This is a genomic window from Pseudomonas sp. RW10S2 (assembly GCF_014268985.1).
GTDB classification, from domain to species: domain Bacteria; phylum Pseudomonadota; class Gammaproteobacteria; order Pseudomonadales; family Pseudomonadaceae; genus Aquipseudomonas; species Aquipseudomonas wayambapalatensis.
Map to the genome: position 1 here is coordinate 1 of NZ_JABWRO010000020.1, position 55,075 is coordinate 55,075.

Sequence of the window (55,075 nt, forward strand, 5' to 3'; positions counted from 1 at the left end):
CGCGGTGCCGAGAGTTACCGCATAATCCTGCCCACCCCAATTTTCGAGGAGTTGCGGGGTCGGCCCGGAAAGCTCCGACGACCCTTGACGTTCAATGGCTTACATTCTCTACGGCATCAAGGCCTGCGACACGATGAAGAAAGCGCGTACCTGGCTCGAGGAAAAAGCCATCGGCTACGACTTCCACGACTACAAGACCCAGGGCATCGACCGTGACAGCCTGAACCGCTGGTGCGACGAACACGGTTGGGAAAAGATCCTCAACCGCGCCGGCACCACATTCCGCAAGCTCGACGACGCGCAAAAGGCCGGCCTTGACCAGGCCAAGGCCGTCGAGCTGATGCTCGCCCAGCCGTCGATGATCAAGCGCCCGGTCCTCGACCTCGGCGACAAGACCCTGGTGGGTTTCAAACCGGATCTGTACGCGGCCGCCCTGCAGTGAGCCGCCCGTTGTCAATCCATTTCAGTACGAGGTAACCGCATGTCCACCACTCTGTTCAGCCTGGCCTTCGGTGTCGGCACCCAGAACCGCCAGGGCACCTGGCTGGAAGTCTTCTACGCTCAGCCCCTGCTCAACCCGTCCAGCGAGCTGGTCGCGGCCATCACCCCGATCCTCGGCTACGAAGGCGGCAACCAGGCGATCGCCTTCAGCCCGGCCCAGGCCGCCCAGCTCGCCGACGCGGTCAAGGGCGTGGATGCCATCCAGCACGCACTGCTGACCCGCCTGGCCGAAAGCCACAAGCCACTGGTCGCCACCCTGCTCGCCGAAGACGGTGCGCTGACCTCCACCCCCGAGGCCTACCTCAAGCTGCACCTGCTGTCGCACCGCCTGGTCAAGCCGCACGGTGTTTCCCTGGCCGGCATCTTCCCACTGCTGCCGAACGTGGCCTGGACCAACCAGGGCGCCATCGACCTGGCCGAACTGGCCGAGCAGCAATTGGAAGCACGCCTGAAGGGCGAGCTGCTGGAAGTGTTCTCGGTGGACAAGTTCCCGAAGATGACCGACTACGTGGTCCCGAGCGGCGTGCGTATCGCCGACACCGCCCGTGTGCGCCTGGGCGCCTACATCGGCGAAGGCACCACCATCATGCACGAAGGCTTCGTCAACTTTAACGCTGGCACCGAAGGCCCGGGCATGATCGAAGGCCGCGTCTCGGCCGGCGTGTTCGTCGGCAAGGGCTCGGACCTGGGCGGCGGCTGCTCGACCATGGGCACCCTGTCCGGTGGCGGCAACATCGTCATCAAAGTTGGTGAAGGGTGCCTGATCGGCGCCAACGCCGGTATCGGTATCCCCCTGGGCGACCGCAACACCGTCGAAGCCGGCCTGTACATCACCGCTGGCACCAAGGTGAACCTGCTCGACGAGCACAATGAGCTGGTCAAGGTGGTCAAGGCCCGTGACCTGGCCGGCCAGACCGACCTGCTGTTCCGCCGCAACTCGCTCAACGGTGCGGTGGAGTGCAAGACCCACAAGTCGGCCATCGAGCTGAACGAGGCGCTGCACGCGCACAACTGAGGACTTTGCAGGCCGCTGCAAGAGCGGGCTTGCCCGCGATCAGCGGACGCTCGGTGCTTGAGATGTTAAGATCGGGTCTGGCACTACGCCAGACCCGATTTTCATTCCAGGCCCCGCGATCATGTTCCAGCCCTCCCCCTGGCGTGCCGACTTTCCCGCCATCACCGCCCTGCAACGGCAGCATCAGACCTACCTGGACAGCGCCGCCACAACGCAGAAACCCCAGGCCCTGCTTGACGCCCTGAGCCACTACTACAGCCATGGTGCAGCCAATGTGCACCGCGCCCAGCACCTGCCCGGTGCGCTGGCGACCCAGGCATTCGAGACCAGCCGCGACAAGGTTGCCACCTGGCTCAACGCCGTTGACTCCCGGCAGATCATCTTCACCCACGGCGCCACCTCGGCGCTCAACCTGCTGGCCTACGGTCTGGAGCATGGCTTCGAAGCCGGCGACGAAATCGCCGTCAGCGCACTGGAGCACCACGCCAACCTGCTGCCCTGGCAACAATTGGCGCAGCGCCGCAATCTGCGTCTGGTGGTGCTGCCGCTGGACGAGCATGGCCGGATCGACCTCGAGCACGCCTTGCAACTGATCGGGCCGCGCACACGCCTGGTCGCGCTGAGCCAGTTGTCCAACGTGCTCGGCACCTGGCAGCCATTGCCTGCGCTGCTTGCTCATGCCCGCGCCCAAGGCGCTTTGAGCGTGGTCGATGGCGCCCAGGGCGTGGTTCATGGCCGCCACGACGTGCAGCAGTTGGGCTGCGATTTCTACGTGTTTTCCAGCCACAAGTTGTATGGCCCGGACGGGGTTGGCGCGCTCTATGGCCGCACAGAGGCCTTGGCACGGCTGCGACACTGGCAGTTCGGCGGTGAGATGGTGCAACTGGCCGACTACCATGAGTCAAGCTTTCGTCCCGCGCCACTGGGCTTCGAGGCGGGTACGCCGCCGATCGCCAGCGTGATCGGCCTGGGCGCGACCCTCGACTACCTCGCCAGCCTCGATCCCGCGGCCGTGGCGGCCCACGAAACCAGCCTGCACCAGCACCTGGTGCGCGGCCTGGCCGACCGCGAAGGCGTGCGCATCCTCGGCACCCCACAGAGCGCACTGGCCAGCTTCGTCATCGACGGCGTGCACAACGCCGATATCGCCCACCTGCTGACCGAACAAGGGATCGCAGTGCGCGCCGGGCACCATTGCGCCATGCCATTGCTCAAGGGGCTTGGGCTGGAAGGCGCGATCCGCGTTTCGCTGGGGCTGTACAACGACAGCGACGACCTGCAGCGCTTCTTCGATGCGCTCGACCAGGGTCTGGAGCTGCTGCGGTGAGCCTGCCCGAAGCAGCCCAGCAGGCGCTGGACACCTTCACCCAGGCAAAAGGCTGGGAGCAGCGTGCGCGCCTGTTGATGCAGATGGGTGATCGCCTGGAGCCACTGGACGAGTCTGACAAGACCGACGCCAACCGCGTGCATGGCTGTGAAAGCCTGGTCTGGCTGGTGGCTGTGCAGGTCGACGGACAGTGGCGCTTCAAGGCAACCAGCGATGCCCGGCTGCTGCGCGGCCTGCTGGCGTTGCTGCTGGTGCGGGTGCAGGGGCTGGGCAGCGACGATCTGGCCGGGCTGGACCTGCGCGAGTGGTTTACGCAACTTGGACTGGAGCGACAGCTTTCGCCCTCACGCAGCAATGGGCTGCATGCGGTGTTGCTACAGATGGCGGAGTTGGTAACCAGCCCTTGAGTCGAAAGCGCCTGCTTGGCGCTTATTGCGCCTTGACCCGCTCCGACGGCCGCCGCGCGCCAGCCACCAGCTTCTCCACGGCCTTGCTCACGGCCACCATGCCGAAGGTCGCGGTCACCATCATCACCGCGCCGAAGCCCCCCGAACAATCCAGGCGCACGCCTTCCCCCACGAAGCTCTTCTGCAGGCACACACTGCCATCCCCCTTGGGGTAGCGCAGTTGTTCGCTGGAGAACACGCAAGGCACACCATAATTGCGGCTGACATTGCGCGAGAAGTTGTAGTCCCGGCGCAAGGTGGAACGTACCCGCGACGCCAGTGGGTCGTTGAAGGTCTTGTTGAGGTCGCCAATCTGGATCTGGGTCGGATCGATCTGTCCGCCCGCCCCCCCGGTGGTGACGATCGCAATCTTGCGCCGCCGGCACCAGGCGATCAGCGCGGCCTTGGCCTGCACGCTGTCGATGCAATCGATCACACAATCCAGCGACTCGGTGATGTATTCGAGCATGGTGTCACGGGTGACGAAGTCAGCCACCGCATGCACGGTGCAGGCCGGATTGATCGCGCGCAGGCGCTCGGCCATGACCTCGACCTTCGAGCGCCCCACCTGCCCCTCCAGCGCATGGGCCTGGCGATTGGTGTTGCTGACGCAGACATCGTCCAGATCGAACAGGCTGATTTCGCCCACGCCACTGCGCGCCAGGGCTTCTGCCGCCCAGGAACCCACACCGCCAATGCCGACGACCGCCACGTGGGCCTGACGCAGACGTTGCAGGCCGTCATCGCCGTACAGCCGGGCGACACCGGCAAAGCGTGGATCTTCTGTGCTCATGTTCATACCCCGAAAAAACCGGCGCGCATTATATGCCATGCGGACACGCCGGTGAGGGCTTGTCGACATGATGCTCCTCTTCGCGCAGCGCGCGTTCATTAGGAAACAGCCTACCAATCCTGCTTTAATGTCTTATCAAACAAGCAGATCTGGACGACAACAGAGCGGGATCCACGGCGCTCGCTTCCCGCTCCCTTCCTCGGAAACTGAATCACCTATGTCATCACGCAAATTCGGTCTCAACCTGGTGGTGGTGCTGGCCATTGCCGCGCTGTTCACCGGCTTCTGGGCGCTGATCAACCGCCCGGTATCGGCCCCAGCCTGGCCAGAGCAGATCTCCGGTTTCTCCTATTCGCCCTTCCGCCTCGGTGAAAGCCCGCAAAAAGGCCAGTACCCCAGCGAAGACGAGATGCGCCAGGACCTGGAGCAACTCAGCAAGCTCACCGACAACATCCGCATCTACACCGTTGAAGGCACCCAGGCGGAAATTCCGCACCTGGCCGAGGAGCTGGGCCTGCGCGTGACCCTGGGCATCTGGATCAGTACGGATCTGGAGCGCAACGAGCGCGAGATCGAAAAAGCCATCGGTTTGGCCAACAGCTCGCGCAGCGTGGTGCGTGTGGTGGTAGGCAACGAAGCCCTGTTCCGGGAAGAAATCACGCCAGAGGCACTGATCAAATACCTGGATCGGGTGCGGGCCGCAGTCAAAGTACCTGTGACCACCAGTGAGCAATGGCACATCTGGAAAGAGCACCCGGAACTCGCCAAGCACGTCGACCTGATCGCCGCGCACATCCTGCCTTACTGGGAGTTCGTGCCGGTGGGCGATTCGATCCAGTTCGTGCTCGACCGGGCCCGCGACCTCAAGCGCCAGTTCCCGCGCAAACCCTTGCTGCTGTCGGAAGTGGGCTGGCCGAGCAATGGCCGCATGCGCGGCGGCGCCGATGCGACCCAGGCCGACCAGGCGATCTACCTGCGCACCCTGGTCAACACCTTGAACCGCCGCGGCTTCAACTACTTCGTGATCGAAGCCTACGACCAGCCCTGGAAAGCCAGCGACGAAGGCTCAGTGGGCGCGTACTGGGGCGTGTTCAACGCCGAACGCCAGCAGAAATTCAACTTCGAAGGGCCAGTGGTGGCCATTCCACAATGGCGAGCCCTGGCCGTGGCTTCGGTGGTGCTGGCGATGATCGCACTGACCGTGCTGCTGATCGACGGCTCGGCGCTGCGCCAACGCGGACGCACCTTCCTGACCTTCATCACTTTCCTCTGCGGATCGGTGCTGGTGTGGATCGCCTACGACTACAGCCAGCAGTACAGCACCTGGTTCAGCCTGACCGTAGGCTTGCTTCTGGCCCTCGGCGCCATCGGTGTGTTCATCGTCTTGCTCACCGAGGCCCACGAGCTGGCCGAGGCTGTATGGATTCACAAGCGAAGACGCGAATTCCTCCCGGTGCAAGGCGACAGCGCCTACCGACCCAAGGTCTCGGTGCACGTGCCGTGCTACAACGAGCCACCGGAGATGGTGAAACAGACCCTCGATGCCCTCGCCGCCCTGGACTATCCCGACTACGAAGTGCTGGTGATCGACAACAACACCAAGGACCCGGCCGTGTGGGAGCCGCTCAAGGCCCACTGCGAGAAGCTCGGCGAGCGCTTCAGGTTCTTCCATGTGGCCCCGCTGGCTGGCTTCAAGGGGGGTGCACTGAACTACCTGATCCCGCACACCGCCAAGGATGCCGAAGTGATCGCGGTGATCGACTCGGACTACTGCGTCGACCCTAATTGGCTCAAGCACATGGTGCCGCACTTCGCCGATCCGAAGATCGCCGTGGTGCAGTCGCCGCAGGACTACCGCGACCAGCACGAGAGCGCCTTCAAGAAGCTGTGCTACAGCGAATACAAGGGCTTCTTCCACATTGGCATGGTCACCCGTAACGACCGTGACGCAATCATTCAGCACGGCACCATGACCATGACTCGACGCAGCGTGCTCGAAGAGCTGGGTTGGGCCGAATGGTGCATCTGCGAGGATGCCGAGCTGGGCCTGCGGGTATTCGAGAAGGGCCTGTCGGCCGCCTATGCCCACAACAGCTACGGCAAGGGCCTGATGCCAGACACCTTCATCGACTTCAAGAAACAGCGCTTCCGCTGGGCCTATGGTGCGATCCAGATCATCAAGCACCACGCCGGCGCCCTGCTGCGCGGCAAGAACAGCGAGCTGACTCGTGGCCAGCGCTACCACTTCCTGGCCGGCTGGCTGCCATGGATCGCCGATGGCATGAACATTTTCTTCACCGTCGGCGCACTGTTGTGGTCGGCGGCGATGATCATCGTGCCGCATCGCGTCGATCCACCGCTGATGATCTTTGCCATCCCGCCGCTGGCGCTGTTCTTCTTCAAGGTCGGCAAGATCGTGTTCCTCTATCGCCGTGCGGTGGGAGTCAACATGAAGGACGCCTTCGCCGCCGCCCTGGCGGGCCTGGCGTTGTCGCACACCATCGCCAAGGCGGTGCTGTACGGCTTTTTCACCAGCAGCATGCCGTTCTTCCGCACCCCGAAGAACGCCGACAGCCATGGCGTGCTGGTGGCGATCTCCGAGGCGCGCGAAGAGCTGTTCATCATGTTGCTGCTGTGGAGCGCGGCAGCCGGGATCTACCTGGTGCAGGGGCTGCCCAGCTCCGACATGCGCTTCTGGGTAGCGATGCTGCTGGTGCAGTCGCTGCCGTACCTGGCGGCGTTGGTGATGGCGTTGCTGTCGTCGCTGCCCAAGCCTGGAGAAAAGGCCGCCGAACCGCAGCAGGCCTGATGTAGCCGGGCTGCTTCGCAGCCCATTCGCCGCTGCGACTTGCCGGCGAATGGGCCGTGAAGCCTGAAATCATTTGATATAAGATAACGCCCCTCAGATTTCCCGCCTTGCCTTGCCCCGGAGTCCCCCATGACGGCCCCAGCCGAGCTCTCGCCTACCCTTCAACTGGCCTGCGACCTGATCCGTCGCCCCTCGGTGACGCCGGTCGATGCCGACTGCCAGACCCTGATGATGAACCGCCTGGGTGCCGTCGGCTTCCAGCTCGAGCCGATGCGCTTCGAGGACGTCGACAACTTCTGGGCCACCCATGGCAACCAGGACGGTCCGGTGCTGTGCTTCGCCGGTCACACCGACGTGGTGCCCACCGGCCCCGTGCAGCAATGGCAGCATGAGCCTTTCGACGCGCTGATCGACGCCGACGGCATGCTCTGCGGCCGCGGCGCTGCCGACATGAAGGGCAGCCTGGCCTCGATGGTCATCGCCAGCGAGCGCTTCGTGAACGATCACCCCGACCACCGCGGCAAGATTGCCTTCCTCATCACCAGCGACGAGGAAGGTCCGGCGCATCACGGCACCAAGGCCGTGGTGGAGTTGCTCAAGGCCCGCAACGAGCGCCTGGACTGGTGCATCGTCGGCGAGCCGTCGAGCACCACGCTGCTCGGGGACGTGGTCAAGAACGGCCGTCGCGGCTCGCTCGGCGCCAAGCTGACCGTGCGCGGCAAGCAGGGCCACGTGGCCTACCCGCACCTGGCCCGCAACCCGATCCACCTGGCCGCGCCGGCCCTGGCGGAACTGGCTGCCGAGCACTGGGACGAGGGCAATGCCTTCTTCCCGCCGACCAGCTTCCAGATCTCCAACCTCAACTCCGGCACCGGCGCCACCAACGTGGTCCCGGGCGACCTGGTCGCGCTGTTCAACTTCCGCTTCTCCACCGAGTCGACTGTCGAAGGCCTGCAACAGCGGGTGGCGGCAATCCTCGACAAGCACCAGCTGGACTGGTCGATCGACTGGGCGCTGTCCGGCCTGCCGTTCCTCACCGAACCGGGTGAACTGCTCGATGCGGTGTCATCGAGCATCAAGGCCGTCACCGGTCGCGACACCCAGCCGTCCACCAGCGGCGGCACTTCCGATGGCCGTTTCATTGCCACCCTGGGCACCCAGGTGGTCGAACTGGGCCCGGTCAACGCCACCATCCACCAGGTGGACGAGCGTATCCTGGCCAGCGACCTGGACCTGCTGACCGAAATCTATTACCAGACCCTGGTGCGGTTGCTCGCCTGATGCTTGCCTGCCCCCTCTGCCAGGCGCCCCTGACGCAGCTCGACAACGGTGTGGCCTGCCCTGCCGGCCACCGCTTCGACCGCGCCCGCCAGGGCTACCTGAACCTGCTGCCGGTGCAGCACAAGAACAGCCGCGACCCGGGCGACAACCAGGCCATGGTCGAGGCTCGTCGCGATTTCCTCGACGCCGGTCACTACGCCCCGGTGGCCGCGCGCCTGGCGCAACTGGCCGCAGCACGCCAGCCCAGCGCCTGGCTCGATATCGGCTGCGGCGAGGGTTACTACACCGCGCAGATCGCCCAGGCGCTGCCTACGGCAGACGGCTATGCCCTGGACATCTCCCGCGAGGCGGTCAAGCGGGCCTGCCGCCGCGCACCGCAGTTGACCTGGATGGTCGCCAGCATGGCTCGCGTGCCGATGGCGGACGCCAGCTGCAACTTCATCGCCAGTGTCTTCAGCCCGCTGGATTGGGCCGAAGCCAAGCGCCTGCTCGCCCCGGGTGGCGGCCTGATGCGGGTCGGACCGACCAGCGGCCACCTGATGGAGCTGCGCCAGATGCTCTACGATGAAGTGCGCCACTACGCCGACGACAAGCACCTGGCCTTGGTCCCGGACGGCATGCAGCACGCCCACGGCGAGGTGCTCGAGTTCACCCTGACACTGAGCGAGGCCAAAGCCCGCGCGGACCTGCTGGCCATGACCCCGCACGGCTGGCGCGCCAGCGCCGAGAAACGTGCCCGCGTGATCGAGCAGCCTGAGCCGTTCGACGTCACGGTTTCCATGCGTTATGACTATTTCGTGCGCCAAGACTGAGCACACCCGGAGCCCTGAAATGCGCCAACCCGATATCGAGATCTACCTCAAGGACGCCGACGTCGATCACAAGCAGATCGCCGACTGGCTGACCCAGGCCCTGGGCCCATGCAGCGAATGGAAACAGAAAGGCCAGACCTTCAAGTGCACAGCCGGTAACATTCCGGTCACTTGGTTACCCAAGGCTGTAGGGAAATGGAACAGCCTGTACCTGGAAAGCGATCAGACACCGTGGGCCGATGACGTTGCTTGCGCCCGTGCCGCCTTCGCTGCGCTCGAGGTCGAAGTGCGCTGCGCGCCGGGCAGTTGGGTCGAGGAAGATGGTGAAGAGGATGCCGATCGCTGGATCCGCATCAGCGCCGACGGTGAAGAGGAAATCACCTGGCGCACCAGCTGAAAAAGCTCGCATCAGGCTGCAAGTTCCACGGACAACCTGCAGCTTGAAGCGTGCCGACTACGTGTCAGAGACCGACCACGTCCTCTGCCTGCAGGCCTTTCTGGCCCTGCACCAGGGAGTACTCCACCTGCTGTCCCTCGACCAGGGTACGATGCCCCTCACCGCGGATCGCACGATAGTGGACGAACACATCCGCTCCCCCGTCGCGCTGAATGAAGCCAAAACCCTTGGCATCGTTGAACCACTTCACATTCCCAGTCTCACGAGACGACATCTGAAACACTCCGGATTTTTATTTTGAAGATCGCCTTGCAGGCACAGGGTCTCCTCCCTGTGCCGACACTGCTTGAGGAAATTTCCTGCAAGGTGCGGACCGAGTATATGACAGAGAACAAAAAAAATTGATGACGGGTCTGTGGATGGACGATTTTTGCTGAACTTATGCAGATACAGCAGCCTAACTTGCTGGTATATCACCTGATACATTTTCCAGGGCAAACACCCCATGACCCGTTCCCCCCTGCGCCGCCTGATCTTCGGCGCCCTGCGTCGCGTGCTCTACCTGTGGGTGCGCTCCGAAACCATCAACCAGTCCTCGCTGACGCTCAAGCTCGACCGCAGCCGCCCGGTGTTCTATGCCCTGCCCTCGCCGTCGCTCACTGATCTGGCGGTGGTCGACCGCGAGTGCACCAAGGCGGGGCTGCCACGCCCCATACTGCCCGTTGCCGTCGGACCGCTGCACGAACCTGCGGCGTTCTTCTACCTCACGCCAGACCCGGACTGGCTAGGCCGCCAGGACAAACGCGGCGCGCCCCCCACCCTGGAGCGCCTGATCGAGGCGATCGGCGAGCATGCCGAAGAGGATGCGCAGATCATTCCGGTCAGCGTGTTCTGGGGGCAGACCCCGGCCAGCGAATCCAGCCCGTGGAAACTGTTGTTCGCCGACAGCTGGGCGGTCACCGGTCGTCTGCGCCGCCTGCTCAGTGTCTTGATCCTTGGTCGCAAGACCCGCGTGCAGTTCTCCGCGCCGATCCACTTGCGTGAACTGGTGCAGCAAAACAAGGGCCAGGAACGCACCGTGCGCATGGCCCAACGCCTGCTTCGCGTGCATTTTCGCAACCTGAAGACCGCGGTGATCGGGCCGGACATCTCGCACCGGCGCAACCTGGTCAAAGGCCTGGTCCATGACCCGCTGGTGCGCCAGGCGATCAGCGATGAGGCCGAGCGCGAGAAGATCCCCTACGCCAAGGCCGAGGCCAAGGCGCTGCACTACGGCAACGAGATCGCCTCGGACTACACCTACACCGCGATCCGCTTCCTGGAAGTGGTGCTGAGTTGGTTCTGGAACAAGATCTACGACGGCATCAAGGTCAACCACATCGAGCAGGTGCAAGGCATCGCACCGGGCCACGAGGTGATCTACGTGCCGTGCCATCGCAGCCACATCGACTACTTGCTGCTGTCGTACCTGTTGTTCCGCAATGGCCTGACGCCGCCGCACATCGCTGCCGGCATCAACCTCAACATGCCGGTGATCGGCGGTCTGTTGCGCCGGGGCGGTGCGTTCTTCATGCGCCGCACGTTCAAGGGCAACCCGCTGTACACCGCGGTGTTCAATGAGTACCTGCACACCTTGTTCACCAAGGGTTTCCCGGTGGAATACTTCGTCGAGGGCGGACGCTCGCGCACCGGGCGCATGCTGCAGCCACGCCCGGGCATGCTGGCGATCACCCTGCGCAGCTTCCTGCGTTCCTCGCGCACGCCGATCGTCTTCGTGCCGGTCTACATCGGCTATGAACGCGTGCTCGAAGGCCGTACCTACCTGGGTGAGCTGCGCGGTGCGAGCAAGAAGAAAGAGTCGATCTTCGACATCTTCAAGGTCATCGGCGCCCTCAAGCAGCGCTTCGGCCAGGTCTACGTCAACTTCGGCGAACCGATCCGCCTGGGCGCGTTTTTGGACCAGCAGCAACCAGGCTGGCGCGAGCAAGACCTTGCCCCGCAGTTCCGCCCGGCCTGGCTCAACGACACCACCACCCGCCTGGGCCAGACGGTCGCCCAGCACCTGAACGGGGCGGCAGCCATCAACCCGGTCAACCTGGTGGCCCTGGCGCTGCTCTCGACCAGCCGCCTGGCCCTCGACGAACGCGCCCTGGTTCGCGTGCTCGACCTCTACCTGGCCCTGTTGCGCCAAGTGCCCTATTCGAGCCACGTGACCTTGCCCGAAGGTGACGGCAAGGCGCTGATCGAACATGTCAGGGGCATGGAGTTGCTGGCCGAACAGAAGGACGCCCTCGGGCGCATCCTCTATCTGGACGAAGCCAATGCGGTGCTGATGACCTATTACCGCAACAACGTCCTGCACATCTTCGCCCTGCCGGCGCTGCTGGCAAGTTTCTTCCTCAGCAGCTCGCGGATGAGTCGCGAACTGGTGGGGCAATATGTCCAGGCGCTGTACCCCTACCTGCAGGCCGAACTGTTCTTGCGCTGGACACCGGAGCAACTCGACGAGGCCATCGACCAATGGCTGGGCGCGCTGGTCGGGCAAGGCTTGCTGCGCTTCGAGAACGGCGTGTACCTGCGTCCGGCGCCGAGCTCGCGCCAGTTCGTGCTGCTCACTCTGCTGGCCCGCGCCATCACCCAGACGCTACAGCGTTTCTACATGGCCACCTCGCTGCTGCTCAACAGTGGCCAGCACAGCCTGAACGCCGAGGAACTGGAAGACCTGTGCGTGATGATGGCCCAGCGCCTGTCGATCCTGCATGGGCTCAATGCCCCGGAGTTCTTCGACAAGACCCTGTTCCGCCACTTCATCCAGACCCTGGTGCACGAAGGCGTGCTGCTGCCGGATGGCAATGGCAAGCTTGGCTACCACGACAAACTCGCCGAGCTGGCCGAAGGCGTCGCCAAGCGGGTGCTGTCGGCGGAGCTGCGCTTGTCGATCCGACAGGTGGCGCTGCATAGGGACGACACCGCAGAACAGGCTATCGTCTGATCCAGAGTTGGCCTTTTCGCAGGCAAGCCCCCCCCCCTGCAAAATTTTGTGGGAGCGGGCTTGCCCGCGAAAAGGCCGGCGCGGCAAATGTTCCGAGCAGCGTGCCGAGCACCGGACAGATTTCCTTCCCCACCCGCCATTGCGCTAAAGTCCCAGTGGTCGGCCACAAGCCCACGCCAAGGACTGCGGAGATTCCATGAAAAAACTTCTCACGCTGTGCTGCGCCACCCTGCTAACAGCCTGCTCCAGCCATACCACGCCGCACCAGGCCAGTCTGGAAGGCGAAGTCTTCTACCTGCAACGCATTGCCCTGCCCCCGGCCGCCACGCTCAGTGTGAGCCTGCAGGACGTCTCGCTGATGGACGCCCCGGCCGTCACCCTCGCTAGTCAGACCGGGCCGGTCAAGGGCAACGTGCCACTGCCGTTCCAGCTCAGCTACGATCCGGCCAAGGTCCAGCCGGGCCATCGCTACGCCGTCAGCGCCCGCATCGAACTCGATGGCAAGCTGCTGTTCATCAACACCGAACACCACGGCGTCCGACTCGACGGCAGCGACCCGCAACCTGTGCGGATCAAGGTCGATCAAGTACGTTGATCCCGCTTCATTTCTGCCCATAAGGAAGTCTTCATGATTCGCTCCTCCTTGCGCTTCACCACCCTGTGCGCCGGCCTGCTGCTGTCGGCCAGCGCCCTGGCCCTGTCGCTTGGCGACCTGTCCCAGAGCGACGCCTCCGCCGGCCTCAAGGACGCTCTGACTCAGGGCGCGCAGATCGCCGTCAAACAGCTGAGCACCCCCGGCGGCTTCAACAACAACCCGGACGTGCGCATCGAACTGCCCGGCAACCTGGGCAAGGCCGCCAAGGCGATGAAGATGTTTGGCAAGGGCGATCAGGTCGACGCCCTGGAAACCAGCATGAACAAGGCCGCCGAAGCTGCCGTGCCACAAGCCCAGGCGATTCTCGTGGATGCGGTGAAAAAGATGACCGTGACCGACGCCAAGGGCATCCTCAGCGGTGGCCAGGATTCGGCCACCCAGTACCTGAACAAGAGCAGCCGCGAGCAGATTCGCGCCAAGTTCCTGCCCATCGTCAAGCAGGCCACCGACAAGGTCGGCCTGGCCCAGCAGTACAACAGCTTCGCCGGCCAGGCCAAGGGGCTGGGCCTGATCAAGGATGACGCCAATATCGAGAACTACGTGACCGAAAAAGCCCTGGACGGGCTGTTCGAGATGATTGCCAAGCAAGAACAGAGTATCCGCCAGAACCCGGCACAGGCCGCGACGAGCCTGGCCAAGAAAGTGTTCGGCGCACTCTGATTCGCCCACCGCAACTGCCTGAAAGTGCATCGCGGGCAAACACCCGCGATGCAACCCCGGCCCAGGCCCATGGGCACCGCCAGAACGACCGCCCAGCGGTTTTGCGCAAAAGATCCCCCGAGCGGCACTTGCACGATCTGCACGCTGCTGCTTGAATCCAATTCGTCAGTCTTCATGTGACTCATCGGTCACTCATGGAGTCCAAGACGCCTTTTGCCGGCCACCCAAGGTCTCGATGCCCTGGGGCACGGCAGATCGCCCGCCAACAACAATACCCGTCGACCCGCGCAACCGGGATCGGCACTGGGCCCCCCGGTTTCACTTCAAGGCGAATGCCTACCTGTCATATAGGACGTGCACCCTAGGGTTCTGCGCAGCCATTTCGAGCGATCGATACGACTGGGCAGGCCACTAGATGACGCGAGTGCCCTTTTTGCGCCAGGAGTCGATGACATGAGGCCAGAAATCGCTGTACTTGATATCCAAGGTCAGTACCGGGTTTACACGGAGTTCTATCGCGCGGAAACGGCAGAGAAGACGATCGTCCTGATCAACGGCTCGCTGGCCACCACGGCGTCTTTTGCCCAGACGGTGCGCAATCTGTATCCGCAATTCAACGTGGTGCTCTACGACCAGCCCTATGCCGGCAAGTCCAAGCCACACAACCGCCAGGAACGTCTGCTGACGAAAGAGACCGAGGCGCATATTCTGCTGGAGCTGGTCGAGCACTTCCGTGCCGATCACGTGATGTCGTTCTCCTGGGGCGGCGCGTGCACGCTGCTGGCACTGGCGCACCAGCCACGCCTGGTGAAGAAGGCGATCGTCAGTTCGTTCTCGCCGGTCATCAACGATCCGATGCGCGACTACCTCGAGCGCGGCTGCCAGTACTTGTCCGCCTGCGACCGCTATCAGGTCGGCAACCTGGTCAACGACACCATTGGCAAGCACCTGCCGTCGCTGTTCAAGCGCTTCAACTACCGTCACGTGAGCAGCCTGGACAGCCACGAGTACGCACAGATGCACTTCCACATCAACCAGGTGCTGGATCATGATCTTGAGCGGGCATTGAAGGCAGCGCGCAATATCGACATCCCGGTGCTGTTCATCAACGGCGAGCGTGACGAGTACACCACCGTCGAGGATGCCCGGCAGTTCAGTCGCCATGTGGGCAAGAGCCAGTTCAGCGTGATTCGCGATGCCGGCCACTTCCTGGACATGGAACACAAGACCGCCTGCGAGGACACCCGCAGCGCGATACTTGGTTTCCTCAAGCCGGCACGCGAGCCTCGCCAACGCTACACCTACGTGCAGGACCAGCATGCGCTGGCCATCTGAGCGGTCCGGCGACCTGTGACCGTCAGCCGCCGGCTCAGGTCGTCGACAGGCTTTTTTACAACCCTGGGCTTCTCATGAGGCTTGGGTTCTGGTAAAAAGTCGCGCTGCGAAGCGGGTATAGTTTAGTGGCAAAACGAAAGCTTCCCAAGCTTTAGTTGAGGGTTCGATTCCCTCTACCCGCTCCAGATTCCTCGCCTGAACCCCCTGGTTTCAGCGCCCGTAAAAAGAGCCGTCGGCTCTTTTTTCGTTTCTGCATCTTCCATTGATCTGGCCCATGGCCACTCCCTTGCCGATTGGCTTGAATGCGCAGCCGGATTTCGCTTGCAAGCGAGACGGCTTCGGGTGCATATCGCCTACTCTACCCAGAGACATTTCCAAGGGACTGCTCATGTTTCTTTCCCGCTGGTTGCCCGGCCTGGCCAACCTTCTGCACTACCGTCGCGAGTGGTTCCACGCCGACCTGCAGGCGGGCCTTTCGGTGGCAGCGATCCAGATCCCGATCGCCATTGCCTACGCGCAGATCGTCGGCCTGCCACCGCAGTACGGTCTGTATGCCTGCGTGCTACCGATGATGGTCTACGCCCTGATCGGCAGTTCGCGGCAATTGATGGTCGGCCCCGATGCCGCTACCTGCGCGATGATCGCCGGGGCCGTGGCGCCCTTGGCGATGGGCGACCCACAGCGCATCGCCGAGCTGTCGGTCATTGTCACGGTGCTGGTCGGAGTAATGCTGATCGCGGCGGGTCTGGCCCGCGCCGGGTTCATCGCCAGCTTCTTCTCGCGGCCGATCCTGATCGGCTACCTCAACGGCATCGGCCTGAGCCTGATCGCCGGGCAACTCTCCAAAGTGGTTGGCTTCAGCATCGAAGGTGACGGTTTCATCCTCAGCCTGATCAATTTCCTCGAGCGCCTGGGTGAAATCCACTGGCTGACCCTGGCCATCGGGCTCGGCGGCCTGGCCCTGCTGATCTGGCTGCCAAGGCGCTACCCGAGGCTGCCCGCCGCCCTGGTCACGGTGGCAGTGTTCACCGTGCTCGCAGGGCTGTTCGGTCTCGATCGCTTCGGTGTGGCGATCCTCGGTCCGGTGCCTGCGGGCATCCCGGAGCTGGCCTGGCCACAGAGCAACCTGGCCGAAACCAAGAGCCTGCTGCGCGATGCCCTGGGTATCGCCACGGTCAGCTTCTGCAGCGCCATGCTCACCGCGCGCAGTTTCGCCGCGCGGCATGGCTACGCGATCAATGCCAACCACGAGTTCGTCGCCCTGGGCGTGAGCAATCTCGCCGCCGGCATCTCCCAAGGCTTCGCCATCAGCGGAGCGGACTCGCGCACCGCGGTCAACGACATGGTCGGTGGCAAGAGCCAGTTGGTGGGCATCATCGCCGCGCTGGTGATCGCGCTGATCCTGCTGTTCTTCACCGCACCCATGGCCTGGATCCCCCAGGCCGCTCTCGGTGCCGTTTTATTGATGGCCGGCTGGGGCCTGATCGACGTGAAGTCGCTGGGCAAGATCCGTCGTCTGAGCCGCTTCGAGTTCTGGCTGTGCCTGCTGACTACCATCGGCGTGCTCGGCCTGGGCGTGCTGCCGGGCATCGTCTTTGCCGTGACCCTGGCCATCCTGCGCCTGCTCTACACCATCTACCAACCCACCGACGCCGTGCTCGGCTGGGTACCGGGCATCGAAGGCCAGGTCGACGTACGCCAGCACCAGGACGCACGCACCGTACCGGGCCTGGTGGTGTACCGCTTCGATGACGCGATCCTGTTCTTCAACGCCGATTACTTCAAGATGCGCTTGCTCGAAGCCCTGCAGCGCGAGCCTGAACCCAAGGCTGTGCTGTTCGATGCCGAGGCCGTGACCAGCATCGATGTCAGCGGCATCGCCGCCCTGCGCGAAGTGCGCGACACCTTGCAAGCACAAGGCGTGCACTTCGCCATCGCCCGCGCCCGTGGCACCTTCCTGCGCATGCTGGTGCGCTCGGGGATGGCGCGGGAGATGGAAGACACGCTGCTGTTCGGCTCGGTCCGCGCAGGAATCCGCGCCTATCGGGTGTGGCGTAACCGGGAGCGCAGCGCAGAGCCAAAAGCGTGATCAGTACCCCAGCTTCTTCAGCAACTGAGCTTCGACCGGCACCTGCGTACGCCCGTAGAAACGCAGCAGTTCCCCGGCCCGGTTGGTGAAGATGCCATCCACTCCCGCCTTCATCGCCTTGTCGAAATCCACCCGGTCATCGAGGGTATACACATGCACCAGCAGCCCGCGCTCGTGGCTGGCCTGGTTCATCCACGGCTGGATCAGGTCGGCATAGCTCTGCTCGCCCAGGTTGCTGCGCACCGCAGACGGGCCTGTGCCGATGGCACCACCGGCCTTCGCCGCATCGAGCCAGCGCAGGAATTCTTCACGATCCTTGGGTTCCTGGCGGGCGTAGAACGCCGCCTTGTCGTGCTCGCCGGAGTCGGCAAAATCCTTGCCCGACTTGGGCTCGATGCTGCCCTTGCCAATCCACAGCAGCAGGATCTTCGGCACTTGCGGCATCTGTTGGTGCAGCAGCGCCAGGCTGTTGCGATCAAAGGTCTGCAGGATCACCCGCCCCGGCTTGTCGAGCCAGCCACGGGCCTGGAGTTTTTCCTTGAGCTGCTGCTCGATGCCAGGAAACTGCTTGGGCACCTTGGTCTCGATGTACAGCCCCGGATGACGCTCGGGATTGCCTTCGGCGATATCGATCACTTCGTCGAGGGTCAGGATCTGCAGCTTGCCGAACGAATCGCGGGCTCGGTCCGGATAGGCCTTGTTGAACCAGCTACCAGCGTCGAGCGACTTCAGCTCAGCCAGGGTGAAGTCGCTGACCGGGCTTTTCGCCCGCTCGGGGAAGCGCTCGGCGACATCGCTGGTGCGCGCCAGCACGTCGTCATGCACCACCACCAGATGGTTGTCTCTCGTACGCTGCAGGTCGAGCTCCAGATAGTCGGCGCCCAATTCACGGGCCAGCAGGTAGGCCGCAGTGGTCGATTCGGGAGCATCGAAGGAGGCGCCGCGGTGGGCGATCACCGCCGGGTGGGGCACATGCTGGGCCTTGGCCAGGGAGGGACCATCGCTGGCGCCAGCGGTCACGGCAGACAGAAACAGAGCCAGGCCCACGGCAGGAAGTACAGGTATACGCATTCATCGATCCTCTTGAGCCGCGCCTGCTGAGGATGCTGCGCGGCTGGTTCCTTGGAGATGCAAGCCTCTCACAGCTTCGATGACATGCTAAAGTCCCCCGCGTTCCCCCCTGCCCCCGGATACGCGATGCCCTCTCTCGATTCCCAGCTGGCCCAGTGGCCCGACCTCAACGACCGCCACCCCTGTACCGCCCTGCTGGTCGGGAATGGCGCCAGCCGGGTCCTGTGGAAGCCGTTCGGCTACTTCTCGCTGTTCGAACAGGCGCAGCGCGCCGGTCGCAAGACCGGCCTGGCAATCAGCGACCAGGCGCTATTCAAGTCGCTGGGCACCGAACTGTTCGAGCCGGTGCTGAGCACCCTGAATACCACGGTGCGCGCCAACGCGGCCCTGGCGATCAACGCCACCGCACCGCTGAACCGCTACTATTCGATCAAGGAAGCGCTGATCCACGCGACCCGGACCGTGCACCCACCGCACGCACTGCTGTCGAGCGCGACCTTGGCCTCGATCAACGCCGCACTGCGCCAATACCGCAACGTCTACACCAGCAACTACGACCTGATCCTGCCATGGGCCATCGAACATGCCCCGCAAGGTTTCGCACCGCTGTTCGATGATGAAGGTTTCTTCGACGTGCGCCGCCCCCGCGGCGAAGGCACGCGGGTGCTGCATCTGCACGGGGGTATGCACCTGCTCAAGCTGCCAGACGGCAGCACGCGCCAACGCAGCGCCAAGGGCAGCGAGTTGCTCGACGGCTTCGCCGTGAACATTCCTGGCGAGGTGCCGTTGTTCATCAACGAAGGCCGCAGCGAACAGAAACTGCAGGCGATTCGTCACTCCGACTACCTGTCCTGGAGCCTCGGCCAACTGGCCCGGGAACACGAGGGCCTGTGCCTGTTCGGGCAACATCTGGACAGCAGCGACCACCACCTGCTGCACGCCATTCACCAGGCTCGTCCCAAACATTTGAGCATCGCCATCCGCCCTCTCAACGAAGCCTCGATTCTCAACCAGAAACAGCACTTCACCGACCGCTTCGCCGACATTCCTGACACCTCACTGCATTTTTTCGATGCTTCCAGCCACCCCCTGGGTGCCGCGGAGCTGGCGCTGCCCGTGCCACTGGCCCAGGCCCGGCGTCACTGAGAATTCATGCGAGACAATCTGGCAAATGTAAATAATTCTCGATAAGATCCACACCCTTTCCTTCCCAGGCCAGCCCGGAAAGCGTGCATGCAGCGCCTCAAGCCCGACCCAGCCACCCAGGACACCTGCCGCGGTTTCTATGCCGAGATCCTGCATTTCCTGCGCAAGCGCATGGACAATGCCAGCGATGCCGCCGACATGACCCAGGATGTATTTACCCAGTGGCTGGGCTACCGCGACCGCGCCAAGGTCGAGCAACCCCGCGCCTTCCTGTTCCAGATGGCGCGCAATCTGCTCAGTGACCACTGGCGGCGGCAGAAGGTGCGCCACGCCGCGCTCGAAACAGAGGCCAGCGACGAGGCTGCAGCCGACAACGACCCGCTCGACCACGCCCAACAGGCGCAACGCCTCGAACAATTGCGCGAAGTGCTCGCCGAACTCTCGCCGCGGCGGCGAGAAGCCCTTATGCTGCACCGCTTCGAAGGCCTGACCCAGGCGCAGATCGCCGAACGCATGGACATTTCCGTAAGCATGGTCGAGAAGCACATCGCCGCCGCCCTGCTGCAATGCAAGCAACGGCTGGACAGTGACAATGGCAGGGAGCAGCCGTAATGAACCATATCGACGACATCGACCAGCGCCCGATCGACGCTCAGGCGGCCAGTTGGTTCACGCGCAACCGCAATACGCCGTCGCGTGAGGAACGCAAGGCCTTCGCCCTGTGGATCCAGCACCCGGAGCATGCGCGCGCCTATCGCCAGTTCGAACAGCTGTGGGACGACCTGGCGGCGCTCAAGCAGGCCAGCCAGCCCATCGCCCTGCCGGTTCGTCGGGCGCCGCGCTGGCGTCCGGCCCTGGCGGTGGCTGCGGCGCTGCTGTGCGCGGTGCTGGCCAGCAACCTGGGCAGCACCGCCGCACCGATGCACCAGAGCCTGGCGGCCAGCAACAGCATGCGCACCTTGCGCCTGCCTGATGGCAGCCAGTTGTTCGTCAACGCCCAGACCCGCCTGCGCCTGGATTTCACCGCCGAACAACGCTTGATCCGCCTCGAACACGGCCAGCTGTACATCGAAGTGGCACCCGACAAGGAGCGCCCGCTGTTCGTCGATGCCGGCAGTGCCCGCGTGCGCGTGGTCGGCACCGGCTTCGACCTGCGCCGTGGCGACCGCGAGCTGGCACTGAGCGTGGCCCACGGCCAGGTTGCCTTCGAGACTTCGGGCGAACATCAGCCTGCGCTGTTGCTCGGCGCCGGACAGCGCGTCACCTACGATCCGGCGCGCGGCACACTGGTGCGCCAGGAGCTCGGAGAACAGCCGGTGGCCGACTGGCGCGATGGCCACGTGAGCTTTCGCAACCGTGAACTGGCGAGCCTGATCGACGAACTGAGCCTGTACCGCCAGCAACCGGTTTTGCTCGCCGACCCGAGCCTGGGCCGCTACAAGGTTTCAGGCAACCTCGATGTGCACGATCCTGATGCTCTGCTCACCGCCCTGCCCGCGTTGCTCCCGGTAAAAACCACCTTGCTCGGCGATGGTCGCCTGCGCATCGAGCATCGCTCGAAATAAATTTGAGAATTTTTATCATTCGCAGGTGAGGGTTTTTCCCAACGCCGCGTCTTCCTCCCCGCCTGCCGCGTGAACGGCGGGCTTTTTTCCGGCCATTTGCCGTTTGGGGGAATCCATGTTGCCTGCGTTGCGTCCGTTGAAAGCCTTGCCCACTCGTCCCACCCTGCTCGCCCTGTGCCTGGCCATCAGCCTGGGCGCCGAAGCCGCGCCGCAGCAGTTCGACCTGCCCGCCCAACCGCTGGCGCGCTCGCTGAGCCAACTGGCGCAACAGGCCAAGGTCCAGCTGCTGTTCGACGAAGCCCTCCTGCACGACGCCCAGGCCCCGGCCCTGCAGGGCGCCTTCGAGGCGCAGGATGCGATCGCCCGCCTGCTTGCCGGCAGCCGCTTCAGCATGGTGCGCATGGGCAACACCTATGTGGTGCGGCTCAACGAGGAGCAGCCACAGGCCGACAACAGCATCCAGCTCGGCGCCATGAGCATCGTCGGCGACGGCCAGCAGATCGGACCGCAGAACGTCGGACGCTCGACCCTCAACCAGGAACAGATCGACCGCTACCAGCCCAGCAACATTCCCAGCGTGCTCGCCACCCTGCCAGGCGTGAACATGGGCGGCTCAGCCAAGCCGGGCGGGCAGACCATCAACATCTGGGGCCTGGGCGACGCCGAAGACGTGCCGATGACCGTCGACGGCGCCACCAAGAGCGGCTTCGAACGCTACCAGCAAGGCACGGTGTTCATCGAGCCGGAACTGATCAAGCACATCGAGGTGGAAAAAGGCCCGCACTCGGTCAAGACCGGCAATGGCGGTTTCGGCGGCAGCGTCAACATGACCACCAAGGACGCCGGCGACCTGCTCCAGGAAGGCCGCAACAGCGGCGCCATGATCAAGTACGGCTACGCCAGCAACGACCACCAGCAGGTGTACAGCTCGGCGCTGTTCGGCCGCACCGAGGATGGCCGCTTCGACGGCCTGGCCTACCTGACCAAGCGCGATGGCGGCGACATGAAGCTGGCCAGCAACATCCCCGACCCGGAAGGCCGCTACCCGATCAACCCGACGCGCCTGCCTAACAGCGCCCTGGACCTGGACGGCGGGCTGTTCAAGGGCAATGTGCACTTCAACGAAGAACACAGCCTGGGCTTCTCCTGGTCGCGCTCGCAAAGCGAACGCTGGGCACCGTTCTCGTCCACCGCCTACCCCACGCCACCTACCGCGGCCGACATCAAGAAGTACGGCTACGAGGCTGCGCTCAAGCGCTTCCTGGCCAACCGCACCACCACCGACACCACCTGGTCGACCACCTACACCTATCAGCCGATCGACAACCGTTGGGTCGACCTGGAGGTGAAGTACTCCGACTCCGACACCAAGCAGACCGACGAACGCCTGGCCACGGCGTTCTTCCAGCCGGCTACCGGCGGGCGCAAGATGGACACCGAGTACCGCGATCGCATGCTCGCCATGACCAACACCAGCCTGTTCGAGTCCGGCGCGCTGGAGCACGCACTGACTGCCGGTGTGCAAGTGCGCCGCCACGACCGCGACACGCAGATGTGGATGCCCGGCGGCATCTACGACACGCCGCGCTACAACTACGGCCACTACCAGCCTTACTTCATGCCCAGCGGCAAGGTGCAGAGCCAGGGTTACTACCTGCAGGACGCCATCACCCTGGGTGACGTGACCATCACCCCGTCGCTGCGCTACGACCAGGTGACCAACGAGGGCAAGCCCAACGATGCCCCGCTGTACAACAACCCGGCCGCTGGCCACGACTACAGCGACAAGACCTACAGCGGCTGGTCGCCGCGTCTGTCGGTGTTCTGGAAGGTCACCCCCAACACCGCCCTGTTCGCCGACTACAGCAAGACCTGGCGGGCGCCTGTGCTGGACGAGCAGTACGAAGTCCAGGGCAGCGGCAGCCGCACCGCCACCAGCCGCAACCTGGACCCGGAACGCATCACCGCCCTGCGCGTGGGCAGCGTGTTCGACTTCGACAACCTCGTGCTGGCCAACGACAGCGCCCAGGTGCGCACCACACTGTTTCGCAATCACATCGAAGACGAGATCTTCAAGGCGACCGGCATCGGTTGCCCGCAACAGCTGGTCACCGGCGGCACCATCGCCAACACCTGTGGCGGCGGGCTGATGTCCAACTACCGCAACATTGGTGATGTGGTGATCAAGGGCTTCGAGGTCGAGAGCTTCTACGATTCGACCTACCTGTTCGGCTCGGCGTCGTTCTCCTGGATCACCGGCCGTCACCAGGGCGCCTACACCAACCCCTGGGGCCCGGACGTGTGGGCCAAGGATATTCCTGCGCCGAAATGGATCACCACACTAGGCGTGAAGATCCCCGCCTGGGATGCGCGGATCGGCTGGACCGCGCAGTTCGTGCGCCAGACCGATCGCCTGCCCAGCGACAAGTACTACAACGGCCCGGCTAGCGTGCTGGGTGACCGCTACTACGATCAGTTTGCCAACAGCCGTTACCAGATCCACGGCCTGTTCGCCAACTGGAAGCCGCAGCAGGCCTATCTGAAAGGCACTGAGGTCAACTTCACCGTGGACAACCTGTTCAACAAGGCCATCCGGCCTGAACTGTCGGGGGAGAATGCCTTGGTGCAGGGGCGCAACGCCAAGATCAGCGTGACGCGGTTCTTCTGATTGTTGCCAGTCGCGGTGGAGGCGAGCTTGTCGGGGCGCCGAACCACCGCGAACATTGGCGGTGTGCTTTTCGCGGGCAAGCCCGCCCCCACAGAGCCTGCCAGTACTCAGCCGGTAATGAGCCCATCCGCCCGCAACAGGCTCTCCAGGCAATGCTCCTGCACTCCATAGAAAGCCTTGAGCTGGGCGATCTTCTCCAGCAGCGCGCTGTTATCCGCCGCCTGCCTGCGCTTGACCGCCAGGATCATCTTGTTCTTGTTGGTGTGCTCCAACGAAATGAACTCGAACACCTTGGTCTCGTAGCCACAGGCTTCCAGGTACAACGCGCGCAGGCTGTCGGTGAGCATCTCGGCCTGCTGACCCAGGTGCAGGCCGTATTGCAGCATCGGCTGCAACAGCCCTGGGCTGTGCAGTTGCGGGCGGATCTGCTTGTGGCAGCACGGTGAGCACATGATGATCGATGCGCCGCAGCGGATACCGGTATGGATGGCGTAGTCGGTGGCGATGTCGCAGGCGTGCAGCGCGATCATCACCTCGATGGCATCGGGCACCACGCTGCGCACATCGCCGCACTGGAACTCCAGGCCAGGATGCTCCAGCCGCGCCGCGGCAGCGTTGCACAGTTCGACCATGTCGGGGCGCAATTCCACGCCGGTCACTTGCGCCTCGCGCCCGAGGGAATTGCGCAGGTAGTCGTGCATGGCGAAGGTCAGGTAGCCCTTGCCCGAACCGAAGTCGGCGACGCGCAGCAACTGGTCCGCCGCCAGCGGCGCGCTGCCCAGGGCATGCTCGAAGACCTCGATGAACTTGTTGATCTGCTTCCACTTGCGCGACATCGAAGGAATCAGCGCACCTTGGGCGTCGGTCACGCCCAGATCGCGCAGAAATGGCCGCGACAGTTCCAGGTAGCGTTTCTTCTCGCGATCATGCCCGCTCGCCGCAGCCTCACGCGGCACCTGGGTGCTGTGACGCTGCAACAGCGGCTTGCCCTTCTTGCTGAACCCCAGTTGCACCTCGCCTTCGGCGGTGAACAGGTGGGCATTGCGAAAGCTCTCCGGCAGCAGTTCGGCGACCAGGGTCTGGGCCTGATCTCGCGGCAGGTTGCGGGTGATGTCGCGGGTCTGGTGACGGTAGACCAGCGACAGGCAGGGCTGGCCCTTGATCTGTACAGGCTTGGCAATGATCCGCTGCAGGCTCTGGTCGGCACCGACATGGCGCGCCAGCACCAGCTTGGTCAGGGTTTCGCTCTGCAGGGCATCGCCCAGCAAGGTCAGGAACTGGGCGCGGGCGTCCGCAGCGGGGGTGGAGGAAGACATGGGAAGGGGGTGCCTCGAGATGCGCAATGGCGGGCATTCTACAGGTTTGCAGGCTTGAGTGGCTGTGCGGGCCCCATCGTCGGCCTGCACCGCCACACACTGTTCAATCCAGGATCAGCAACTGGTTGGGCAACTGGTTGCGCCGCCGCGTCGGCGGCAGGTGCTGGCTGAGCAACTCGCCACACGCATCGATGCATTCGACGAACCCCTGCAAGGTGCGTCCCGCGCAGACGTGAGCGGTAAACCGCGCCACCAGTTCTGCACGGACCCGCTCGTCCAGGTGCCGGGCGATGCCCTCGTCGGCCAGGATGGTCACATAACGCTCCGCCTCGCTGACGAAGATCAACACCCCGGTGGCGCCCTCGGTGCGTTGCAGGTTCTGCTCACGAAATTGCCGCCGGGCCAGATTGGCGGCACGGCGGTGGCGCAGCATCCGAGGGACCAGCCAGCCGGCCAGGCGCGGGTTGCGCAGCAACAGGCTGAAGGCGATGAAGGTCAGCACCTGGGCCACCAGCAGCCCACGCAGCCCAGGCCACCCCAGCAGCACCTGCACCAACCCGGGCAGCGCCAGCGCCAGCAGCACAGCCCACAACAACGGCAGGTAGGCATAGTCATCGGCGTGGCGCGCCAGCACCGTCACCAGCTCCGCGTCGGTGCGCTGTTCGGCACGGGCAATGGCTTCGGCAACCTGGCGTTGTTCGTATTCATTGAGAAGGGTCATGCCTTCGGTCTCTCGATCGTTCTTATAGTTGTTAGCCCGGCACGCGGTCGGCGAGAGTGTATCTCATCGAGCCCCACTTATAAGGCATAATCCGCGGCGACCGCGGGAGGATGGGGGAGCGACCTGTTACACCGCCAGCGGGCCAGACAACAACAGCCGTCCGAAAAATCGGCCGCGAGCGAACCACTCGACAACGGAATTGATGATGAAACTGTCCTTGCTGGGCCTGGCCATGGGCCTTGCCAGTCAGGCGGCCGTGGCCGCCACCTCCGCACCGCCCCTGGAAGACAAGCGGGCCTTCATCGACCATCTGATCAGCCAGATGACCGTCGACGAGAAAATCGGTCAGTTGCGCCTGATCAGTATCAGCCCGGAAATGCCGCGCGAAAAGATCCGCGAGGAGATCGCCGCCGGTCGCATCGGCGGGACCTTCAACTCGCGCACCGCGCCGGAGAACCGGCCGATGCAGGACGCCGCCATGCGCAGCCGTCTGAAGATTCCGATGTTCTTTGCGTACGACACCATCCACGGTGAACGTACGATCTTCCCGATAAGCCTGGGCCTGGCAGCGACCTGGGACATGGACGCCATCGCCAAGGTCGGCCGCACCTCGGCCATCGAAGCCTCGGCCGATGCCCTGGACATGACCTTCGCGCCGATGGTCGACATCGCCCGCGACCCACGCTGGGGCCGCACCAGCGAGGGCTTCGGCGAGGACACCTACCTCACCTCGAAGATCGGTCAGGTGATGGTCCGCTCGTTCCAGGGCAAGAGCCCGGCCGAGCCCGACAGCATCATGGCCATCGTCAAGCACTTTGCCCTGTACGGCGCAGTGGAAGGCGGGCGCGACTACAACACGGTCGATATGAGCCTGCCGAAAATGTACAACGACTACCTGCCGCCCTACCGCGCCAGCCTCGACGCCGGTGCGGGCGGAGTGATGGTGGCGCTGAACTCGATCAACGGCGTGCCGGCCACCTCCAACACCTGGCTGATGAACGACCTGCTGCGCAAGGAGTGGGGCTTCAAGGGTGTGACCATCAGCGACCACGGCGCCATCCAGGAGCTGATCCGCCACGGCGTGGCCCGCGACGGCCGCGAAGCGGCGAAGCTGGCGATCAAGGCCGGCATCGACATGAGCATGAACGACACCCTCTACGGCCAGGAGCTGCCGGGCCTGCTCAAGTCCGGTGAAGTGACCCAGGCCGAGCTCGACCAGGCGGTACGCGAAGTGCTGGGTGCCAAGTACGACATGGGCCTGTTCAAGAACCCCTACGTGCGCATCGGCAAGCCCGAGACCGACCTCAAGGACTACTACGGCGACGACCGTCTGCACCGTGAGGCCGCCCGCGACGTGGCCCGCCGCAGCCTGGTGCTGCTGGAGAACAAGAAGCAGGCCCTGCCGCTGAAGAAGGCCGGCACCATCGCCCTGGTCGGCCCGTTGGCCGATGCCCCGATCGACATGATGGGAAGCTGGGCCGCCGACGGCCGCCCCGAACACTCGGTAACGGTTCGCGAAGGCCTGCGTCGCGCCACCGAAGGCAAGGCCAAGGTCATCTATGCCAAGGGTTCGAACGTCACCGGCGACAAGGCGATCTTCGACTACCTGAACTTCCTCAACTTCGCGGCGCCGGAAATCATCGACGATCCGCGTCCGGCCGCCGTGCTGATCGATGAAGCGGTCAAGGCCGCCCAGCAATCGGACGTGGTGGTGGCGGTTGTAGGTGAATCGCGCGGCATGTCCCACGAGTCGTCCAGCCGCACCACCCTGGAGATTCCGGCAGTACAGCGCGAGTTGATCAAGGCGCTGAAGGCCACCGGCAAACCCCTGGTGCTGGTGCTGATGAACGGCCGGCCACTCTCGATTGCCTGGGAGCGCGAGCAGGCCGATGCCATCCTCGAAACCTGGTTCAGCGGCACCGAAGGCGGCAACGCCATCGCCGATGTACTGTTCGGCGACTACAACCCGTCCGGCAAGCTGGCCATCACCTTCCCGCGTTCGGTCGGGCAGATCCCGATGTACTACAACCACCTGAGCATCGGCCGCCCGTTCACCCCGGGCAAGCCGGGCAACTACACCTCGCAGTACTTCGAGGAGCCCAATGGCCCGCTGTATCCGTTCGGTTACGGCCTGAGCTACAGCAGCTTCGAGCTCTCGGACCTTGCGCTGTCGAAGACCGCGCTCAAGCGGGGTGACAACCTGCAGGCCGAAGTGACGGTGAAGAACACCGGCAAGGTCGATGGCGAAACCGTCGTGCAGCTGTACATCCAGGATGTCAGCGCTTCGATGAGCCGTCCGGTGAAAGAGCTGAAGAACTTCCAGAAGGTGCTGCTCAAGGCGGGCGAGTCCCGCACCTTGACCTTCCGCATCAGCGAGGATGACCTGAAGTTCTACAATGGCCAGCTGCAGCATGTGGCCGAGCCTGGGCAGTTCAACGTTCAGGTCGGGCTGGACTCGCAGGCCGTGCAGCAGCAGAGCTTCGAGTTGCTGTAGACCGCTACGGCCACTGCGCGGGCAAGCCCGCTCCCCCAGGGCCACATGTGCTCTTGTGGGAGCGGGTTTACCCGCGAAGGGGCCGGCACCTTAAACAGAACGCCCGGACTCGCACCATGCCCTCACCCTTCCGCGCCCTGCGCCTGGCCCTGATCATTCTGCTGATCCTGGTCGGCACTGCCCTCAGCGCCAGTTGGGCGATGCACCACGCTAAGCGCCAGGCGATGCAGACCGACGCACGCCGGGCCAGCGAGCAATTGACCCTCTACGCCAACGGCCTGCATACGCTGATCGAACGCTACCGCGCCCTGCCCGCCGTCCTGGCGCTGGACCCGGAGCTGATCGACGCCCTGCGCGGCCCGGTCGGCGAATCGCTGCAGGATGCACTGAACCGCAAGCTCGAACGCATCAACGGCGCCGCCAACTCCTCCACCCTCGAACTGCTCGACCGCACCGGCCTGGCCGTGGCAGCCAGCAACTGGCGCCTGCCGACCACATACGTCGGCTCCAACTATGGCTTTCGCCCCTATTTCAAGCAGACCCGCAGCCAGGGCTCGGGCAGCTTCTATGCCGTCGGCGTGACCAGCGGCGTGCCGGGCTATTTCCTGTCCAGCGCAGTGAACGACGAGCACGGGCGCTTCCTCGGTGCCATGGTGGTCAAGCTCGAATTCCCCGAGCTTGAACGCGAATGGCGCCAGGGCAGCGACATCCTGCTGGTCAGCGATGCGCGCGGGATCATCTTCATCGCCAACCAGAACGGCTGGCGCTACCGCGAGCTGCAGCCCCTGACCGCCGCAGACCGCGCCGAGCTGGCCGAAACCCGCCAGTACGACAAGCAGCCGCTGGTCCCTCTGCAGCACCAGTTGCTGACCCGCTTCGACGAACGCAGCACCTTCAGCCGCGTGCAGGGGCCGGACGGTAGCGCCGACTATCTGTGGGAGAGCCTGCCGCTGAGCACCGAGGGCTGGACCCTGCACCTGCTGCGCAAGCCGCAGGTCAGCGAGGATGCCCGCAACGCGGCGTTGTCTGGCGCAGCCGTATGGCTGAGCCTGGTGTTCGCCGTGCTGTTCGTCAGCCAGCGCCTGCGCATCGCCCGCCTGCGCCAGCGCAGCCGCGAAGAGCTGACACGCCTGGTCGAGGAGCGCACCCGCGAGCTGCGCACCGCCCAGGAAGGCCTGGTGCAGTCGGCCAAGTTGGCGGCGCTGGGGCAGATGTCGGCGGCGCTGGCCCATGAGATCAACCAGCCGCTGACCACCCAGCGCATGCAACTGGAAACCCTGCGCCTGCTGCTCGACCACGGCCGCCACGAACAGGCGCGCCAGGCGCTGGAGCCGCTGGAGCAGATGCTCACGCGCATGGCCGCCCTCACCGGCCACCTCAAGACCTTCGCACGCAATAGCCCAGGTGGGCTGCGCGAGCGTCTTGACCTGGCCACCGTGGTCGACCAGGCCCTGCACCTGCTCGACACCCGCATTCGCGGCGAGCAGGTCGAGGTGGCGCTGTACCTGGCACGTCCTGCGTGGGTGCGCGGCGATGCGATCCGCCTCGAACAGGTGCTGATCAACCTGCTGCACAATGCCCTCGACGCCATGGCCGACAAGCGCTACAAACGTCTGGAGATCCGCATCGAAGCCGAGGGCGAACGCTGGCACCTGAGCGTGCTCGACTCCGGTGGCGGCATCAAGGACGCCGACCTGGCCCGCGTCTTCGATCCCTTCTTCACCACCAAGCCGGTGGGTGAAGGCCTGGGCCTGGGCCTGGCAATTTCCTATGGCATCGTCCATGAAGCCGGCGGCCAGTTGCAGGTCGACAACCTGCCTGGCGGTGCCCGCTTCAGCCTTACCCTGCCCCGCGACCTGGAGCCTGCATGTTGAACTCAGTGATCGTCGTCGACGACGAAGCCAGCATCCGCACCGCGGTGGAGCAGTGGCTGAGCCTGTCCGGCTTCAGCGTGCAGTTGTTCGCCCGCGCAGAAGACTGCCTCGCACAACTGCCGCAACACTTCCCCGGCGTGGTCATCAGCGATGTGCGCATGCCGGGCATGGATGGCCTGCAACTGCTCGAACGCCTGCAGGCACAGGATCCCGACCTGCCGGTGATCCTGCTCACCGGCCACGGCGATGTGCCGATGGCAGTGGAGGCCATGCGCAACGGCGCCTACGACTTCCTGGAAAAACCCTTCACCCCGCAGCACTTGTTGGGCAGTCTGCGCCGCGCCCTGGACAAGCGCCAACTGGTGCTGGAAAACCGCGCGCTGCACCAGCAGGCCGACCTCAAGGAGCGGCTGCAGGCGACCCTGCTGGGGATGTCCCAGGGCCTGCAGCAGTTGCGCCGACAGGTATTGGAGCTGGCGGGATTGCCAGTCAATGTGCTGATTCGCGGTGAGACCGGCAGCGGCAAGGAGCGCGTGGCGCGCTGCCTGCACGACTTCGGCCCGCGCGCCGACAAACCCTTCGTCGCCCTCAATTGCGCGGCTATCCCCGAAGCCCTGTTCGAGGCCGAGCTGTTCGGCCATGAGAGCGGCGCCTTCACAGGTGCCCAGGGCAAGCGCATCGGCAAGCTGGAATATGCCAACGGCGGTACAGTGTTTCTCGACGAGATCGAGAGCATGCCGCTGGCCCAGCAGGCCAAGTTGCTGCGGGTGATTCAGGAGCACAAGCTCGAACGCCTGGGTGCCAACCAGAGCATCAGTGTCGACTTGCGCATCATCGCCGCGACCAAACCCGATCTGCTCGACGAGGCCCGCGCCGGGCGGTTTCGCGAAGACCTGGCGTACCGTCTGAACGTCGCCGAACTGCGTCTGGCGCCGCTGCGCGAGCGGCGCGAGGACATTCCGCTGCTGTTCGAACATTTCGCCCGTACCGCCGCCGAGCGCCTGGGGCGCAGCAGCACCCCGCCGCTTTCAGGTGCGCAGCTGGCGCAACTGCTAGCCCATGACTGGCCGGGCAATGTGCGCGAGCTGGCCAATGCCGCCGAGCGCCATGCGCTGGGGCTGGATTCATCGAGCATCGAGGTGGCGCCGGGCGGTCAGTCGCTGAGCGAGCAGATGGAGGCGTTCGAGCTGCAGTGCCTGCGTGCGGCGCTGCGCCAGCACAAGGGCGAGATCAAAGGGGTCATGGAAACGCTGCAACTGCCGCGGCGGACACTGAACGAGAAAATGCAGCGCCATGGCCTGATGCGCGAGGACTTTATCGAGCGCGAATGAGCGGAATCTTGCCGATCAAAAGCTGCCAATAGGCGGGTTACCGCTCATATGGCCTGCACTCGGCCGGGATGAGCAGCGCGGCTGTTCGCGGGCAAGCCCGCTCCTACGGATACAGTGCAGGCCTTGATCCATCGCGCTTCTGTGGCGCTGGCGTGCCCGTGAATGGGGCAGCCGACACCTCATTCGGATCGTTGCGCCCTCATTTGGCACACCTTCTGCAAAACCCTTCTCAAGCCGCGGTCCCGCGCGCCTCACAAAAACAACGAGAAGGTATCCCTGATGGATAACGCCACCACCCTGCCCGCCGGGGCTGCCACTGCGCCCGCCGCGGAAAAAACCACCGCCAGTCGTCTCAAGTCGATCTTCAGCGGTTCGATCGGCAACATGGTCGAATGGTACGACTGGTACGTCTACGCCGCATTCTCGCTGTACTTCGCCAAAGCCTTCTTCCCCGCTGGCGACACCACCGCACAACTGCTCAACACCGCCGCGATCTTCGCCGTGGGCTTCCTGATGCGCCCGATCGGCGGCTGGCTGATGGGGCTGTACGCCGACCGCAAGGGCCGCAAGGCTGCGCTGATGGCTTCGGTACTGCTGATGTGTGCAGGCTCGCTGGTCATCGCCCTGACCCCTGGCTATGAAACCATCGGTGTCGCCGCGCCAGTGTTGCTGGTGATCGCACGCCTGATGCAGGGCCTGTCGGTTGGCGGTGAATATGGCACCTCGGCCACCTACCTCAGCGAGATGGCCAGCAAGGAACGCCGTGGCTTCTTCTCCAGCTTCCAGTACGTCACCCTGATCTCCGGCCAGCTCATCGCCCTGGCGGTGCTGATCATCCTGCAGAATGTGCTGACCAGCGAAGAACTGTATGCCTGGGGCTGGCGTGTTCCCTTCGTGATCGGCGCGCTGTGCGCGGTGGTTGCGCTGTACCTGCGCCGCGGCATGGAAGAGACCGCCTCCTTCACCAAGAAAGAGAAGTCCAAGGAAAGCCTGATGCGCACCCTGATGCGCCATCCCAAGGAGCTGATGACCGTGGTCGGCCTGACCATGGGCGGCACCCTGGCCTTCTACACCTACACCACCTACATGCAGAAGTACCTGGTCAACACCGTGGGCATGAGCATCAGTGACTCGACCACCATCTCGGCGGCCACCCTGTTCCTGTTCATGTGCCTGCAACCGGTGATCGGCGGGCTGTCCGACAAGATCGGCCGGCGCCCGATCCTGATCGCCTTCGGCGTGCTGGGCACCCTGTTCACCGTACCGATCCTCAGCACCCTGCACACCATCCAGACCTGGTGGGGTGCGTTCTTCCTGATCATGGCAGCGCTGATCATCGTCAGCGGCTATACCTCGATCAATGCCGTGGTGAAGGCCGAGCTGTTCCCCACCGAAATCCGCGCCCTGGGCGTCGGCCTGCCCTACGCCCTGACCGTGTCGATCTTCGGTGGCACTGCCGAGTACGTGGCTCTGTGGTTCAAGAGCATCGGCATGGAAACCGGTTTCTACTGGTACGTCACCGGCTGCATCGCCTGCTCGCTGCTGGTCTACGCGACCATGAAGGACACCAAGCAGCACTCGCGCATCACCACTGATTGATTCTGCGTTCGCGGCACAGCAAAAAGGGGCGCTCCGGATAACGGGGCGCCCCTTTTTTTTGTAAGCGCCTGAACGGTCGTTCAATCGATGAAAGCCTTCCGGCTATCGGTACGAGCGACGACCGGTGCCGACAGCACTGCCATCACGACAGCAATGCAACCTCAAGTCAGCTAGAGGTCAAGCACTCGATCGGGGAATAAATCCGCAGTTGGGGCGTTTACCACCACATCCTCCAGGTAGGGACGACGAGAGGTCAATCCTTTAACCCACCATTAATTGGCCAGATGCATCCTGGCAACACTGAAAGAAACCTTTGCCACCCGTGCGAACCCGCAGGGCTGAAGCCTGATGAGCTCAAGGTTTCATCACCACAAAAAACATCGATAAATTCGATTCATGGATGCAATTTTTTGCGCTTTTTAATCAAATTAATCGGCGTAGCATGAGATCCATAGCAAGAACAAACCCCCTTGAATCTACTGGAGCAACAATCATGAAAAACCAACTGATCCTGACCCTGGCCCTTTCCGTCTTCGCCGCAGGCGCCTTCGCAGAAGACGGCTTTGACCGCACTAACGCCCACACCTTCACCGCTGTACAAAGCCAATCGGCCAGCTACGCCGAAGACGGTTTCGACCGCACTGGCGGCCAACGCTTCGCTGAAGACGGTTTCGACCGCACTGGCAGCCAACGCTTTGCCGAAGACGGTTTCGACCGCACTGGCGGCCAACGCTTCGCCGAAGACGGCTTTGACCGCACCGGTGGCCAACGCTTCGCCGAAGACGGCTTCGACCGCACCAACGCCCACCGCATCAGCTGATCACTGATGCGTGTCACCCAGCCCGGCTTTGGCCGGGCTTGATCATTCCCAGCCAGCCCAAGGCTTGGCACACTAGGCGCCTCGTCCGTCCCAGAGGAAGGGCCAAGGCCCTGCGCAGATGTACTACTACGAACCCGCCCAAGGCCACGGCCTGCCCCACGACCCGTTCAACGCCATCGTCGGCCCCCGGCCCATCGGCTGGATCTCCTCGCATGATCGCGAAGGTCGCCTGAACCTGGCGCCCTATAGCTTCTTCAACGCCTTCAACTACATTCCGCCGATCATCGGTTTCTGCAGCGTCGGGCGCAAAGACAGCCTGAACAACATCGAACAGACCGGCGAGTTCGTCTGGAACCTGGCCACGCGCCCGCTGGCCGAGCAGATGAACCAGAGCTGCGCGGCAGTGGCTGCGGATATCGACGAATTCGAGCTGAGCGGGCTGACGCCGAGCCCCTCGAAAGTGGTCAGCGTGCCGCGGGTGGGCGAAAGCCCGGTGAACTTCGAGTGCAAGGTGAGCCAGATCATTCAGCTCAAGCGCGCCGATCAGGAGCTGGTGCCCAGCTGGCTGATCCTGGGTGAGGTGGTGGCCGTGCATATCGCCGACCACCTGCTCAAGGAGGGTATCTACGACACGGCTGCCGCCGAGCCGATCCTGCGTGGCGGTGGCCCGGCGGATTACTTCGAGCTGGGCAACCTGTTCAAGATGCGCCGCCCGCTGGCCTGATCACCAGGCCAGCTCGCCCTCTTCACCGACGCCCTGCAGGCGTTCGAGCTCGGCACAGGCCGCCTCGTCAGCGGCCAGTGCCGACTTGAACACCTGCCCCTCCAGAACTTTGTGAAAGCGCGGTGCCCCCCCCATGTGCAGGGCCTTGACCGCGATTGCCGCGTGGTAGCCGCCGCCTTCGACCGGGACCATCGCCGAAACGGCTTCGAAGCCCGGGAATTCTCTGCGTGCCATTGCTGTGCTCCAGCAGTTGATCGAGGGGCGGGATTCTACTGCAGCAGGCGTTACGGTAGTGGCCTTTTCGTGGGCAAGCGTGCCCGCGAAAAAGCCCCCCAACCAACCCTCAATCAAAGGTCTGCAGGTCCATGCTCGCCACCACCCGCTCCTGCACCAGATCGCCGAACACCTCGAGCGTCGGTGAGGCGAAGTAACCGCGCAGGGCCTGCTGGTCCTGCCAGCTACCACTGAGCAGCCACAGGTCGGCGTCAACCTGGGAGCGCTGGACGGTGAATGCCAGGCAGCCGGGGCTGCGCAGTGAAGGCTCGAGCAGGTCGCGCAGGCGCATGCCGAGTTCCACCGAACGACCGCTGCTGGCACGGATGAAAGCCAAGTGTGTGACCGGTTGATGCAAGGTCATGAACGATCTCCTTGAAGCAGGCGGGACGGAAAAGCCAGGCTGCCAAGATTAGGTCTTCGCCCGCACCCTGCGTTAGGCCATTTCTGTCTGCCGATTGCCTGATCCTGTCGCAATGCAGGATCAGGCAATCGGTCGGCAGCATTTGGCTAGCGCCGGATGTTGCCCAAATCTATGCTGGCCCGGTCCCTGAAGGAATTCGATCATGACCACTGCCCTTGCCGCTCTCGACCCGACCCTGGAAAACCAGCGCCTGGAACTCGCTGACCTGATCCTGAGGCACGCAGGCGACCCCCACGGACCACCGACGGCCATCGAGCAGCTATACCTGTCGCGTTACGAAGACAACATCCGTTCGAAGCCGGGCCTGGCCCTGCCGGCTCTCTGCGTCATGGCCCAGGGCAGCAAGAGCGTGTTCCTGGGCGATCAGCAGTATGCCTACGACCCGCTGCACTACATGGTGGTGTCGGTGGCCATGCCGATCAGTCGGGTGAGGCTCGACGCCAGCCCGGAAAACCCTGTGCTTGGGCTGCGGATCGACCTGGACGCGGCGGAGATCAGCCAGTTGATTGCCGAAAGCGGCCCGATGCTGGTGCCCAACGTGCAGTCCGGGCTTGGGCTGTATGTGGAAAAGACCGATGCGCACCTGCTCGATGCCTTGCTGCGCCTGGTCCGCTTGCTCGATACCCCGCGCGACATCCCGATGCTGGCCCCGCTGTTTCGCCGCGAAATCCTCTACCGCCTGCTGCGCGGGCCGCAGGGGCATCGCCTGTACGAGATTGCCCTGGCCAACAGCCAGACGCACCGGGTGAGCCAGGCGATCACCTGGCTCAACAAGCATTTTCACCTGCCGCTGCGCATCGAAGAGCTGGCCCGGGAAGTGAACCTGAGCACCTCGACCTTGCACCACAGGTTCAAGGCCGTGACGTCCATGAGCCCGTTGCAGTACCAGAAGCAACTGCGCCTGCAGGAAGCCCGGCGGCTGATGCTCAACGATGGTTTGGAGGCTGCGGTGGCGGGGTATCGGGTGGGCTATGAAAGCCCGTCGCAGTTCAGCCGGGAGTACAGTCGGCTGTACGGCGCGCCGCCGATTCGTGACATGGCGCGCCTGCGTTCAAGCGCGGGTTGACCCCGCGCGAGCACCTCAGCCAGCCACCGCTGCCTGCCACTGAGCCTGGTCCACCTGGATCAGGGTCGGCCCCTTGCGCTCCACCGCCAGCGCCAGCGCCGCCTGCAACTGCGCCACATCGCCGACATGTTCGGCCGCCGCACCCAGCCCCTGCGCAACGGTGATGAAGTCCGGGGTGTGGATGTCCACGCCCACGGGCTCGATGGCGCGATTGACCATGTACTTCTTGATCTCTTCGTAGCCTTGGTTGTTCCACAGCAGGACGATCAGCGGCACCTGTGCCTCCACTGCACTGGCCAGCTCCGGCAGGGTGAACTGCAGGCCACCGTCACCGATCAGGCATACCGACGGGGCCCGTTCAGCCATCACTTCGGCGCTGCCAAGCCAGGCGCCCATCGCCGCCGGCAAGGCATAACCGAGCGTGCCGTAGCCGGTCGAAGCGTTGAACCAGCGACGCGGACGGTCCAGGTCGAGGGTGAGGTTGCCGGTATAGACCGGCTGGGTCGAGTCGCCCACCAGCACGGCATCGGGCAAGGTTTCCAGCACCGCGGCAAGCAGGCGGGTCTGGCTCAGGGTCGGTTGGTCCCAGCCAGCGGCCAGGTCGTTGCGCAGGCGCTCGGCACGGGCAGCGCCCCAGCGCTGGTCACGCACCGCAGGCTGCTCGGCCAGCGCCGCAACCAGGGCTTCGGCAGCCAGCTTGGCATCGGCGACCAGCGCCAGCTCAGGCAGGTAGTTGCGTACGGTCTGGTCCGGATCGATGTCGATGCGCAGCAGGCCGCCAGGGATCTCGAAACCGCCCTTGAAGGTCACGTCGTAGTCGGTTTCGGCAAGCTCGGTGCCAATGGCCAGGACCACGTCGGCCTCGGCAACCAGGGCGCGGGTTGCCGGCAGCGATTGGGTCGAACCGATCTGCAACGGATGGGCAGCCGGCAGCAGGCCCTTGGCATTGATGGTCAGGGCCACCGGTGCCTGGAGCTGCTCGGCCAACTGCGCCAGGGCATCGCCTGCCGCCAGCGCCCCACCACCGGCGAGAATCAGCGGGCGCTGGGCCTTGGCCAGGCGCTCAGCCATCTGCGCCACGACCTGTGGCGCGGCGCCCGCACGGCTGGTGCGTACCGGTCGAGCCTGCAGCAGGTGGTCGGCTGGCTCGACCAGCACATCCAGCGGGATCTCGATATGCACAGGGCGTGGCCGGGCACCGTCGAACACGGCGAAGGCACGGGCCAGTACCTGGGGCAGGTCATCGGCGCTCATCAAGGTCTGGGAGAACGCGGCAACGCCGGCCATCAACGCAGACTGGTTCGGCAACTCGTGCAGTTTGCCGCGCCCACCGCCCAGTGCATTGCGCGACTGCACGCTGGAGATCACCAGCATCGGGATCGAGTCGGCATAGGCCTGGCCCATGGCCGTGGTGATGTTGGTCATGCCGGGGCCGGTGATGATGAAGCACACCCCCGGCTTGCCCCGCGTGCGCGCGTATCCATCGGCCATGAAGCCGGCGCCCTGCTCGTGGCGCGGCGTGACATGACGGATCGACGAGCGCGCAAGCCCGCGGTAGAGCTCTACGGTATGCACGCCGGGAATCCCGAACACATGATCTACGCCATAGCCTTCGAGGAGTTTGACCAGTACTTCGCCACAGGTTGCCATCATCGTTACCCTGATTCTTGTTGAAATCAGTGCCCATGGAACCAAGCCGCGGCTACCGCGACAATGCAAAAAAATACATACTAGCCATGTCTCCAGATCATGGCTTGACGCGATGAAACGACTCCCTCCCCTGCCCGCGCTGCACACCTTCCTGGTCACCGCCCAGCACTGCAACTTCACCCGTGCCGCCCAGCAGTTGCACATCACCCAGGGCGCTGTCAGCCGGCAGATCGCCGGGCTCGAGGAGCAGCTCGGCTATCCCCTGTTTCAGCGCCAGGCCCGTGGCCTGAGCCTGACCCGTGAAGGCCAGGACTGGCTGCCGCGGGTGCAGCAGGTGTTCGCCCTGATCGAACAGGGCGTACGCGAGGTCGGCGCGCGCACCGCGACCTTGCAGCTCAAGGCACCCACCTGCGTGATGCGCTGGCTGCTGCCGAGGCTGATGGAGTGGCAGGCGCTGCGCCCGGATGTGCCGGTGGAGCTGACCACCACCGTGCAGCACGGCGTGGATTTTCGTCATGAAGGTTTCGATGCTGCAGTGGTGTATGGCAGCCCGCCCGCCCAGGGCTCGCTGGTGCTCAAGCTGTTCGACGAGCAACTGACGCCGGTGTGCGCACCGTCGTTGCTGCAAGGCGGGGTGCCTCTGGAGCGAGTGGAGGACCTGGCGCGGCACATGCTGCTGCACCCCTCGCGCGACGAACATGACTGGCGCCTGTGGCTGCAGGCGGCTGGCGCTGCGTTCGAGCCGCAGGGCCGACGCCAGCATTTCGAGACACTGGACATGGCGATGGCCATGGCCTCGCAGGGAACCGGCGTGGCCATCGGCGACTGGGCGCTGATCGGCGATGACCTGCGCAGTGGGCGGTTATGCATGCCCTTCGCGCTGAAGGTGATGACGGGCAAAGGTTACTACCTGGTCTGCCCGTCGAAGAGCCTGCCACCGGGGCTCGGCGAGTTGCTGGACTGGCTGCAGGCACGCGCCGGCCTGTAGGAGCGGACTGGACTGGCCTTTGGCTTTTGAACAAGCCCGTTGCTGCTACAGCCGATGCGCGACATCAGTACCCGACAGTGAAGCGCTGGCGCGTATGGGCAGGCTTTTCAAGCTCGTCGATCAAGGCAATGGCATAGTCGGCGAAGGTGATCCAGCTCTTGCCGTCGGCCCCGATCAGCAGGTGATCCTTGCCCAGCGTATAGCGCCCGCTGCGCTCACCCTCGACGAACTCGGCCGAAGGCGAGAGGAAGGTCCAGTCCAAGGTCGGCTCCTGGCGTAAGGTGTCGAGAAAACGCACGCCGGCGCTGGCCTCGGCCTTGTAGGCCTCAGGGAAGTCCGGGCTGTCGATCACCCGCTGCCCCGACGGCAGCAGCAGGCTGCCGGCACCACCAACCACCAGCAGGCGCTTGACCCCGGCGCCCTTGACCGGCTCGATGATTGCCTGCGGTTCAAGGGTGGAGAAGTGTGCAGCGCTCAGCACAGCATCCACGCCCGTGACAGCCGCCTGCAGCGCAGCGCTGTCCCTGGCATCCAGCGCCTTGACCGTGACACCTTCACGGCCCTGCAGCGAAGACGGATCGCGGGCGATGGCGACCACGCTGTGGCCACGGCGCAGGGCCTCTTCTAGCAACTGGCTGCCAGCGCGGCCGGTGGCACCGATGATTGCGATCTTACTCATGGGAAACACTCCATCAGGGTTGTAGGGGGTTACCACTTCATTTCGCCTTTTGCGACCTTGGCACCGAGCTCCAGCGAGCTTTCATCGGCCAGGTTCGGATAACGCTTGCTCATTGCAGCAATCAGCGCCGCCGCATCGCGGGCCTTGGCCGTCTCGCTGTCAAAGGCACGGATGTAGCCTGCGGTAAAGCGCACGGCGTCCAGCGAACGGCTGCTCTGGCCCAGGTAGTGACCCGGGATCACTGTGCGCGGGGCCAGTTTTTCGATGTGGGCGAGGGTTGCCAGCCAGTCGGTGTGGGACTGGGCCGACTGGGTGTCAGCCATCCATACGTGAATGTTATCGGAAACCACAACACCACCGACCACCGCCTTGATCGAGGGAATCCAGACGAAGCTGCGGTCGGGCTGCGGGCCGTCCAGGCCAACGACTTCCAGCGTCTGCCCTTCCAGCTCCAGGCGGTTACCGGCCAACACCTGGGGCACGACCAGTTTCGTGGGCTTGTCGGCGCCCATCTGCGGGCCCCAGTAGGCCAGCTTGGCGTCCATGGTCTGGCGGATGTGCGCCACGGTGGCAGCGGAGGCAACCACCTTGGCGTCTGGAAACGCCTGGGTCAGGGTGTCGAGGCCGAAGTAGTAGTCCGGATCGCCATGGCTGATGTAGATGGTGGTCAGCCGCTTGCCGCTGGCGCGCAGGCGCTCGGCCACCTGCTCGGCCTGGGTCTTGCCGAACTGCGCATCCACCAGCACGGCCTCCCGCTCGCCACTGACGATGACCGAACTGACCGGGAACAGTGCGTCATGGCCTGGGTTGTAGACATCCAGGTGCAGCGGATCGGCCGCCATTGCCTGGCCCGTCAGGGCAACACAGGCCAGCATCAGACTGCGCAGTGGAGTGAAAATCGACATGGAGAGATTCCTGAAAGCGGGACGATGGAACAAAGCTTAGTTGCCCGATCCGTCACAAAAAATGCGATGCTTGAACATAGTTTGTTTCTGAAATCGGGCAAATCATGGATCGTCTTAACGCCATGCGCGTGTTCGTCACCGTCGTCGACCTGGGCAGCCAGTCGGCCGCGGCAGATCACCTGGAGCTTTCCAGGCCTGTGGTATCGCGCTACCTCGCCGAGCTTGAAGAGTGGGTCGGCGCACGCTTGATGCAGCGCACCACGCGCAAGCTGAGCCTGACGGCCGCGGGCCTGGACACCCTGCCACGCTGCCGACAGATGCTGGAACTGGCCTGCGACCTGCAGACAGCGGTGCGTGCGCCTGAAGACGCACCGCGCGGCGAGCTGCGCATCAGCGTGAGCACCTCGTTCGGTCAGGCGCAGTTGGTGGATGCGGTGGCGGAGTACGTGAAGCGCTATCCGGGAGTGAAGGTGGAGTTGCAGATGCTCGATCGCACGGTCAACCTGGTTGACGAGCGCATCGACCTGGCGATCCGCACCAGCAACGACCTGGACCCGAACCTGATTGCCCGGCGCCTGAGCGTCTGCCGTTCGGTGGTCTGCGCCAGCCCCGCCTACTTGCACGAGTACGGCACGCCGCAGCGAGTCGAGGACTTGACCCAGCACAACTGCCTGACCCACGCCTACTTCGGCCACAGCCTGTGGCATTTCGAGGTGGCCGGTGAACAGGTCGCGGTGCCCGTGCAGGGCAACATCAGCGCCAACGAGGCCCTGACCTTGCAGAAGGCTGCCCTGGCCGGTGCCGGAATCGCCATGCTGCCGACCTACCAGGCCGCTTGCGCAGTGCGTCGCGGCGAGCTGGTGAAGTTACTGCCCATGGCCCGACCACGGGAGCTGAACCTCAATGCGGTCTACACCTCACGCAAACACATGCCGGCAACCTTGCGCAGCATGCTGGACTTTCTTGCCCAGCGGTTCAGTGAAGAACCGCTGTGGGATCGGGAGATGGATTAGCGCGCCGCTGCTACGGAAATCACACCGATCTCGATGCTCGCTCCAGGCAATTGCTGCGCCCTGACCTATGCTTACAGGCATCACCTGTGGTCACAGCAGGAGGTAGGCAACATGGGCATCAAATCCAGACGCTGCGCGATCGTCCTGGCCCTGGTCGCCGTGGCCGGGCTCTACGGTTCGGCCTGCTGGCGCGTCGAGCTGCTGCGCAGCCAGCCCAGTACCGCGGCCAGTTGCGCACACGAACACTGCGTCCCGCACACTGCAACGCTGAGCGCTCTCAGGTAGCCCGACAACGCCTGTCGGTCACTCCTCGACGCTCATGTACTCCTTGGCCCAGCGGATGTAATCCTCAGGCTGGGTGTAGGTGTGCGAAAGCTCGGTGGCGCTGAGGTTCTCGGACTTGTTCTGCTGCCCGCGCTGCAGACGCAGGCAGTCGTAGGTGGCCTTGATCGCGGCGAAGTACGCTGCATGGCCATCGACCACGATGCGCACGCCCAGGCGCGCCAGGCGTTCGTCGTCACGCAGGTTCGGATTGCCGTAGCTGACCAGCATCAGCGGCACGTTCAGGTGCTCGGTGATCTGCTCCAGTTGCTCGAAATCCTTCACCCCCACCATGCAGATACCGTCGGCACCGGCCTTCTGGTAGCTCTGGGTGCGGACGATGATTTCCTCGGTGGTCAGTACGCCGGCGTTGGTGCGGGCAATGATCGACAGCGACGAATCGACACGTGCCTCCAGCGCTGCACGGATCTTGCCGACGCCCTCTTCCACCGAGATCAGGTCGGTGGACTTGCGACCGAACTGGGCCGGCAGCAGGGTGTCTTCGATGGTCAGTGCCGCCACGCCGGCGCGCTCCAGCTCGATCACCGTACGCATGACGTTCAGCGCATTGCCATAGCCATGGTCGGCATCGGCAATGAACGGCAACTGGGCGACGCGGCCAATGCGTGTGGCCTGCTCGACGAATTCGCTCAGGGTGATCAGGGCGAAGTCCGGGGCGGCGAGCACCTGCAGGGACGCGACCGAGCCGCCGAGGATACCGACTTCAAAGCCCAGGTCTGCGGCGATGCGCGCCGACATCGGGTCGAAGACTGAAGCTGTGTGATAGCACGAACCCGACGCGAGCAGTTCGCGGAAGGCAAAACGCAGATCTTGGTGGGAAGCCTTGGGCATGATCACTCCGCATAAACGTGAAAAATCGAACTGGCTGACTACCGCCCCTGAACCGGGACCCTCCGCCCTGTCATAGACATGACATGCAGAGAGTGGAAGAGAAGTGGGGGATTACAGCGATGCGGAAACCTGGGTCACAATGCACCAAATGGGTGCAAACCAGTGTATTTCGGCTGCTATGAACTTGCACGATATCACGCAGCCATGCGCGTTCGTGTGAAAGCGCTTATGCCGATCGCGCATAGGCGATGCAGACAGTACATAGGAAGCTACCTAACTCAGGTTACAATCCTCATCGCGTTTGCAGCCATTTCACTCGCCACGGGCCGCCGACGAACAGCACAATTTCACGACCTCCGACCACAAGGTGTGACCCCGTGACCGCCGCCCTGCCTCCCGCCGTCTTGCGCAGCGTGCTCAGCGCGCTGATGCTGGCGATTCTTCTTGGTGCCCTCGACCAGACCATCGTCGCCGTCTCCATGCCAGCGATTTCCGCCCAGTTCAACGATGTCGGCCTGCTGGCCTGGGTCATCTCCGGCTATATGGTGGCCATGACCGTGGCCGTGCCGATCTACGGCAAGCTGGGCGACCTTTATGGCCGTCGGCGCATGATCCTCACCGGCACCGCACTGTTCACCCTGGCCTCGATCTTCTGCGCCCTGGCCCAGAATATGGAACAACTGGTGCTGGCGCGGGTGCTGCAAGGTATCGGCGCGGGTGGCATGGTCTCGGTCAGCCAGGCAATCATCGGCGACTTCGTCCCGCCTCGCGAGCGTGGACGCTACCAGGGATATTTCAGCAGCATGTACGCGCTGGCCAGCGTGGCTGGCCCGGTGCTCGGCGGGTGGCTGACCGAGTACCTGTCGTGGCGCTGGGTGTTCTGGATCAACCTGCCGCTGGGGCTTTGCGCCTGGTGGGTGATCCGCCGCGCGCTGATGGGCATGCCGGTCCAACGCCGGGAAGCGCAGGTCGACTATATCGGTGCATTGCTGCTGATCCTGGGCCTGGGCAGTTTGTTGCTGGGCATCACCCTGGTCGGCCAGGGCCATGCCTGGACCGCGCCGCCGGTGCTGGCCCTGATTGCCTGCGCGGTGCTGGGCCTGGCGCTGTTCGTCGCCCACGAACGCCGCTGCCAGGAACCGCTGTTGCCACTGAAGCTGTTCGGCAACCGGGTCGCCGTGCTGTGCTGGTGCGTGATCTTCTTCGCCAGCTTCCAGTCGATCTCGCTGACCATGCTCATGCCGCTGCGCTTCCAGAGCATCACCGGTGCCGGCGCCGACAGCGCCGCGCTGCACCTGCTGCCGTTGGCGATGGGGTTGCCGCTGGGCGCCTTCAGCGCAGGCCGCCTGACCACCTTCACCGGGCGCTACAAACCACAGATCCTGGCGGGCGCGCTGCTGATGCCGCTGGCGATCCTCGGCATGGCCCTAACTCCGCCGCAATCAGCCTGGCTGGGCGGGCTGTTCATGCTGCTGACCGGCATCGCCTGCGGGCTGCAGTTCCCGACTTCGCTGGTGGGGACACAGAGCGCAGTGGACATGAAGGATATCGGCGTGGCCACCAGCACCACCAACCTGTTTCGCTCCCTGGGCGGGGCGATGGGTGTGGCCTGCATGTCCAGCCTGCTGCTGGCGCTGCTGCATGTCGGAGGGCTGGAGGTGCTGGGCAACCCGCTGCTGGGCAGCCTGAAGGGCGGCGAGACGGACCCGGCGACCCAGGCACACCTGCTGGTGACGTTCCGATACCTGCTGCTGGCCAGTGCCGGCGCAGCACTGCTGGGGCTGCTGGCAGCACTGGCGTTGCCGGACCGGCAATTACGCGGGCATTGAAAAGACCAGGGCCACAACGCGGCCCCTTTTTAACCCTACTTAATCCGGCCGGGAAAGACTTCCTCACAATCCTTAACAAAGTGTCATTTGCGCAGGGCCAGGCTCAAGCGCAGCATATCCAACCCTGTGTCGACCCATTTTTCCGCATCGCGCAGCAGGTCGAAGCTGTCCGGCAGCAGCAGCCAGCGCCCGATCAGGCCGTCGACATAGGCGAACATGGCGATGGCCGCACGCTCGACATCCAGGTCGGCGGGCAACTGGCCACGGCGTACTGCATTGGCCAGGGCACGGGAAATGCCCTCGTGGCATTCGACGATGGCGCCTTGTCGCTGCTGGCGGATCTCACACATCTCATCGGTGAACTCGCACTTATGATGCAGGATTTCATTGATACGCCGGGTCCTGGCGTCCAGTACCAGCTCGTTGAGCACTTGCAACAGCAGCTTGCGCATGCAGCCGAGCGGGTCGAGTTCGTCCTCGCTTTCGCTGGCACGCGCGAGGTGGTCATGGGTCTCGTGCAAACTGTCGAGCAGCGCCTGGACCAACTCGGCCTTGTTACTAAAATGCCAGTAGATCGCACCACGGGTGACCCCCGCGATCTCGGCGATATCGGCCAAGGTGGTTCGCGCAACTCCGCGCTTGTAGAAAGCCTTTTCCGCCGCCTCGATGATCTGGGCGCGGGTTTCCTGGGCTTCCTCTTTGGTTCGACGGACCATGGCAGCTCAACCTCATCTGAGCCCGGCACAAGATCGCACGGGCTTTAAACCGGGTTCACCTCTGCAGGGCGGCTCCCGGGTGCATTAATCACGTTTTGCGGTAGTAGCCTGGTACCACCACGCGGTATTTACAAACAACCATGAATGTAAGTATATTCGTTAGTAAGCTACTAATCCACCGGATAGCGATTTTTCTTAAAAGACTCTTCCACTATTCTTGAGCTCCCCCTGCTCCTGCGACCCGAGGATCCTCATGCAATTCAAGCCAGCCGTTACCGCCCTGGTTTCCGCCGTCGCCCTGGCAACCCTGCTCAGTGGCTGCAAGAAAGAAGAAGCCGCGCCCGCAGCGCAGGCTCCTCTGGTCGGCGTCGTCACCCTGCAGCCGCAGGCCTTCACCCTGACCTCGGAACTGCCGGGGCGCACCAGCGCCTACCGCATCGCCGAAGTCCGGCCACAGGTCAACGGCATCATTCTCAAGCGCCTGTTCAAGGAAGGCAGCGACGTCAAGGAAGGGCAGCAGCTCTACCAGATCGACCCTGCCGTCTACGAGGCCAACCTGGCCAACGCCCAGGCCAACCTGCAGGCCACCCGATCGCTGGCCGAGCGCTACAAGCAACTGATCGACGAGCAAGCCGTCTCCAAGCAGGAATACGACGACGCCAATGCCAAACGATTGCAGGCCGAGGCATCGCTCAAGAGCGCGCAGATCGACCTGCGCTACACCAAGGTGCTGGCACCGATCAGCGGTCGTATCGGTCGCTCCTCGGTCACCGAAGGCGCGCTGGTGAGCAACGGCCAGACCAATGCCATGGCAACCATCCAGCAGCTCGACCCGATCTACGTCGACGTGACCCAGTCCACCGCCGAGCTGCTCAAGCTGCGCCGTGACCTGGAAAGCGGCAAGTTGCAGAAGGCCGGCGACAACGCCGCCAAGGTCCAGTTGGTCCTCGAAGACGGTAGCAAGTTCGCCGGCGAAGGTCGCCTGGAGTTTTCCGAAGTCTCGGTCGACGAGACCACCGGTTCCGTGACCCTGCGCGCCGTCTTCCCCAACCCCGACCACACCCTGCTGCCCGGCATGTTCGTGCATGCCCGCCTGCAGGCAGGGGTCAATGCCAACGCCATCCTCGCCCCGCAACAAGGTGTGACCCGCGACCTCAAGGGCGCGCCCACAGCACTGGTGGTGAACAAGGATAACAAGGTGGAACTGCGTCAGCTCAAGGCCAGCCGCACGCTGGGCAACGAGTGGCTGGTCGAGGAAGGCCTCAACGCGGGCGACCGCCTGATCACCGAAGGGCTGCAATATGTGCGCCCGGGTGCCGAGGTAAAGGTCAGCGAAGCCACCAACGTCAAGAAGCCGGCCAGCCCTGAACAGGCCAGCGCAGCGAAAGCAGACGCCAAAGCGGAGTAAACCATGTCGAAGTTCTTTATCGATCGCCCGATCTTCGCCTGGGTGATCGCCTTGGTGATCATGCTGGTCGGGGCCTTGTCGATCCTGAAGCTGCCGATCAACCAGTACCCAAGCATTGCGCCGCCGGCCATCGCCATTGCCGTCACCTACCCGGGTGCCTCTGCGCAGACCGTGCAGGACACCGTGGTGCAGGTCATCGAGCAGCAGCTCAATGGTATCGACAACCTGCGTTATGTATCGTCGGAAAGCAACTCCGACGGCAGCATGACCATCACTGCGACCTTCGAGCAGGGCACCAACGCCGACACGGCGCAGGTCCAGGTGCAGAACAAGCTCAACCTGGCCACCCCGCTGCTTCCACAGGAAGTACAGCAGCAAGGTATTCGCGTCACCAAAGCCGTGAAGAACTTCCTGCTGGTGATCGGCCTGGTCTCCGAAGATGGCAGCATGACCAAGGACGACCTGGCCAACTACATCGTCTCCAACATGCAGGACCCGATCTCGCGTACCGCAGGTGTCGGTGACTTCCAGGTGTTCGGTGCCCAGTACGCCATGCGTATCTGGCTCGACCCGGCCAAGCTCAACAAGTACCAGTTGACCCCGGTCGATGTGCGTACCGCAGTCACCGCGCAGAACGTGCAGGTCTCCTCCGGCCAGCTCGGTGGCCTGCCCGCCATGCCGGGTACCCAACTCAACGCCACCATCATCGGCAAGACCCGCCTGCAGACCGCCGAGCAATTCGAGAAGATCCTGCTCAAGGTCAACAACGATGGCTCGCAGGTACGCCTGCGCGACGTCGCCAAGGTCGGCCTGGGCGGCGAGAACTACGCGGTCAGCGCGCAGTTCAACGGCAAGCCGGCATCGGGCCTGGCGGTCAAGCTGGCGACCGGTGCCAACGCCCTGGATACCGCCAAGGCGCTGCGCAAGACCATCAGCGACCTGGAACCGTTCTTCCCGCCAGGCGTGAAAGCGGTGTTCCCGTATGACACCACGCCGGTCGTCACCGAATCGATCAGCGGGGTGATCCACACCCTGATCGAGGCCGTGGTCCTGGTGTTCCTGGTGATGTACCTGTTCCTGCAGAACTTCCGCGCCACCATCATCACCACCATGACCGTTCCGGTGGTGTTGCTGGGCACCTTCGGCATCCTTGCGGCCGCAGGCTTCAGCATCAACACCCTGACCATGTTCGCCATGGTCCTGGCCATCGGCCTGTTGGTGGACGACGCCATCGTCGTGGTGGAGAACGTCGAGCGGGTCATGTCCGAGGAAGGACTACCGCCCAAGGAAGCCACCAAGCGCTCGATGGAGCAGATTCAGGGCGCGCTGGTCGGTATCGCCCTGGTGCTGTCGGCGGTACTGCTGCCAATGGCCTTCTTCGGCGGCTCCACCGGCGTGATCTACCGCCAGTTCTCCATCACCATCGTCTCGGCCATGGGCCTGTCGGTACTGGTAGCGCTGATCTTCACCCCGGCCCTTTGCGCGACCATGCTCAAGCCCTTGAAGAAGGGCGAGCACCACACGGCCAAGGGCGGCTTCTTCGGCTGGTTCAACCGTAACTTCGACCGCAGCGTAAAGGGCTACGAGCGCAGTGTCGGCACCATCCTGCGCAACAAGATCCCGTTCCTGCTGGCCTATGCGCTGATCGTTGTGGGCATGATCTGGCTGTTCAGTCGCATCCCCACCGCGTTCCTGCCTGAAGAAGACCAGGGCGTACTCTTCGCCCAGGTGCAGACCCCGGCCGGTTCCAGTGCCGAACGCACCCAGGTGGTCGTCGACAAGATGCGCGAATACCTTCTCAAGGACGAAGCCGACACCGTGTCGTCGGTGTTCACCGTGACCGGTTTCAACTTCGCCGGTCGTGGCCAGAGCTCGGGCATGGCGTTCATCATGCTCAAACCTTGGGGCGAGCGTTCGGCCGAGAACAGCGTGTTCAATCTCTCGGCCCGCGCCCAGCAGCACTTCTTCAGCTTCCGCGATGCGATGGTGTTCGCCTTCGCACCGCCGGCAGTGCTCGAGCTGGGTAACGCCACCGGCTTCGACGTGTTCCTCCAGGACCGTGCCGGCGTCGGCCACGAGAAGCTCATGGAAGCGCGCAACCAGTTCCTGGCCAAGGCCTCGCAGAGCAAGATCCTCTCTGCGGTGCGCCCCAACGGCCTGAACGACGAGCCGCAGTACCAGCTGATCGTCGACGATGAGCGCGCCAGTGCCCTGGGCGTCACCATTGCCGACATCAACAACACCCTGTCGATCGCGCTGGGTGGCAGCTACGTCAACGACTTCATCGATCGTGGCCGGGTCAAGAAGGTGTACATCCAGGGCGAATCCAGTGCCCGCATGAGCCCCGAAGACTTGCAGAAGTGGTACGTGCGCAACGGCCAAGGCGAGATGGTGCCGTTCTCCTCCTTCGCCTCCGGTGAATGGACCTACGGCTCGCCGAAGCTGTCGCGTTACAACGGCGTGGAAGCAGTCGAGATCCTCGGTGCCCCGGCGCCGGGCTACAGTACCGGTGAGGCCATGGCCGAGGTCGAACGCATCGTCGGCGAACTGCCGTCGGGCATCGGCTACTCCTGGACCGGCATGTCCTACGAGGAGAAGCTCTCCGGTTCGCAGATGCCGGCGCTGTTCGCCCTTTCGCTGCTGTTCGTGTTCCTCTGCCTGGCAGCGCTGTACGAAAGCTGGTCGATCCCGATCGCCGTCGTGCTGGTGGTGCCGCTGGGTATCATCGGTGCACTGATCGCCACCAGCATGCGCGGGCTGTCGAATGACGTGTACTTCCTCGTCGGCCTGCTGACGACCATCGGCCTGGCGGCGAAAAACGCCATTCTGATCGTCGAGTTCGCCAAAGAGCTGCACGAACAGGGCAAGAGCCTGTTCGATGCGACGATCGAGGCGTGCCGTATGCGTCTGCGCCCGATCATCATGACCTCGCTGGCCTTCATCCTCGGCGTGGTACCGTTGACCATCGCCAGCGGCGCGGGCGCCGGCAGCCAGCATGCCATCGGCACCGGCGTGATCGGCGGCATGATCAGTGCGACTGTGCTGGCGATCTTCTGGGTACCGCTGTTCTTCGTAGCAGTGTCGTCGCTGTTCGGCAGCAAAGAGCCGAAAGCAGACGCCACCCCTGAAACTCCACGTAATGAGGCTGGGCAATGACCAAGTCTTTGTTGTCCCTGGCGGTAACCGCTTTCATTCTCGGCGGCTGCTCGCTGATTCCCGACTACCAGACCCCGGAAGCACCGGTGGCCGCGCAGTGGCCGCAAGGCCCTGCGTACTCGCCGACCCAGTCGGCCGACGTGGCCGCCGCCGAACAGGGCTGGCGCCAGTTCTTCCACGACCCGGCACTGCAGAAACTGATCCAGACCTCGCTGGTCAACAACCGCGACCTGCGTGTCGCCGCGTTGAACATCGACGCCTACCGCGCGCAGTACCGCATCCAGCGCGCCGACCTGTTCCCGGCGGTCTCGGCCACCGGCAGCGGCAGCCGCCAGCGGGTTCCGGCCAACCTGTCGCAGACCGGTGAGGCGAACATCACCAGCCAGTACTCGGCAACGCTGGGTGTCAGCGCGTACGAGCTGGACCTGTTCGGCCGCGTGCGCAGCCTGAGCGAGCAGGCCCTGGAGACCTACCTCTCCAGCGAGCAGGCGCGTCGCTCCACGCAGATCAGCCTGGTGGCCAGCGTGGCCAACGCCTACTACACCTGGCAGGCCGACCAGGCGCTGCTGAAGCTGACCGAAGAAACGCTCAAGACCTACGAGGAAAGCTACAACCTGACCCGCCGCAGCAACGAGGTCGGTGTGGCTTCCGCGCTCGACCTGAGCCAGGCGCGCACCGCCGTCGAAGGCGCGCGGGTCAAGCTGTCGCAGTACCAGCGCCTGGTGGCGCAGGACCTGAACAGCCTCACCGTGCTGCTGGGGACCGGTGTACCGGCCGACCTGCCGGCGCCGCTGAAGCTCGACGCCGACCAGCTGGCCGACGTGCCGGCGGGCCTGCCGTCCGACCTGCTGCAGCGGCGTCCGGACATCCAGGAAGCCGAGCACCTGCTCAAGGCTGCCAACGCCAACATCGGCGCGGCCCGCGCCGCGTTCTTCCCGAGCATCAGCCTGACCGCCAACGCCGGTACCCTGAGCCCGGACATGGGCGGGCTGTTCAAGGGTGGTTCGGGGACCTGGCTGTTCCAGCCGCAGATCAACCTGCCGATCTTCAACGCCGGCAGCCTGCGGGCGAGCCTGGACTACTCGAAGATCCAGAAGGACATCAACGTCGCCAAGTACGAAAAGACCATCCAGACCGCCTTCCAGGAAGTCTCCGATGGCCTGGCCGCGCGCAAGACCTTCGAGGAGCAGTTGCAGGCCCAGCGTGACCTGGTTGCCGCCAACCAGGATTACTACCGTCTGGCCGAGCGTCGCTACCGCATCGGTATCGACAGCAACCTGACCTTCCTCGACGCCCAGCGCAACCTGTTCAGTGCCCAGCAGGCGCTGATCAGTGATCGCCTGTCGCAGCTGACCAGCGAGGTCAACCTGTACAAGGCGCTTGGCGGTGGCTGGTACGAGCAGACCAACCAGCAGGCGTCGGTGGCCACACCGAAAGGCTGATTGGCCTGGCAGCAGCATCGAGCCCACCCTTCGCGGTGGGCTTTTTGTTTGGCGGTGCCGATGATTGCCCGACGATAGGGCCAACACCGCCACCCAATTAACCACCCGGAACATTGCGTTCGATTATCGCCCGCAACCGTTTGCAACGAATTGCCACTCCACCGCCCTTCCGCGCACCATCGCTTGCGCAACGTTGCACAGTTCATCCCAAAAAAAAGCGTCGACCTGCAGGCTCGTACCCTGCAGCGCTCCGACTCGCCCATAAAAACAAGAGATCCACGACAGATGAGCATTCTGCAACCCACCCGCCCGCTGCTGCCGGGCCTGCTGGCCATGTCCTGCGCCCTGCCCGTCCTCGCTGCCGACGGCGGCTTCATGGAAGACGCCAAGGCCACCCTCAACCTGCGCAACTTCTACATCAACCGTAACTTCGTCGACCCGGCCAAGGCCCAGGGCAAGGCCGAGGAATGGACGCAAAGCTTCATCCTCGACGCCCGCTCCGGGTTCACCCAGGGCACCGTCGGCTTTGGCGTCGATGTGCTGGGGCTGTATTCGGTCAAGCTCGATGGCGGCAAGGGGACAGCCGGCACGCAACTGTTGCCGGTGCACGACGATGGCCGTCCCGCCGACGACTTCGGTCGCCTGGGTGTTGCACTCAAGACCAGGATTTCGCAGACCGAAGTCAAGGTCGGCGAATGGATGCCGGTGCTGCCGATCCTGCGCTCTGACGATGGTCGCTCGCTGCCGCAGACCTTCCGCGGCGGCCAGATCACCTCCAGGGAGATCACCGGGCTGACCCTGTACGCCGGCCAGTTCCGTGGCAACAGCCCACGCAACGACGCGAGCATGGAGGATATGGCGCTGTCCAGCCGCCCGGGCTTCACCTCCGACCGCTTCAACTTTGCCGGCGGCGAGTACAGCTTCAACGACAAGCGCACCCAGGTCGGGGTGTGGGATGCCCAGCTCAAGGATATCTACCGCCAGCAGTACTTCAACCTGGTGCACAGCCAGCCCTTGGGCGACTGGACCCTGGGGGCGAACCTGGGTTACTTCATCGGCAAGGAAGACGGTGCCGAGCGTGCCGGCAAGCTGGACAACCGCACCGCCTCGGCCATGCTTTCGGCGCGCTATCAGGGGCATACGTTCTATGTCGGCCTGCAGAAGGTCAGCGGCGATGACGAGTGGATGCGAGTCAACGGCACCAGCGGCGGCACCCTGGCCAACGACAGCTACAACGCCAGCTTCGAGAATGCCAAGGAACGCTCCTGGCAACTGCGCCACGATTTCAACTTCGCCACCGTCGGCATACCCGGGCTGACCCTGATGAACCGCTACATCAAAGGCGACAACGTGCATGTCGGCAGCATCACCGACGGCAAGGAATGGGCGCGCGAGAGCGAACTGGCGTACGTGATCCAGTCCGGTACGTTCAAGGACCTGTCGGTGAAATGGCGCAACTCCACCATGCGCAGGGACTTCAGCACCAACGCCTTCGACGAGAACAGGCTGATCGTGAGTTATCCGTTCAGCCTGTTGTGAAAGTCCCGGCGCGCTTGGGGGGCGGGCTTGTCCGCCCCTTTTCAAATAACAAAAACAGCTAAATAGCTAACCAAACCATCGTTGACGGAATAAGTAACAAGGTCTAAAACGAGCCCTCTTTACTCCGCAGAATCTCGATATGGACCTTCGCCAACTGCGCTATTTCATCGCCCTCACCGAGTACCGCAGCTTCGTCCACGCTGCCGAAGCCATGGGCATTACCCAGCCCGCGTTCAGCCGCGCCATCCAGGGCCTGGAGCAGGAGTTCGGCTGCGCCCTGGTCGATCGCGGCAACAAGACGCTGCAACCGACACCCGAGGGCCAGGTGGTGCTGCAACATGCACGACGCCTGGTTCAGGGGGCCGCACAACTGAGCAACGACGTGCTGCAGATGACCAAGCTCGACGCCGGCGAGCTGCATTTCGGCAGCGGCCCGGCCCTGGCCGCAAGGCTGGTGCCCGACGCCCTGCAGCAGTTCATCACCCGGCATCCGGGGATCCGCACCGAGCTGCAGGTGGACAACGCCGAACGCCTGGGCCAGGCCCTGCGCCGCGAGCAGATCGAGTTCTTCGTCGACGATATCCGCCCCTTCGAGGCCGACCCCAACTTCCATACTGAGCCGCTCAACCCGCGCCCCGGCCTGTTCTTCTGCCGCCCCGGCCATCCGCTGTTGGCCAAGGACAGCCTGTCGACCAACGACCTGTTCGCCTACCCCCTGGCCAGCGCCCTGCTCACCCCCGGTGTACGCAAGCGCCTGGCCAACCTCAGCGGACGCAGCGACTTCATCCCGCACCTGCAGACCGAACACCTGGCCGTGCTGCGCAGCGTAGTGCTGGCCAGCGATACCCTCGGCAGCGCCAGCGAGGAAGCCGTGGCCGAGGACCTGGCCGCCGGGCGCCTGGTACGCCTGCACTGGCGCAACCTGCCGCCGGGGCTGGAAGTGCTGAGCGTGCGTTGCGGGGTGATCAGCCGCAGCGGCTATCGCCTGTCACCGGCAGCACGGGCGATGATCGATACCCTGGTCAGCCTGGATGCGCAGCCATCTCCCGCAGCCTCGGCGCATCGAGGATCAGCACTTCGCCATAGCCCAGTTGCACCACCCCCGCCTGCTCCAGCGCCTTGAGGATCTGGTTGATGGTCTGGCGCGACAGCGACAGCATCAGCGCCAGTTGCTCCTGCGACAACTGCAGGCGCCATTGGGCAACATCGCGCTCGCCATAGCCTTCGGCGATCTGCAACAGCCGATGGGCCACACGCGGCCCCGCGGCCAGCAGGTGCTGCTGCTCAAGCGCGACGAACACCCAGCGCAACTTGTGGCTCATCAGCAACGCCAGGTCGCGCCAGTGCTGCGGATGCTCCGCCAACCAGTCGAGCAGCGCTGCCTGAGGGATCCACAACAGTTGCGTGACACCTTCGGCAAAGGCATCGTGGGTGCGTGGCTGGCCGTCGAACACGCTGATCTCGCCGAACCAGTAAGGCGGCTCGACCAACGTCAACAGCGCTTCCTTGCCCTCACGGCTGACCGCGCCGACGCGCATGGTGCCCTCCAGCACCGCATACAAACCGCAGGGCGGATCACCACGCTGGAACAGGCACTGTCCGGCCGCCAGCTCACGTGAACGCGCCAATGCCAGCAGGCTATCCTGAACTTGAGCGGGCAACTGCCGAAACCACTGGCCGTGGCTCAACTGCGCACGCCAGGCTTGGGGGTTGTCCATGACACCTCTTCTGAACGGACTCTGTCGGCCAGGCGACAGACGACGGCGGATGAACGGGGCAAGCTGTCGCTACCCCTGATGGAGGAACAACAATGAAAAACCTCGTCGAACACCTGAGTCAATACGCGGCCTATCATCGCGACCCGCGCAACATCGCCACGCACTTCGTCGGCATTCCACTGATCGTACTGGCGGTCAGCATCCTGCTGTCACGACCCGGCTGGCCTGTTGCCGGGGTCTGGCTGTCGCCGGCGCTGCTGGTGGCGGCAGCGTCGGTGTGGTTCTACCTGCGCCTGGACCTGCGCTTCGGGCTGGTGATGGGCGTATTGCTTGGGCTGTGCCTGTGGGCAGGCGAATGGCTGGCGCTGCAAAGCACCGGGCTGTGGCTGAGTGCCGGGCTCGGGGCCTTCGTGCTGGGCTGGATCATCCAGTTCGTCGGGCATGCCTACGAGGGCCGCAAGCCCGCCTTCGTCGACGATGTCAGCGGCTTGATCATCGGGCCACTGTTCGTGGTTGCAGAACTGGCGTTCATGCTTGGGCTGTGTGCCGGGCTGAGGCAGGCCGTGGAGGCCAATGCCGGACCTGTGGCGGTGCGCGGGAAGAAGGCGGCTGTGTAGACGCTGGAACAGTGCTGAATGTTTCGCGGGCAAGTCGC

The 55,075-nt window shown here is 64.0% G+C and carries 47 protein-coding genes and 1 tRNA gene; 35 read left to right on the forward strand and 13 right to left on the reverse strand.

Annotation, left to right across the window (positions count from 1 at the left end):
* Nucleotides 1-94 precede the first annotated feature (94 nt).
* The 4 genes from HU729_RS06805 to HU729_RS06820 all read left to right on the forward strand — a co-directional run bounded on the left by HU729_RS06805 (nucleotide 95) and on the right by HU729_RS06820 (nucleotide 3,250).
* Entirely contained in the window at nucleotides 95-442 is a 348-nt protein-coding gene (locus HU729_RS06805) for an ArsC family reductase (RefSeq protein WP_186667244.1), read from the forward strand.
* Between the two features lie 39 nt (nucleotides 443-481).
* Nucleotides 482-1,516, forward strand: coding sequence for a 2,3,4,5-tetrahydropyridine-2,6-dicarboxylate N-succinyltransferase (gene dapD / locus HU729_RS06810; RefSeq protein WP_186709269.1), 1,035 nt, complete (start codon nucleotides 482-484; stop codon nucleotides 1,514-1,516).
* A 121-nt stretch (nucleotides 1,517-1,637) separates the two neighbouring features.
* The gene (locus tag HU729_RS06815; protein ID WP_186667246.1) at nucleotides 1,638-2,843 is read left to right on the forward strand and encodes a cysteine desulfurase; all 1,206 of its coding nucleotides are present in this window, start codon (nucleotides 1,638-1,640) and stop codon (nucleotides 2,841-2,843) included.
* A complete protein-coding gene (locus HU729_RS06820) occupies nucleotides 2,840-3,250 on the forward strand; it encodes a SufE family protein (RefSeq protein WP_186667247.1) in 411 nt (136 codons plus the stop codon). Before HU729_RS06815 ends, HU729_RS06820 begins: the two co-directional genes overlap by 4 nt.
* A 22-nt stretch (nucleotides 3,251-3,272) precedes the next feature.
* Here the strand turns inward: HU729_RS06820 and tcdA are convergent, their stop codons facing one another.
* Nucleotides 3,273-4,082, reverse strand: coding sequence for a tRNA cyclic N6-threonylcarbamoyladenosine(37) synthase TcdA (gene tcdA / locus HU729_RS06825; RefSeq protein WP_065862293.1), 810 nt, complete (start codon nucleotides 4,080-4,082; stop codon nucleotides 3,273-3,275).
* A gap of 217 nt (nucleotides 4,083-4,299) precedes the next feature.
* Here tcdA and HU729_RS06830 point away from each other — a divergent pair, with 217 nt between their 5' ends.
* From HU729_RS06830 to HU729_RS06845, 4 genes are all read left to right on the forward strand, one after another.
* Entirely contained in the window at nucleotides 4,300-6,891 is a 2,592-nt protein-coding gene (locus HU729_RS06830; RefSeq protein ID WP_186667248.1) for a glycosyltransferase, read from the forward strand.
* A 129-nt stretch (nucleotides 6,892-7,020) separates the two neighbouring features.
* Nucleotides 7,021-8,172, forward strand: a complete 1,152-nt coding sequence (gene dapE / locus HU729_RS06835) for a succinyl-diaminopimelate desuccinylase (protein WP_186667249.1) — start codon at nucleotides 7,021-7,023, stop codon at nucleotides 8,170-8,172.
* Entirely contained in the window at nucleotides 8,172-8,984 is an 813-nt protein-coding gene (locus HU729_RS06840; protein ID WP_186709270.1) for a putative RNA methyltransferase, read from the forward strand. The genes dapE and HU729_RS06840 overlap by 1 nt, the downstream gene beginning before the upstream one ends.
* Before the next feature lie 19 nt (nucleotides 8,985-9,003).
* Nucleotides 9,004-9,381, forward strand: coding sequence for a hypothetical protein (locus HU729_RS06845; RefSeq protein WP_186667251.1), 378 nt, complete (start codon nucleotides 9,004-9,006; stop codon nucleotides 9,379-9,381).
* Between the two features lie 64 nt (nucleotides 9,382-9,445).
* On the opposite strand, the gene HU729_RS06850 is transcribed toward HU729_RS06845, so the two are convergent.
* Nucleotides 9,446-9,655 carry a cold-shock protein gene (locus HU729_RS06850; protein WP_065862298.1) on the reverse strand — a complete coding sequence of 70 codons (210 nt, stop codon included), beginning with the start codon at nucleotides 9,653-9,655 and terminating at the stop codon, nucleotides 9,446-9,448.
* Nucleotides 9,656-9,886: 231 nt separating this feature from the next.
* Here HU729_RS06850 and plsB point away from each other — a divergent pair, with 231 nt between their 5' ends.
* The 6 genes from plsB (at nucleotide 9,887) to HU729_RS06880 (ending at nucleotide 17,112) form a co-directional block, all read left to right on the forward strand.
* Complete coding sequence (gene plsB, locus HU729_RS06855; RefSeq protein ID WP_186709280.1) at nucleotides 9,887-12,373, forward strand: glycerol-3-phosphate 1-O-acyltransferase PlsB; 2,487 nt, start codon at nucleotides 9,887-9,889, stop codon at nucleotides 12,371-12,373.
* Nucleotides 12,374-12,569: 196 nt separating this feature from the next.
* Nucleotides 12,570-12,968 carry a YbaY family lipoprotein gene (locus HU729_RS06860; protein WP_186709282.1) on the forward strand — a complete coding sequence of 133 codons (399 nt, stop codon included), beginning with the start codon at nucleotides 12,570-12,572 and terminating at the stop codon, nucleotides 12,966-12,968.
* 33 nt (nucleotides 12,969-13,001) lie between these two features.
* Complete coding sequence (locus HU729_RS06865) at nucleotides 13,002-13,688, forward strand: DUF4197 domain-containing protein (RefSeq protein ID WP_186667254.1); 687 nt, start codon at nucleotides 13,002-13,004, stop codon at nucleotides 13,686-13,688.
* A 453-nt stretch (nucleotides 13,689-14,141) separates the two neighbouring features.
* Nucleotides 14,142-15,023 carry an alpha/beta hydrolase gene (locus tag HU729_RS06870; protein WP_186709284.1) on the forward strand — a complete coding sequence of 294 codons (882 nt, stop codon included), beginning with the start codon at nucleotides 14,142-14,144 and terminating at the stop codon, nucleotides 15,021-15,023.
* A 111-nt stretch (nucleotides 15,024-15,134) separates the two neighbouring features.
* A tRNA-Gly gene (locus HU729_RS06875) sits at nucleotides 15,135-15,208 on the forward strand.
* Nucleotides 15,209-15,411: 203 nt separating this feature from the next.
* On the forward strand, nucleotides 15,412-17,112 hold the full coding sequence (locus HU729_RS06880; protein WP_186667256.1) for a SulP family inorganic anion transporter: 1,701 nt from the start codon (nucleotides 15,412-15,414) through the stop codon (nucleotides 17,110-17,112).
* On the opposite strand, the gene HU729_RS06885 is transcribed toward HU729_RS06880, so the two are convergent.
* Nucleotides 17,113-18,183, reverse strand: a complete 1,071-nt coding sequence (locus tag HU729_RS06885; RefSeq protein ID WP_186709286.1) for a glycerophosphodiester phosphodiesterase — start codon at nucleotides 18,181-18,183, stop codon at nucleotides 17,113-17,115.
* A 126-nt stretch (nucleotides 18,184-18,309) separates the two neighbouring features.
* Between HU729_RS06885 and HU729_RS06890 the strand changes: the two genes are divergently transcribed.
* The 4 genes from HU729_RS06890 to HU729_RS06905 all read left to right on the forward strand — a co-directional run bounded on the left by HU729_RS06890 (nucleotide 18,310) and on the right by HU729_RS06905 (nucleotide 23,562).
* The gene (locus HU729_RS06890; protein ID WP_186709288.1) at nucleotides 18,310-19,329 is read left to right on the forward strand and encodes a DUF4917 family protein; all 1,020 of its coding nucleotides are present in this window, start codon (nucleotides 18,310-18,312) and stop codon (nucleotides 19,327-19,329) included.
* An 87-nt stretch (nucleotides 19,330-19,416) separates the two neighbouring features.
* Nucleotides 19,417-19,941, forward strand: coding sequence for a sigma-70 family RNA polymerase sigma factor (locus tag HU729_RS06895; protein WP_186667259.1), 525 nt, complete (start codon nucleotides 19,417-19,419; stop codon nucleotides 19,939-19,941).
* Nucleotides 19,941-20,894 carry a FecR domain-containing protein gene (locus HU729_RS06900; protein WP_186667260.1) on the forward strand — a complete coding sequence of 318 codons (954 nt, stop codon included), beginning with the start codon at nucleotides 19,941-19,943 and terminating at the stop codon, nucleotides 20,892-20,894. Before HU729_RS06895 ends, HU729_RS06900 begins: the two co-directional genes overlap by 1 nt.
* 115 nt (nucleotides 20,895-21,009) lie before the next feature.
* On the forward strand, nucleotides 21,010-23,562 hold the full coding sequence (locus tag HU729_RS06905; RefSeq protein WP_186709290.1) for a TonB-dependent receptor: 2,553 nt from the start codon (nucleotides 21,010-21,012) through the stop codon (nucleotides 23,560-23,562).
* A 107-nt stretch (nucleotides 23,563-23,669) separates the two neighbouring features.
* Here the strand turns inward: HU729_RS06905 and HU729_RS06910 are convergent, their stop codons facing one another.
* The gene (locus HU729_RS06910; RefSeq protein WP_186709292.1) at nucleotides 23,670-24,878 is read right to left on the reverse strand and encodes an SAM-dependent methyltransferase; all 1,209 of its coding nucleotides are present in this window, start codon (nucleotides 24,876-24,878) and stop codon (nucleotides 23,670-23,672) included.
* Nucleotides 24,879-24,981: 103 nt separating this feature from the next.
* Nucleotides 24,982-25,599 (reverse strand): hypothetical protein, encoded by a 618-nt coding sequence (locus HU729_RS06915; RefSeq protein WP_186667263.1) that lies wholly within the window; start codon nucleotides 25,597-25,599, stop codon nucleotides 24,982-24,984.
* A 202-nt stretch (nucleotides 25,600-25,801) separates the two neighbouring features.
* Here HU729_RS06915 and bglX point away from each other — a divergent pair, with 202 nt between their 5' ends.
* The 6 genes from bglX (at nucleotide 25,802) to HU729_RS06945 (ending at nucleotide 34,441) form a co-directional block, all read left to right on the forward strand.
* Nucleotides 25,802-28,093: a beta-glucosidase BglX gene (gene bglX, locus HU729_RS06920; RefSeq protein WP_186667264.1), complete on the forward strand. Its 2,292-nt coding sequence runs from the start codon at nucleotides 25,802-25,804 to the stop codon at nucleotides 28,091-28,093.
* A 116-nt stretch (nucleotides 28,094-28,209) separates the two neighbouring features.
* A complete protein-coding gene (locus HU729_RS06925) occupies nucleotides 28,210-29,967 on the forward strand; it encodes an ATP-binding protein (RefSeq protein WP_186709294.1) in 1,758 nt (585 codons plus the stop codon).
* Complete coding sequence (locus HU729_RS06930; RefSeq protein ID WP_186667266.1) at nucleotides 29,961-31,298, forward strand: sigma-54 dependent transcriptional regulator; 1,338 nt, start codon at nucleotides 29,961-29,963, stop codon at nucleotides 31,296-31,298. Before HU729_RS06925 ends, HU729_RS06930 begins: the two co-directional genes overlap by 7 nt.
* Nucleotides 31,299-31,577: 279 nt before the next feature.
* A complete protein-coding gene (locus HU729_RS06935) occupies nucleotides 31,578-32,897 on the forward strand; it encodes an MFS transporter (protein ID WP_186709296.1) in 1,320 nt (439 codons plus the stop codon).
* A gap of 493 nt (nucleotides 32,898-33,390) precedes the next feature.
* Entirely contained in the window at nucleotides 33,391-33,717 is a 327-nt protein-coding gene (locus tag HU729_RS06940) for a hypothetical protein (RefSeq protein ID WP_186709298.1), read from the forward strand.
* Nucleotides 33,718-33,835: 118 nt separating this feature from the next.
* Nucleotides 33,836-34,441 carry a flavin reductase family protein gene (locus tag HU729_RS06945; protein WP_186667269.1) on the forward strand — a complete coding sequence of 202 codons (606 nt, stop codon included), beginning with the start codon at nucleotides 33,836-33,838 and terminating at the stop codon, nucleotides 34,439-34,441.
* Here the strand turns inward: HU729_RS06945 and HU729_RS06950 are convergent, their stop codons facing one another.
* Together HU729_RS06950 and HU729_RS06955 are read right to left on the reverse strand one after the other, a co-directional pair.
* Nucleotides 34,442-34,675 carry a hypothetical protein gene (locus tag HU729_RS06950; protein WP_065862393.1) on the reverse strand — a complete coding sequence of 78 codons (234 nt, stop codon included), beginning with the start codon at nucleotides 34,673-34,675 and terminating at the stop codon, nucleotides 34,442-34,444. It abuts the gene before it with no gap.
* A gap of 109 nt (nucleotides 34,676-34,784) precedes the next feature.
* On the reverse strand, nucleotides 34,785-35,078 hold the full coding sequence (locus tag HU729_RS06955; protein WP_186667270.1) for an antibiotic biosynthesis monooxygenase family protein: 294 nt from the start codon (nucleotides 35,076-35,078) through the stop codon (nucleotides 34,785-34,787).
* 202 nt (nucleotides 35,079-35,280) lie between these two features.
* Between HU729_RS06955 and HU729_RS06960 the strand changes: the two genes are divergently transcribed.
* On the forward strand, nucleotides 35,281-36,204 hold the full coding sequence (locus tag HU729_RS06960; RefSeq protein ID WP_186709300.1) for an AraC family transcriptional regulator: 924 nt from the start codon (nucleotides 35,281-35,283) through the stop codon (nucleotides 36,202-36,204).
* A gap of 15 nt (nucleotides 36,205-36,219) precedes the next feature.
* Here the strand turns inward: HU729_RS06960 and HU729_RS06965 are convergent, their stop codons facing one another.
* Nucleotides 36,220-37,854, reverse strand: a complete 1,635-nt coding sequence (locus HU729_RS06965) for a 5-guanidino-2-oxopentanoate decarboxylase (protein ID WP_186709314.1) — start codon at nucleotides 37,852-37,854, stop codon at nucleotides 36,220-36,222.
* A 112-nt stretch (nucleotides 37,855-37,966) separates the two neighbouring features.
* Here HU729_RS06965 and HU729_RS06970 point away from each other — a divergent pair, with 112 nt between their 5' ends.
* A complete protein-coding gene (locus HU729_RS06970) occupies nucleotides 37,967-38,842 on the forward strand; it encodes a LysR substrate-binding domain-containing protein (protein ID WP_186709302.1) in 876 nt (291 codons plus the stop codon).
* Nucleotides 38,843-38,906: 64 nt separating this feature from the next.
* Here HU729_RS06970 and HU729_RS06975 read toward each other — a convergent pair whose 3' ends face one another.
* Nucleotides 38,907-39,521 (reverse strand): NAD(P)-dependent oxidoreductase, encoded by a 615-nt coding sequence (locus tag HU729_RS06975; protein ID WP_186709304.1) that lies wholly within the window; start codon nucleotides 39,519-39,521, stop codon nucleotides 38,907-38,909.
* A gap of 29 nt (nucleotides 39,522-39,550) precedes the next feature.
* A complete protein-coding gene (locus HU729_RS06980) occupies nucleotides 39,551-40,426 on the reverse strand; it encodes an MBL fold metallo-hydrolase (protein WP_186709306.1) in 876 nt (291 codons plus the stop codon).
* A gap of 104 nt (nucleotides 40,427-40,530) precedes the next feature.
* On the opposite strand from HU729_RS06980, the gene HU729_RS06985 reads away from it, so the two are divergent.
* Both HU729_RS06985 and HU729_RS06990 read left to right on the forward strand, forming a co-directional pair.
* Complete coding sequence (locus HU729_RS06985) at nucleotides 40,531-41,439, forward strand: LysR family transcriptional regulator (protein ID WP_186667275.1); 909 nt, start codon at nucleotides 40,531-40,533, stop codon at nucleotides 41,437-41,439.
* 111 nt (nucleotides 41,440-41,550) lie between these two features.
* Complete coding sequence (locus HU729_RS06990) at nucleotides 41,551-41,724, forward strand: hypothetical protein (RefSeq protein ID WP_186667276.1); 174 nt, start codon at nucleotides 41,551-41,553, stop codon at nucleotides 41,722-41,724.
* 18 nt (nucleotides 41,725-41,742) lie between these two features.
* Here the strand turns inward: HU729_RS06990 and HU729_RS06995 are convergent, their stop codons facing one another.
* On the reverse strand, nucleotides 41,743-42,612 hold the full coding sequence (locus HU729_RS06995) for an oxaloacetate decarboxylase (protein ID WP_054894495.1): 870 nt from the start codon (nucleotides 42,610-42,612) through the stop codon (nucleotides 41,743-41,745).
* A 377-nt stretch (nucleotides 42,613-42,989) separates the two neighbouring features.
* On the opposite strand from HU729_RS06995, the gene HU729_RS07000 reads away from it, so the two are divergent.
* The gene (locus HU729_RS07000) at nucleotides 42,990-44,441 is read left to right on the forward strand and encodes an MDR family MFS transporter (RefSeq protein WP_186709308.1); all 1,452 of its coding nucleotides are present in this window, start codon (nucleotides 42,990-42,992) and stop codon (nucleotides 44,439-44,441) included.
* A gap of 83 nt (nucleotides 44,442-44,524) precedes the next feature.
* Here the strand turns inward: HU729_RS07000 and HU729_RS07005 are convergent, their stop codons facing one another.
* Nucleotides 44,525-45,157 (reverse strand): TetR family transcriptional regulator, encoded by a 633-nt coding sequence (locus HU729_RS07005; RefSeq protein ID WP_186709310.1) that lies wholly within the window; start codon nucleotides 45,155-45,157, stop codon nucleotides 44,525-44,527.
* A gap of 253 nt (nucleotides 45,158-45,410) precedes the next feature.
* Between HU729_RS07005 and HU729_RS07010 the strand changes: the two genes are divergently transcribed.
* The 5 genes from HU729_RS07010 (at nucleotide 45,411) to HU729_RS07030 (ending at nucleotide 53,825) form a co-directional block, all read left to right on the forward strand.
* Nucleotides 45,411-46,565 carry an efflux RND transporter periplasmic adaptor subunit gene (locus tag HU729_RS07010; protein ID WP_186667279.1) on the forward strand — a complete coding sequence of 385 codons (1,155 nt, stop codon included), beginning with the start codon at nucleotides 45,411-45,413 and terminating at the stop codon, nucleotides 46,563-46,565.
* Nucleotides 46,566-46,568: 3 nt separating this feature from the next.
* Nucleotides 46,569-49,721 carry a multidrug efflux RND transporter permease subunit TtgB gene (ttgB, locus tag HU729_RS07015; protein WP_186667280.1) on the forward strand — a complete coding sequence of 1,051 codons (3,153 nt, stop codon included), beginning with the start codon at nucleotides 46,569-46,571 and terminating at the stop codon, nucleotides 49,719-49,721.
* Nucleotides 49,718-51,163, forward strand: a complete 1,446-nt coding sequence (locus HU729_RS07020; RefSeq protein ID WP_186667281.1) for an AdeC/AdeK/OprM family multidrug efflux complex outer membrane factor — start codon at nucleotides 49,718-49,720, stop codon at nucleotides 51,161-51,163. Before ttgB ends, HU729_RS07020 begins: the two co-directional genes overlap by 4 nt.
* Nucleotides 51,164-51,448: 285 nt before the next feature.
* Complete coding sequence (locus HU729_RS07025; RefSeq protein WP_186709311.1) at nucleotides 51,449-52,702, forward strand: OprD family porin; 1,254 nt, start codon at nucleotides 51,449-51,451, stop codon at nucleotides 52,700-52,702.
* 139 nt (nucleotides 52,703-52,841) lie between these two features.
* Nucleotides 52,842-53,825, forward strand: coding sequence for a LysR family transcriptional regulator (locus HU729_RS07030; protein WP_186667283.1), 984 nt, complete (start codon nucleotides 52,842-52,844; stop codon nucleotides 53,823-53,825).
* Here HU729_RS07030 and HU729_RS07035 read toward each other — a convergent pair.
* On the reverse strand, nucleotides 53,725-54,420 hold the full coding sequence (locus HU729_RS07035; protein ID WP_186709312.1) for a Crp/Fnr family transcriptional regulator: 696 nt from the start codon (nucleotides 54,418-54,420) through the stop codon (nucleotides 53,725-53,727). The two genes, HU729_RS07030 and HU729_RS07035, sit on opposite strands and share 101 nt — an antisense overlap.
* Nucleotides 54,421-54,512: 92 nt before the next feature.
* Between HU729_RS07035 and HU729_RS07040 the strand changes: the two genes are divergently transcribed.
* Nucleotides 54,513-55,037 carry an Mpo1-like protein gene (locus HU729_RS07040; protein ID WP_186709313.1) on the forward strand — a complete coding sequence of 175 codons (525 nt, stop codon included), beginning with the start codon at nucleotides 54,513-54,515 and terminating at the stop codon, nucleotides 55,035-55,037.
* The last annotated feature ends 38 nt before the right edge of the window (nucleotides 55,038-55,075 follow it).

Bases quoted from the DNA above. Each gene is read 5' to 3' on its own strand.
- HU729_RS06805 (WP_186667244.1), top strand. From the start codon at position 95: ATGGCTTACATTCTCTACGGCATCAAGGCCTGCGACACGATGAAGAAA.
- dapD (WP_186709269.1), top strand. From the start codon at position 482: ATGTCCACCACTCTGTTCAGCCTGGCCTTCGGTGTCGGCACCCAGAAC.
- HU729_RS06815 (WP_186667246.1), top strand. From the start codon at position 1,638: ATGTTCCAGCCCTCCCCCTGGCGTGCCGACTTTCCCGCCATCACCGCC.
- tcdA (WP_065862293.1), bottom strand. From the start codon at position 4,082: ATGAGCACAGAAGATCCACGCTTTGCCGGTGTCGCCCGGCTGTACGGC.
- HU729_RS06830 (WP_186667248.1), top strand. From the start codon at position 4,300: ATGTCATCACGCAAATTCGGTCTCAACCTGGTGGTGGTGCTGGCCATT.
- dapE (WP_186667249.1), top strand. From the start codon at position 7,021: ATGACGGCCCCAGCCGAGCTCTCGCCTACCCTTCAACTGGCCTGCGAC.
- HU729_RS06840 (WP_186709270.1), top strand. From the start codon at position 8,172: ATGCTTGCCTGCCCCCTCTGCCAGGCGCCCCTGACGCAGCTCGACAAC.
- HU729_RS06845 (WP_186667251.1), top strand. From the start codon at position 9,004: ATGCGCCAACCCGATATCGAGATCTACCTCAAGGACGCCGACGTCGAT.
- HU729_RS06850 (WP_065862298.1), bottom strand. From the start codon at position 9,655: ATGTCGTCTCGTGAGACTGGGAATGTGAAGTGGTTCAACGATGCCAAG.
- plsB (WP_186709280.1), top strand. From the start codon at position 9,887: ATGACCCGTTCCCCCCTGCGCCGCCTGATCTTCGGCGCCCTGCGTCGC.
- HU729_RS06860 (WP_186709282.1), top strand. From the start codon at position 12,570: ATGAAAAAACTTCTCACGCTGTGCTGCGCCACCCTGCTAACAGCCTGC.
- HU729_RS06865 (WP_186667254.1), top strand. From the start codon at position 13,002: ATGATTCGCTCCTCCTTGCGCTTCACCACCCTGTGCGCCGGCCTGCTG.
- HU729_RS06870 (WP_186709284.1), top strand. From the start codon at position 14,142: ATGAGGCCAGAAATCGCTGTACTTGATATCCAAGGTCAGTACCGGGTT.
- HU729_RS06880 (WP_186667256.1), top strand. From the start codon at position 15,412: ATGTTTCTTTCCCGCTGGTTGCCCGGCCTGGCCAACCTTCTGCACTAC.
- HU729_RS06885 (WP_186709286.1), bottom strand. From the start codon at position 18,183: ATGCGTATACCTGTACTTCCTGCCGTGGGCCTGGCTCTGTTTCTGTCT.
- HU729_RS06890 (WP_186709288.1), top strand. From the start codon at position 18,310: ATGCCCTCTCTCGATTCCCAGCTGGCCCAGTGGCCCGACCTCAACGAC.
- HU729_RS06895 (WP_186667259.1), top strand. From the start codon at position 19,417: ATGCAGCGCCTCAAGCCCGACCCAGCCACCCAGGACACCTGCCGCGGT.
- HU729_RS06900 (WP_186667260.1), top strand. From the start codon at position 19,941: ATGAACCATATCGACGACATCGACCAGCGCCCGATCGACGCTCAGGCG.
- HU729_RS06905 (WP_186709290.1), top strand. From the start codon at position 21,010: ATGTTGCCTGCGTTGCGTCCGTTGAAAGCCTTGCCCACTCGTCCCACC.
- HU729_RS06910 (WP_186709292.1), bottom strand. From the start codon at position 24,878: ATGTCTTCCTCCACCCCCGCTGCGGACGCCCGCGCCCAGTTCCTGACC.
- HU729_RS06915 (WP_186667263.1), bottom strand. From the start codon at position 25,599: ATGACCCTTCTCAATGAATACGAACAACGCCAGGTTGCCGAAGCCATT.
- bglX (WP_186667264.1), top strand. From the start codon at position 25,802: ATGATGAAACTGTCCTTGCTGGGCCTGGCCATGGGCCTTGCCAGTCAG.
- HU729_RS06925 (WP_186709294.1), top strand. From the start codon at position 28,210: ATGCCCTCACCCTTCCGCGCCCTGCGCCTGGCCCTGATCATTCTGCTG.
- HU729_RS06930 (WP_186667266.1), top strand. From the start codon at position 29,961: ATGTTGAACTCAGTGATCGTCGTCGACGACGAAGCCAGCATCCGCACC.
- HU729_RS06935 (WP_186709296.1), top strand. From the start codon at position 31,578: ATGGATAACGCCACCACCCTGCCCGCCGGGGCTGCCACTGCGCCCGCC.
- HU729_RS06940 (WP_186709298.1), top strand. From the start codon at position 33,391: ATGAAAAACCAACTGATCCTGACCCTGGCCCTTTCCGTCTTCGCCGCA.
- HU729_RS06945 (WP_186667269.1), top strand. From the start codon at position 33,836: ATGTACTACTACGAACCCGCCCAAGGCCACGGCCTGCCCCACGACCCG.
- HU729_RS06950 (WP_065862393.1), bottom strand. From the start codon at position 34,675: ATGGCACGCAGAGAATTCCCGGGCTTCGAAGCCGTTTCGGCGATGGTC.
- HU729_RS06955 (WP_186667270.1), bottom strand. From the start codon at position 35,078: ATGACCTTGCATCAACCGGTCACACACTTGGCTTTCATCCGTGCCAGC.
- HU729_RS06960 (WP_186709300.1), top strand. From the start codon at position 35,281: ATGACCACTGCCCTTGCCGCTCTCGACCCGACCCTGGAAAACCAGCGC.
- HU729_RS06965 (WP_186709314.1), bottom strand. From the start codon at position 37,854: ATGGCAACCTGTGGCGAAGTACTGGTCAAACTCCTCGAAGGCTATGGC.
- HU729_RS06970 (WP_186709302.1), top strand. From the start codon at position 37,967: ATGAAACGACTCCCTCCCCTGCCCGCGCTGCACACCTTCCTGGTCACC.
- HU729_RS06975 (WP_186709304.1), bottom strand. From the start codon at position 39,521: ATGAGTAAGATCGCAATCATCGGTGCCACCGGCCGCGCTGGCAGCCAG.
- HU729_RS06980 (WP_186709306.1), bottom strand. From the start codon at position 40,426: ATGTCGATTTTCACTCCACTGCGCAGTCTGATGCTGGCCTGTGTTGCC.
- HU729_RS06985 (WP_186667275.1), top strand. From the start codon at position 40,531: ATGGATCGTCTTAACGCCATGCGCGTGTTCGTCACCGTCGTCGACCTG.
- HU729_RS06990 (WP_186667276.1), top strand. From the start codon at position 41,551: ATGGGCATCAAATCCAGACGCTGCGCGATCGTCCTGGCCCTGGTCGCC.
- HU729_RS06995 (WP_054894495.1), bottom strand. From the start codon at position 42,612: ATGCCCAAGGCTTCCCACCAAGATCTGCGTTTTGCCTTCCGCGAACTG.
- HU729_RS07005 (WP_186709310.1), bottom strand. From the start codon at position 45,157: ATGGTCCGTCGAACCAAAGAGGAAGCCCAGGAAACCCGCGCCCAGATC.
- HU729_RS07010 (WP_186667279.1), top strand. From the start codon at position 45,411: ATGCAATTCAAGCCAGCCGTTACCGCCCTGGTTTCCGCCGTCGCCCTG.
- ttgB (WP_186667280.1), top strand. From the start codon at position 46,569: ATGTCGAAGTTCTTTATCGATCGCCCGATCTTCGCCTGGGTGATCGCC.
- HU729_RS07020 (WP_186667281.1), top strand. From the start codon at position 49,718: ATGACCAAGTCTTTGTTGTCCCTGGCGGTAACCGCTTTCATTCTCGGC.
- HU729_RS07025 (WP_186709311.1), top strand. From the start codon at position 51,449: ATGAGCATTCTGCAACCCACCCGCCCGCTGCTGCCGGGCCTGCTGGCC.
- HU729_RS07030 (WP_186667283.1), top strand. From the start codon at position 52,842: ATGGACCTTCGCCAACTGCGCTATTTCATCGCCCTCACCGAGTACCGC.
- HU729_RS07035 (WP_186709312.1), bottom strand. From the start codon at position 54,420: ATGGACAACCCCCAAGCCTGGCGTGCGCAGTTGAGCCACGGCCAGTGG.
- HU729_RS07040 (WP_186709313.1), top strand. From the start codon at position 54,513: ATGAAAAACCTCGTCGAACACCTGAGTCAATACGCGGCCTATCATCGC.